This window comes from Desulfobulbus rhabdoformis (assembly GCF_016919065.1).
In the GTDB taxonomy this organism is placed as follows: domain Bacteria; phylum Desulfobacterota; class Desulfobulbia; order Desulfobulbales; family Desulfobulbaceae; genus Desulfobulbus; species Desulfobulbus rhabdoformis.
The window spans coordinates 1-57,671 of the sequence record NZ_JAFFQA010000025.1; the positions used below are offsets into that span (position 1 = coordinate 1).

43 protein-coding genes and 1 tRNA gene (1 of these 44 running past the window's edge) are annotated in these 57,671 nt (G+C 53.1%); 23 read left to right on the forward strand and 21 right to left on the reverse strand.

The genetic code is table 11. From position 1 onward, the window contains the following. A partial coding sequence (locus tag JWJ90_RS13660; RefSeq protein ID WP_205227791.1) for a hypothetical protein occupies positions 1-270 on the forward strand: 270 nt, incomplete at its 5' end. A 269-nt stretch (positions 271-539) separates the two neighbouring features. Here the strand turns inward: JWJ90_RS13660 and JWJ90_RS13665 are convergent. Next, on the reverse strand, positions 540-908 hold the full coding sequence (locus tag JWJ90_RS13665; protein ID WP_205227792.1) for a hypothetical protein: 369 nt from the start codon (positions 906-908) through the stop codon (positions 540-542). Between the two features lie 109 nt (positions 909-1,017). Between JWJ90_RS13665 and JWJ90_RS13670 the strand changes: the two genes are divergently transcribed. Beyond that, entirely contained in the window at positions 1,018-1,239 is a 222-nt protein-coding gene (locus tag JWJ90_RS13670; RefSeq protein WP_205227793.1) for a hypothetical protein, read from the forward strand. 16 nt (positions 1,240-1,255) lie between these two features. Further along, on the forward strand, positions 1,256-1,732 hold the full coding sequence (locus JWJ90_RS13675; RefSeq protein WP_205227794.1) for a hypothetical protein: 477 nt from the start codon (positions 1,256-1,258) through the stop codon (positions 1,730-1,732). 385 nt (positions 1,733-2,117) lie between these two features. On the opposite strand, the gene JWJ90_RS13680 is transcribed toward JWJ90_RS13675, so the two are convergent. The 3 genes from JWJ90_RS13680 to JWJ90_RS13690 form a co-directional block, all read right to left on the reverse strand. After that, a tRNA-Arg gene (locus JWJ90_RS13680) sits at positions 2,118-2,194 on the reverse strand. Between the two features lie 68 nt (positions 2,195-2,262). After that, entirely contained in the window at positions 2,263-4,548 is a 2,286-nt protein-coding gene (locus JWJ90_RS13685; RefSeq protein ID WP_205227795.1) for an Rne/Rng family ribonuclease, read from the reverse strand. A gap of 91 nt (positions 4,549-4,639) precedes the next feature. Further along, entirely contained in the window at positions 4,640-5,620 is a 981-nt protein-coding gene (locus tag JWJ90_RS13690; RefSeq protein WP_205227796.1) for a radical SAM protein, read from the reverse strand. A 319-nt stretch (positions 5,621-5,939) separates the two neighbouring features. Here JWJ90_RS13690 and JWJ90_RS13695 point away from each other — a divergent pair, with 319 nt between their 5' ends. Genes JWJ90_RS13695 through mltA form a run of 3 tightly spaced genes read left to right on the forward strand, consistent with a single transcriptional unit; the run spans position 5,940 to position 10,404 of the window. After that, positions 5,940-8,201 (forward strand): LPS assembly protein LptD, encoded by a 2,262-nt coding sequence (locus tag JWJ90_RS13695; protein WP_205227797.1) that lies wholly within the window; start codon positions 5,940-5,942, stop codon positions 8,199-8,201. 21 nt (positions 8,202-8,222) lie between these two features. Beyond that, positions 8,223-9,221: an acetyltransferase gene (locus JWJ90_RS13700; protein ID WP_205227798.1), complete on the forward strand. Its 999-nt coding sequence runs from the start codon at positions 8,223-8,225 to the stop codon at positions 9,219-9,221. Further along, complete coding sequence (gene mltA / locus JWJ90_RS13705) at positions 9,181-10,404, forward strand: murein transglycosylase A (protein WP_205227799.1); 1,224 nt, start codon at positions 9,181-9,183, stop codon at positions 10,402-10,404. Before JWJ90_RS13700 ends, mltA begins: the two co-directional genes overlap by 41 nt. 56 nt (positions 10,405-10,460) lie before the next feature. On the opposite strand, the gene JWJ90_RS13710 is transcribed toward mltA, so the two are convergent. The 10 genes from JWJ90_RS13710 to JWJ90_RS13755 form a co-directional block, all read right to left on the reverse strand. Further along, complete coding sequence (locus JWJ90_RS13710; RefSeq protein ID WP_205227800.1) at positions 10,461-13,343, reverse strand: PAS domain S-box protein; 2,883 nt, start codon at positions 13,341-13,343, stop codon at positions 10,461-10,463. A gap of 8 nt (positions 13,344-13,351) precedes the next feature. Beyond that, complete coding sequence (locus JWJ90_RS13715; RefSeq protein ID WP_205227801.1) at positions 13,352-13,807, reverse strand: hypothetical protein; 456 nt, start codon at positions 13,805-13,807, stop codon at positions 13,352-13,354. 4 nt (positions 13,808-13,811) lie between these two features. Beyond that, positions 13,812-14,729, reverse strand: a complete 918-nt coding sequence (gene ehuB, locus JWJ90_RS13720; RefSeq protein WP_205227802.1) for an ectoine/hydroxyectoine ABC transporter substrate-binding protein EhuB — start codon at positions 14,727-14,729, stop codon at positions 13,812-13,814. Positions 14,730-14,817: 88 nt separating this feature from the next. Continuing rightward, positions 14,818-15,168: a hypothetical protein gene (locus JWJ90_RS13725; RefSeq protein WP_205227803.1), complete on the reverse strand. Its 351-nt coding sequence runs from the start codon at positions 15,166-15,168 to the stop codon at positions 14,818-14,820. Between the two features lie 124 nt (positions 15,169-15,292). Further along, positions 15,293-18,382: an efflux RND transporter permease subunit gene (locus tag JWJ90_RS13730; RefSeq protein WP_205227804.1), complete on the reverse strand. Its 3,090-nt coding sequence runs from the start codon at positions 18,380-18,382 to the stop codon at positions 15,293-15,295. A 3-nt stretch (positions 18,383-18,385) separates the two neighbouring features. After that, positions 18,386-19,513, reverse strand: coding sequence for an efflux RND transporter periplasmic adaptor subunit (locus JWJ90_RS13735; protein ID WP_205227805.1), 1,128 nt, complete (start codon positions 19,511-19,513; stop codon positions 18,386-18,388). Positions 19,514-20,199: 686 nt separating this feature from the next. Further along, the gene (locus JWJ90_RS13740) at positions 20,200-20,391 is read right to left on the reverse strand and encodes a heavy-metal-associated domain-containing protein (RefSeq protein ID WP_205227806.1); all 192 of its coding nucleotides are present in this window, start codon (positions 20,389-20,391) and stop codon (positions 20,200-20,202) included. A 12-nt stretch (positions 20,392-20,403) separates the two neighbouring features. Beyond that, complete coding sequence (locus JWJ90_RS13745) at positions 20,404-21,522, reverse strand: nitrilase-related carbon-nitrogen hydrolase (RefSeq protein WP_205227807.1); 1,119 nt, start codon at positions 21,520-21,522, stop codon at positions 20,404-20,406. 69 nt (positions 21,523-21,591) lie between these two features. Beyond that, positions 21,592-22,302: a DVU0298 family protein gene (locus JWJ90_RS13750; protein WP_205227808.1), complete on the reverse strand. Its 711-nt coding sequence runs from the start codon at positions 22,300-22,302 to the stop codon at positions 21,592-21,594. Between the two features lie 26 nt (positions 22,303-22,328). Beyond that, entirely contained in the window at positions 22,329-22,838 is a 510-nt protein-coding gene (locus JWJ90_RS13755) for a ferritin (protein ID WP_205227809.1), read from the reverse strand. Positions 22,839-23,000: 162 nt separating this feature from the next. Here JWJ90_RS13755 and JWJ90_RS13760 point away from each other — a divergent pair, with 162 nt between their 5' ends. Next, a complete protein-coding gene (locus JWJ90_RS13760) occupies positions 23,001-23,759 on the forward strand; it encodes an SDR family oxidoreductase (protein WP_205227810.1) in 759 nt (252 codons plus the stop codon). Positions 23,760-23,771: 12 nt separating this feature from the next. Further along, complete coding sequence (gene fabB, locus JWJ90_RS13765; RefSeq protein WP_205227811.1) at positions 23,772-24,983, forward strand: beta-ketoacyl-ACP synthase I; 1,212 nt, start codon at positions 23,772-23,774, stop codon at positions 24,981-24,983. 301 nt (positions 24,984-25,284) lie between these two features. Here fabB and secB read toward each other — a convergent pair whose 3' ends face one another. Both secB and uvrA read right to left on the reverse strand, forming a co-directional pair. Then, on the reverse strand, positions 25,285-25,749 hold the full coding sequence (gene secB, locus JWJ90_RS13770) for a protein-export chaperone SecB (protein ID WP_205227812.1): 465 nt from the start codon (positions 25,747-25,749) through the stop codon (positions 25,285-25,287). A gap of 392 nt (positions 25,750-26,141) precedes the next feature. Then, positions 26,142-28,982, reverse strand: coding sequence for an excinuclease ABC subunit UvrA (uvrA, locus tag JWJ90_RS13775; RefSeq protein WP_205227813.1), 2,841 nt, complete (start codon positions 28,980-28,982; stop codon positions 26,142-26,144). Between the two features lie 314 nt (positions 28,983-29,296). Between uvrA and glyQ the strand changes: the two genes are divergently transcribed. Together glyQ and JWJ90_RS13785 are read left to right on the forward strand one after the other, a co-directional pair. After that, positions 29,297-30,172 (forward strand): glycine--tRNA ligase subunit alpha, encoded by an 876-nt coding sequence (gene glyQ / locus JWJ90_RS13780; protein WP_205227814.1) that lies wholly within the window; start codon positions 29,297-29,299, stop codon positions 30,170-30,172. Positions 30,173-30,991: 819 nt separating this feature from the next. Continuing rightward, complete coding sequence (locus tag JWJ90_RS13785; protein WP_205227815.1) at positions 30,992-31,192, forward strand: cold-shock protein; 201 nt, start codon at positions 30,992-30,994, stop codon at positions 31,190-31,192. 314 nt (positions 31,193-31,506) lie between these two features. Here the strand turns inward: JWJ90_RS13785 and ilvD are convergent, their stop codons facing one another. After that, positions 31,507-33,333, reverse strand: coding sequence for a dihydroxy-acid dehydratase (ilvD, locus tag JWJ90_RS13790; protein WP_205227816.1), 1,827 nt, complete (start codon positions 33,331-33,333; stop codon positions 31,507-31,509). A 103-nt stretch (positions 33,334-33,436) separates the two neighbouring features. Between ilvD and JWJ90_RS13795 the strand changes: the two genes are divergently transcribed. The 4 genes from JWJ90_RS13795 (at position 33,437) to JWJ90_RS13810 (ending at position 37,753) form a co-directional block, all read left to right on the forward strand. Further along, the gene (locus tag JWJ90_RS13795; RefSeq protein ID WP_205227817.1) at positions 33,437-34,612 is read left to right on the forward strand and encodes a type IV pilus twitching motility protein PilT; all 1,176 of its coding nucleotides are present in this window, start codon (positions 33,437-33,439) and stop codon (positions 34,610-34,612) included. Positions 34,613-34,680: 68 nt separating this feature from the next. Next, positions 34,681-35,364 (forward strand): hypothetical protein, encoded by a 684-nt coding sequence (locus JWJ90_RS13800; RefSeq protein ID WP_205227818.1) that lies wholly within the window; start codon positions 34,681-34,683, stop codon positions 35,362-35,364. 224 nt (positions 35,365-35,588) lie between these two features. Then, entirely contained in the window at positions 35,589-37,325 is a 1,737-nt protein-coding gene (locus JWJ90_RS13805) for a 30S ribosomal protein S1 (protein ID WP_205227819.1), read from the forward strand. A 140-nt stretch (positions 37,326-37,465) separates the two neighbouring features. Further along, positions 37,466-37,753, forward strand: coding sequence for an HU family DNA-binding protein (locus JWJ90_RS13810; protein ID WP_205227820.1), 288 nt, complete (start codon positions 37,466-37,468; stop codon positions 37,751-37,753). A gap of 154 nt (positions 37,754-37,907) precedes the next feature. On the opposite strand, the gene JWJ90_RS13815 is transcribed toward JWJ90_RS13810, so the two are convergent. Continuing rightward, a complete protein-coding gene (locus JWJ90_RS13815; protein ID WP_205227821.1) occupies positions 37,908-38,528 on the reverse strand; it encodes an L-threonylcarbamoyladenylate synthase in 621 nt (206 codons plus the stop codon). A 572-nt stretch (positions 38,529-39,100) separates the two neighbouring features. On the opposite strand from JWJ90_RS13815, the gene guaB reads away from it, so the two are divergent. The 4 genes from guaB to JWJ90_RS13835 all read left to right on the forward strand — a co-directional run bounded on the left by guaB (position 39,101) and on the right by JWJ90_RS13835 (position 44,426). Then, entirely contained in the window at positions 39,101-40,564 is a 1,464-nt protein-coding gene (gene guaB / locus JWJ90_RS13820) for an IMP dehydrogenase (RefSeq protein ID WP_205227822.1), read from the forward strand. A gap of 236 nt (positions 40,565-40,800) precedes the next feature. Continuing rightward, positions 40,801-42,351 (forward strand): glutamine-hydrolyzing GMP synthase, encoded by a 1,551-nt coding sequence (gene guaA / locus JWJ90_RS13825; RefSeq protein ID WP_205227823.1) that lies wholly within the window; start codon positions 40,801-40,803, stop codon positions 42,349-42,351. A 253-nt stretch (positions 42,352-42,604) separates the two neighbouring features. Beyond that, entirely contained in the window at positions 42,605-43,381 is a 777-nt protein-coding gene (locus tag JWJ90_RS13830; protein WP_205227824.1) for a LabA-like NYN domain-containing protein, read from the forward strand. 64 nt (positions 43,382-43,445) lie between these two features. Then, a complete protein-coding gene (locus tag JWJ90_RS13835) occupies positions 43,446-44,426 on the forward strand; it encodes a glucokinase (protein WP_240194932.1) in 981 nt (326 codons plus the stop codon). 57 nt (positions 44,427-44,483) lie between these two features. Here JWJ90_RS13835 and JWJ90_RS13840 read toward each other — a convergent pair whose 3' ends face one another. Further along, positions 44,484-45,119 carry a 3'-5' exonuclease family protein gene (locus JWJ90_RS13840; RefSeq protein ID WP_205227826.1) on the reverse strand — a complete coding sequence of 212 codons (636 nt, stop codon included), beginning with the start codon at positions 45,117-45,119 and terminating at the stop codon, positions 44,484-44,486. Positions 45,120-46,023: 904 nt separating this feature from the next. On the opposite strand from JWJ90_RS13840, the gene nifA reads away from it, so the two are divergent. After that, positions 46,024-47,637, forward strand: coding sequence for a nif-specific transcriptional activator NifA (gene nifA, locus JWJ90_RS13845; protein WP_205227827.1), 1,614 nt, complete (start codon positions 46,024-46,026; stop codon positions 47,635-47,637). 65 nt (positions 47,638-47,702) lie between these two features. On the opposite strand, the gene JWJ90_RS13850 is transcribed toward nifA, so the two are convergent. Further along, complete coding sequence (locus JWJ90_RS13850) at positions 47,703-50,090, reverse strand: cache domain-containing protein (RefSeq protein WP_240194933.1); 2,388 nt, start codon at positions 50,088-50,090, stop codon at positions 47,703-47,705. Positions 50,091-50,092: 2 nt separating this feature from the next. Beyond that, entirely contained in the window at positions 50,093-51,109 is a 1,017-nt protein-coding gene (locus JWJ90_RS13855; protein ID WP_205227829.1) for an ABC transporter substrate-binding protein, read from the reverse strand. A gap of 673 nt (positions 51,110-51,782) precedes the next feature. Here JWJ90_RS13855 and JWJ90_RS13860 point away from each other — a divergent pair. From JWJ90_RS13860 to mltB, 4 genes are all read left to right on the forward strand, one after another. Further along, entirely contained in the window at positions 51,783-53,561 is a 1,779-nt protein-coding gene (locus tag JWJ90_RS13860; protein ID WP_205227830.1) for an FAD-dependent oxidoreductase, read from the forward strand. Further along, positions 53,558-55,411: a 2-oxoacid:acceptor oxidoreductase subunit alpha gene (locus JWJ90_RS13865; RefSeq protein WP_205227831.1), complete on the forward strand. Its 1,854-nt coding sequence runs from the start codon at positions 53,558-53,560 to the stop codon at positions 55,409-55,411. The genes JWJ90_RS13860 and JWJ90_RS13865 overlap by 4 nt, the downstream gene beginning before the upstream one ends. Further along, a complete protein-coding gene (locus JWJ90_RS13870) occupies positions 55,408-56,460 on the forward strand; it encodes a 2-oxoacid:ferredoxin oxidoreductase subunit beta (protein WP_205227832.1) in 1,053 nt (350 codons plus the stop codon). Before JWJ90_RS13865 ends, JWJ90_RS13870 begins: the two co-directional genes overlap by 4 nt. Before the next feature lie 183 nt (positions 56,461-56,643). After that, positions 56,644-57,671, forward strand: the 5' portion of a protein-coding gene (gene mltB, locus JWJ90_RS13875; protein WP_205227833.1) for a lytic murein transglycosylase B. 79 nt of this gene lie beyond the right edge of the window; only the first 1,028 of its 1,107 coding nucleotides appear in the window; it begins with the start codon at positions 56,644-56,646; its stop codon lies off the right edge, out of view.

Genomic DNA, 57,671 nt, shown 5'->3' on the forward strand with positions numbered 1-57,671 from the left:
GAAATGATTTTACCTTCACTCATGACGTATCCTTTTTTGTTGGAAGTGAGTTTTGGCGAACTGTTTCCAACAGGATACGTCATTTTTCTTTTAGAGTCCCCTCAAACACCACTTTCGAGCATAACTCTGTCAATTGCCAATGCGATTAAAAGTCTGACAGAAAAAATTGATTTCCATAATTTCACGATTGGACAAACGGTCCATGGATTCACCGCGGCTGAATTTCGCGGAAGACAGCAATACGCAGAAAAGAAACCGCTGATGCAGTAACAGGGTAGATAAAAAAGACGGGCAGGTTTGATAATGCCCGTGTCTTTCCCCAGTTGGCTGATGCTGACTGGGGATTTTTTTTTGGGGGGGAGCACCATATGCCACCGCGAGAGATGACCTTCGAAGAGAAAATAATTCGTCGATCCATCGCCACGATACAAGAGACGATAGCAAAGTTGTGCCTGCAACGAGATGCGCTCGCATCGATGTTGCCTGAGGCTCCAAAATATATACCTCTGAAAACAAGTCCAATTACAGGGAAACCGCTATCAAGGATTCCCGGTGGTGGAAAGAAGCAAAAGAAAAAAGACGAATAGGCGGCTAAAACATGGCCCACGGGAAATGACCTTTGAGGAAAAGATTATCAGGCGGTCGATTGCCACTATGCAAGAAGCCATCGACAAGCTGTGTCGGCAGCGTGATGCGTTGGCGGCAATGCTGCCAGAAGCGCCGCGTCCTGTGCCAGTGAAGATAAGCCCCATTACAGGAAAACCCCGCTCAAGAGTTCCTGGTGGCGGGAAACGAAAGAAAAACACAAATGAATGATTATCACCAAATCCCTCCAGGAAACCACAAAGGCTTTCCGCGCAGCCCTCAGTCTCGCCAAGATGGCTGGCCTCAAAAGAATCGAGTTTCATAAATAAAATTATAGTGTCGAGATTTTGACACGACATGCCCTTGCTGAATTTGGCAAGATCTTGTCACTATGGCGCGTTACACTGTAACGAATAAACAGGAGGTGAACCCATGGCAGCGATGACAGCAGCAGAACGGCAGCAACGATACCGAGAACGTGCCCTGCATGATCCTGATGGAGCACTATTGACTCGGTTGCAGGTTATGATTGAATCTCACGCAGCGGCCAACCTTGAGCGGATCTGTCAGCAAGAGGGATGGGCCAAGCGCCAGGCGGTGGAAGTGGCAATCAATGAGATCGCCAAGGCGTTACAGTGTAACAGTGGGGAGTAATGCCACCGGAGATCTGGTGTATGGCAACGAACGCAATTTTATGCTCGTTGAATGTTCGCAAATGCGCATGAACGGACCACTGGCCCCCGAGGAAATATTTCCTTGGGCTATCAAGGGAAAACAGAATAATGGACGTATGCTTTGGGAATTTCTTCAGTCCATAAAAAGAGAGGATCGGAAATCTTTTCTCCTCCCCTCTGAACTATCCTCGCTGAAGAAGGGTGTGCGTTCTTTTCAAGAGTCAACCAAGAAGAAGTTCCTCGCATCAAGTTCGTTTAAGCGGAAATTCAGTCTTCATTCGAAAGAAGCGCTGCAAGTCACAGAAAAGAACTGCCGTGGGGTGCTGCGCAGTCACACCCCGAATCCCCCGGCGGGAAACCTACCTTCGCTAGTGTTGCTGTTGCTGAGTCCGACCAGCCCACTCCTAACGCCAAGCAGACAAACAGTTCTGATGAGAGAGAAAGCGAACGAAGACTATCAAGGCAAGGGATAAGAATTGCTTTGGGAAGGGGCGCCGTCCCTTCATCCTCCGGAGAGAACCCCTAACGCATTAATGGAGAAAGATAAATCCAACTCACTCTCGGGCCAAAGCACAGTCCTTATACAAATAATAGCGCCACTGCCTGGATGGAGCAACCTGCTATCTCATCCATTTTTTTCCGAAGTCAAATTCTATGACGTGTGAGTTGATGAGGCAGACCGAACGTGTTCGAGCTGGGCGGCGAAAAAGGTGATGGCGAAGAGGATAAGAAGGAACCCAAGGTGCGCGACGCTTAAGTTTTTCCCCTTGGTGGTGATGAGTTTTTTCAAAGGTAGCACATAGGTAGCACCAAAGAAAAACAGGGACTCAAGCATAAAGCCTAAGTCCCTGATATTTCTGGCGCGCCTGGAGAGATTCGAACTCCCGACCTACGGATTCGTAGTCCGGCGCTCTATCCAGCTGAGCTACAGGCGCAAATGTGAAGAGCTTTATATCCTAAGGAGGTGGTGGATGCAAGCTCTTTCTTTGAGGTTGATCACTTTTTATCCGTTTTTCGTGTCCGACTCAAGGAAATCGAGCTGGTGTTCGGCTGGTTTCAGCTCATACCGGGGAATAATATCGATCTTGGCCCGGTGTTTGGCTTCCAGGTCGCTCAGCTCCGCACGTTTCTTATTGAGCAAATACTGGGCTACGTCAAGGGGGAGGCGGCACTCGACACGAGCAACCTTCTTGCGGGTGATACCGGTCTGAATGCGGCGCAGATAATACAGGGCCAGAGTTTCCACCGAGCGGACCACACCACGTCCCTGGCAATATTCACAGGTACGGTAGCTGCCCTTTTCAATGGGAGCACCCATCTTTTGCCGGGAGATCTGCATCAGTCCAAAACGGGAGATTTTAGAGATGTCGACTTTCGCCTTGTCACGCTTCATGCTTGCCTTGACCTGGCGCTCAACCTCACGGATATGCTTCTTGTTGCGCATGTCAATGAAGTCGACCACGACCAGGCCACCGAGGTCGCGGAGTCTGAGCTGGCGCGCCAACTCGGCAGCAGCCTCCATGTTGGCCAGAAAGATGGTCTCGTCAAAATCGGCATTTTTAGAGGTGCGTCCGGAGTTGACGTCAATGGCAACCAGTGCCTCGGTGGGGTTTATGACGATGGAGCCACCAGAGGGAAGCGCAACCTGCGGCTTGAAAATCGATTCGATCTGCTCTTCTATGTTGAACTGATTGAAGATCGGCTTGTTGCCCCGGTGCAGCCTGACCTTGACATCCCGCTGTTTGGCGGGCAGTGTCTCGATAAAATCGTTGACATTATCCCTTGATTCCAGGGTGTCGACCAAAATTTCCCGGATCTCGGGGGTGAACTGATCCCGAAGAAAACGGACGACCGTATCCTGCTCTTCATAGACCAGAGCTGGTGCTTCTTTGGTCTGGCCCCGCCTTTTTATACTCTGCCACAGATTCAACAGGGCGCTGATGTCTTTTTCCAGGGCGTTATGGGTAATATCAACAGATGCGGTACGGATGATATAGCCGATCCCCTCGGGAATATCGAACTGGCTCATGATTTCCCGCAGGGCTGCGCGGCGTTCCTCGCCCACGATCTTGCGGGATATGCCTGCGCTGTCGGACCCGGGCATGAGCACCAAAAAGCGTCCCGGCAAGGAGAGGTAGGTTGTCATGTTGGCCCCTTTATTCCCTGTGACCTCTTTAACCACCTGGACAAGAACCTCCTGACCACGCTGCATAACATCTTCAATTTTCAGCTTTTTCCACTGCTGCTGGGAGATGAGAGAGCGTACCCGTTCATTGACATCCTGGCGATAATACTCAGGATGGATTTCGTTAAAGGGGAGGAACCCGTTACGCCCGGTGCCGATGTCCACAAAGGCGGCCTGAAGATTGGCCTCAATGGAGACGATACGCCCCTTGTAGATGTTGTTTTTCGTGGGTTCACGATCGACAGTGGTGACATGGAAGGATTCCAGGCGACCATCTTCGATAAGGGCAATACGACACTCTTCGGGCTCTTCTGCGTTAACGAGCAGCTTTAAAATTACCTGTTTTGCAGGTGCTTGCTTTTCTTTCGCAGATTCCGGGCCACCGTTTTTTTCCTCCTCGCTTTCCGATTCAAGCGTGGTGGTGATAGGCTGCTCTTCTTCTGTGCTCAGCTCTGGCTGCGCAGCCTCCGCCTGTTGCTTGTTGCGTTTTTTCCCACCACGGCGCGAGCGTCGTTTTTTAGGAGCCGCGGGTTCTGGTGTTTCTTCGGCAACCGTCTGTTCTTCCTGGGGGGGAGCTTCCTGCTCCTCTTCTTTTACCGGGCTGGGGACAGATTGCTCACTTGTGTCCGCCTCGTGTACGGTGGTGTCCACAGGTGATTGCTCTGGTTCTTTGGAGACCTCCTCAACAGGGGGGGCTGCCTCTTTTTCCTCTGCAGCTTCGACAGGATTATCCGTTTGTGCCTCGGTCGATTGTGCTGGCGCGGGCACCTGAACTGAATCGGTTTCTGGAGCAGCAGGCGTGGTCTCCGGCTCCACAACCGATGGGATGAGCTCCAACTCGGTGACTACCGGCTGTGCAGTGATCTCTTCCAGGGTGACCGCTTCTTCTCCTTCGGGGGCGGGCTGACTCGGCTCGACAGGAACGGGAGGAGTGTTGGGAACCTGAGCGGCTTTGTTGCTTTTGGCTCGCGAAGTGCGTGCTGTTCGGGTTGTGGTCTTTTTCTCCTTGGCTTCGGTGGAATCAGGGGTGAGACTTTTCCACCAGGCTCCTTTTTTTGCCTTGCGAACAGGGGGGGATTTTTCTTTGGAATCGTTCTTGGTCATTCGTGTCCTTTAAGTAATTTGTTACAAGCGGCCGAACCGTTGCGCTGGTGAAGGACGTGCTGTTGACAGAAAACGGTTGCACGATGATTCCTTACGAAGCGATTTGATAAAAACGTTGTCCGCCATGCTCCTGAATTTGGAGGGTATGGGAACGGATCAACGGTTCGAGCAGGCGCTCAACTTTTTCCGGACCTTGTATATGAAAGGTTCGGTCAATATCCGCAGCGGTGCATGGGCGCCGCTGCAACATTTCGACAATGGCCTGAACAATCCCTTCCTCATCTGCCGCACAAGATGTGGCAGAGGGCGATTGCTCAGGAAAAACAGTTTTGGGGGCCGGTTCATGGGGGAAGTCGACCGGCAGGGAAAGGGCTTCTTGAATACGCGCACCAATTGCGGAGAGTTCCGGGGAGGGAACTGCGTGGGCAAAGGATTCCGCAGGGGGGCGAACAACAGTGTTCAGCTGAATACGGTCAATACGCATTGGCCGCAGTGCAGCTATAAGGGCTTCGATATCTGCATCCGTATCGTTTATTCCCTGGACAAAAAGAATTTCCAGCCAGAGTTTGCCCTGGTATTCGTGGGAAAAAGCCTGGAGACCAGCAATGATCTCACTGAGATGCAACCCTTGTATAGGGCGATCAATTTTGCGAAAGCTTTCTTCCCGCGCCGAATCAAGCGATGGGGTAACAATATCTGCTACAAGCAACTCCGCTCGAACCTGGGGATCATGCAGAGTGGTCCCGTTGGTAAGAACAGCAAGCGGCTTATTTGTGGTTGCTTTGATATGGCGAAGAATTTTTCCAAGATCCTTATGGAGTGTCGGTTCACCTGAAGCGGTGACCGTAACCACGTCGACCTCGGCAAGACGGCTTGTGTCGCTACAGAATCGATCAATCTCGGCCAGGATGGCATTGGTGTCAGAATAATAATCACGCCTGCCGACAGGCGTGATTGTTCGCCCGACTTCACAGTAAAGACAGTTGAGATTACAGATCTTATCTAAAAAGAGATCGATACCCAGAGACCGGCCGAGCCGCCTGGAGTTCACCGGGCCGAAAATACAATTCATGTAGGGTTGTGACTGTTTGAAGCGCTGGTAAAAGCGTGTATACTATAAAAGATGCAAGCCTTGGAAAATCAGGTTATTAGGCAATTTTACAACTGGAGTTTTGTAAACTAATTTCCAAGCGCACGCAAGGCAAATCTACGCTTTTAGCTTGACACCCCACCGGGGGGCTCGTACATTCGGGCCAGTTATCAGTGGTTATTGATTTTCCGTTTCTTTAATCGCTCCAGCCGGTTGGATGGTGGTTTTTGTTGTTGTGCCATTCAATCGGACTCCTTGTTTTTCCGCCGAACATTTCTGACCAGAAAAGGAGCTTTTCGAGGTGAAGCATCCCGCTCTCTACCGGGCCCTGCCCATATTTTTTATCCTTGGGGTACTGTTTGCGCAGCTTCCCTCCACGGCATGGGCCAATGTGCTTATTGATGCCAAACAGTGGAATCTCACCGCAGATAAGATGATCCGTGAGGACAGTCCCCCACTTTTGGTGGCCGAAGGCAATGTGCTCCTGGAAAAAAAAGAGCCTGTCATCCCCCAGGCTAAAATTGCCCTCAAAGGGGGACATGAGACGCCCAAGCTGAAGACCGTAACCACTGTCAGGGCTGATCGGGTTGCCTATGACTTCACTAAAGGGACATTAGAGGCAACGGGGAATCTGGAGATTCATGTTGGTCCCGATGTGCTCAGCGCAGATTCCGGGGTGATTGACCTGAATACCGCCTCCGGTCGCTTCACCAACGCCACCATCCTCAGCCATGAAAAGGAGCTCCATTTTGAAGGGCGGCTGATTGAAAAGACCGGAGAACGGACCTACCACATTGAAGATGGCTGGGTGGTGACCTGTAAGCTGCAACCGGGGCAGGTCCCCCCCTGGAGTTTTGCCGCCGCTGATACCGATATTACCGACGGCGGGTATGCGCTTTTGAAACATGCCACCTTTCGTATTAAAGACATTCCAGTATTTTATACCCCGGTCATGTTGCTCCCGGCAAAGCGCAAACGGCAAACCGGCCTGCTTTTTCCCTCCATGTCCTTGTCAGACACCGGTGGATTCAGTCTGGAAACGCCTTTCTTCATCAACCTGTCACCCAGCAGTGATCTTACGCTTTATCCACGTTACTTTGCCGATCGTGGCCTGATGCTTGGTGCTGAATACCGTTATGTTCTCAGTGACGAGAGCAGGGGCATGTTCATGGCCCACTACCTCGATGATGATCTCTCCGACCCTTCGGAAACCAGTTATTATGCGGACTCCGATTTCACCCACACCAACCCTGATCGGTACTGGTTCCGGGGTAAGGTTGACCAGAATATCGGTCCCTGGGTGACCAGACTTGATCTCGATGTTGTCTCCGACCTGGATTATTTAAGTGAATTCACCAGTGGGTCAACAGGGTTTTCCACGAATCAGACCCGTTTTCTCGATGTCTTTGGACGTGGTTTTATCGACGAGAGCAACCGCTACCGGGAAAATACCCTTGGGGCCCTGCGCAGCTGGGATAACGGTACAGCCTTGCTGGCGGAACTTTCAGCCATCAATGATGTCAGCGACACCGTCTACACCGCTGATGATCCTTCACTGGCCTGGAAGCTGCCCTCTCTCACCTACACCGGTTTGCTGCCTGTCTGGAATGAAAACGGACCTGATTTTTCCTGGGCAGCCAATTACACCTCTTTCTGGAGGGACAAGGGGGTGGAAGGGCAGCGCATTGACCTCATGCCCACCATCACCGCCGGGATTCCCATCTCACCCTACATCGAGAGTTATGTCAGCGGCAGTGTGCGCAACACCTCGTATCTGATTGAAGATAACGGCGCCAGCCAATGGCAGAATTCGGATTCCAAAAATCGGTTTCTCTATACCCTCAACGGTGAGGTGGGAACCACTCTCGCTCGAGATTTTAGTGTTGATTTTGATGAGTTTAATGGTGTTACCCACACCTTGCGCCCCTATCTTGCCTATAGCTACACAGAGATTCCCGATGAGAAGGCCATGCCTCAATTTGACTGGGTGGATGATCTGGAAGAGGAAAACACCCTCTATCTGGGAATAAATAACTTTTTTTCGATCAGCGGGGTCCATAATGGGCGCAGCTTTGATCGTCAGTACGCCTATTTAAAAATAAAGCAGGGCTATGATCTGCGCTCCACGGAAAAAGATTCACCTCTGACCCCAATCGAGGCGGAAACCGGCTGGTATCCGGCCAAGCGGATGCGGGTCAAGTACACCACCAAGTTTGATGTCTACGGGGATGGCGCCTTCTATCACTCCATAGATTCCGACTTCACAAGCAGTCGCGGAGATACGCTTTCTCTGGATTACCGCTACAATGAGCTCACTGACGTCAACTCGGTGAAGGGCAGCGTCTGGTATTTCTTGCCGTATAACTTTGCGGCTGGCTATGCGCTGGAGCGGAACATCGAAGATAACGACACGATCGAGGAGACCATCAGGGTGCGCTATATGCAACCCTGCTGGTCAGTTGAACTCTCCTCTCATAGCGAGTCCGGTGATCAGTCCTTCATGCTCACCTTTCGCTTAGCCAATATCGGCAATCCTTTTGGTTTTGATTTTACCGGTCAATAAAAGTTACCTCTTATTTACACTATGACACCTCAACAGGTTTCCTCCACAGTCACCCATTTTGATGTTTTTAACGGGGATGCAGATGGTATCTGCGCCCTACACCAACTGCGTCTGCACGCACCTTGTGAAGCCGCCGAGCTTGTTACGGGCATTAAACGCGATATTCAGCTCCTTTCCCGTCTCACTCAGGTGCGCCAAAGCCGCATCACCGTGCTCGATATCTCCCTGGATCGAAACCGTGAGGCTTTGGTTCAGCTTTTAGAACAGGGCAACACGGTGTTTTATGCCGATCATCATTACAGCGGCAATATTCCCTTCTGCACCACGCTGGAAACCCATATTGATCCATCGCCTCTGACCTGTACCTCACTTATTATTGACAGTCTTTTAGGGGGTAAGTACCGGCCCTGGGCCATTGTCGGTGCCTTTGGTGATAACCTCGATGATGTGGCCACTGAACTTGCCGAGGGGCTCGATTATTCACGGGAACAGGTTGCCTTGCTCCAGGAAATGGGCCGATTGCTCAATTACAATGGCTACGGTATGGCGGAATCGGATCTGCTCATTCACCCGGCTGCCCTTTTTCAGGAGGTGCATCGGTTTGCCGACCCGCTGGATATGGAGCTGGAATCTCCCGTTCTTGCCCGTCTGCGTCAAGGCTACGCAGAGGATATGGGCCAGGCCGCGGCGCTGAGCCCTTCACAGAGTTCGGCTGCCGGCCGCGTTTTCATTTTGCCGGAGGTAACATGGGCCAAACGGGTGGTGGGGGTCTTTTCCAATCAGCTTGCCCGGCAAGAACCAAATCTGGCCCATGCAACGCTGATTGAGCGCTCCACCGGGAGTTACCTGGTGAGCGTGCGCGCACCTCTGACAACCCGGGAGGGCGCTGACGTGCTCTGCCGTGGATTTGCCACCGGTGGCGGACGAGCTGCCGCAGCCGGTATCAATGAACTCCCTGCGCAGGAGTTGGAGACCTTTCTTGCGGCCTTTAACGATCAGTTCTGTGAGCCCTTGCCATAACTCCAACCTGCGAGGAGAATCCCTGCCCGTTTCGACGGGGATTAGGCGGTCTTTTTTCCTTACTCTTCTCCTGCTCTGGTACGCCTTGACGTCTGGCGCCTGGACGCTTCAGGCCCAGGCGAAACCGCCATTGTTTGATGACCTTGATCAGGTGAGTCTGCTCAAGGTCCTTGAGCAGAGTATCAGCTACCTGCAAACAAGACCGGTTGAGACGAGCTACCGTTTCGGCGAGCTGCAAATCCCCGCCTCCCGCCTGCTTGCCACGGCCCGCCATCTTCAAGATGTTGCGCAGCGTTACGGGAATGCAGCAGCCTTTCATCAGCAACTCCACCAGGATTTTTCCTGGATTTCGCTCGCTGATTCCTCGGTAAAGCAACTCCTGGTCACCGGGTACTACCAACCGGTTTTCCGTGGTAGTCTCCAGTCGCATACCCCCTATACCCATCCCCTGTATCGTCTACCTGCTGATCTGATCGTCGCGCACCCTTCCCCCAAAAAAAAACAGATCGGGCGGCTTGTAGATGGTCGTCTGCATCCCTACTGGACCAGGCAGGAGATTGAGACGGGACAGTTGCTTAAGGGGCAGGAATTGGTTTGGCTGAGGGATCCCTTTGATGCCTTTACCCTCCATGTTCAAGGATCAGGTATCGTCATGCTTGAAGACGGGCGTGTGCGCGGGGTGCATTATGCAGGACGAAACGGGCATCCGTACACGAGCATAGGCAGATTTCTGGTCAAGAGCGGGCGTATGGAACTGGCCCAGGTGAATATGGGGAGTATACGGGGCTACCTGTCCCGCCATCCCCGTGAGCGTGAGCTGATCTTGCACCAGAATGCATCCTATATCTTTTTTGACTGGACGGAGCCCGGACCAGCTGTGGGCAGCCTCAACAGGGGGCTAACCCCTGGACGCTCGGTGGCAGCTGACCAGCGTGTCTACCCGCCAGGGGCGGTGCTTTGGCTGCAAACTTCCCGGCCGGTCGTGTGCGAGGAACAAGAGGAACAAGCCCAATGGCTCCCCCTGCACAGAATTGTTGCCGTTCAGGACAGCGGCTCTGCCATTGCGGGAGCCAATCGCCTCGATCTTTTCTGGGGGACGGGTGAGCAGGCCGGGCTGGAAGCAGGACACATGCGGGCTCGGGGGCAGGTACAGCTTCTTCTCCTAAAAGAACAGAAGCGGTGAAAATTTTGGCGCAAAATCCGTGACGGTGGAGGCAGCTAGGCAAGAAACGTTTCTTATTAATCTTGTTTGTTTGAGCCCGATTCCGTGAGGACCTCGAGTAATTTCAGTCCGAGCTCTCGTTTGGAAAAGGGTTTTTTGAGGAAATGGACCCCTTGGTCCAACACGCCGTGGTGGGCGATGACATCGGCCGTATAGCCCGACATGAAGACCAGCTGCAGGTTCGGGATGAAGGTCTGCAGCCTTTGGGCGAGATCGCGTCCGTTCATTTCTGGCATAACCACATCTGTCAGAAGCAGGTCGATGCGTTGGGCATGTTCCCGGGCCAGGCGAATAGCCTCTGTGGTTGTCGAGGCGGACAGCACAGTATAGCCCAGGCCAAGAAGCATGCGGCGGTTCAGCTCCAGCAGGGCGTCTTCGTCTTCAACCAGAAGGATGGTTGTATCAGCCGCAGACAGGTCCTCGACCTGCTTGTTTTCCTGAATCTCCAATGGAACTTCTTTGTGTCTTGGAAGATAGATTTTAAAGGTAGAGCCCTGCTCAGGCTCGCTGTGGACATGAATGAACCCGTTGTTTTGGTGGACGATGCCGTGGACCGTGGCCAGGCCAAGGCCGGTCCCTTTTCCCATGTCTTTGGTGGTGAAAAAAGGTTCAAATATTCTTTCTTGGGTCTTGCGGTCCATTCCGCGACCGTTATCGCTCACCGCCAGCAGGACATATTCCCCTGGGACACATTCGGCGTGTTGCGCACAGTAGGCGGCATCAAAAAACGCATTCTCCGTTTCAATGGTCAGGCTGCCCGCCCCGGTTATGGCATCGCGACCATTGATGCAGAGGTTCGCCAGCAGTTGATCAACCTGGGACGGGTCAATATACACCGGCCAGAGGGGATAACCGGGACTCCAGAAGAGTTCGATATCCTCACCAATGAGCCGACTCAGCATTTTGAGGAGGCCCTCGACGGTGGTGTTCAGGTCGAGGACCTTGGGGGACACCGCCTGTTTTCGCGCAAAGGCCAGCAACTGCCGCGTCAGGTCGGCAGAACGCTCGGCTGCTTTTTTGATATCCGTCAGGTCTTTGGCCAGAGGCGTCTCGGGGGAAATCTGCTCCTCCAGTAGATCAATCCCCCCCAGGATGATACTGAGCATGTTGTTGAAATCGTGGGCTATGCCACCGGCAAGTCGCCCGATTGACTCCAGTTTCTGGGCCTGGTTGAGTTGTTCCTGCAGGGCTTTCTGGGCGGCCTCGGCCTCCTTGCGCGGAGTGATATCACGGTAGATGGTCTGATTAATCAACTGCAGCCCCAGCTTGGCTACACTGCTGGAGATCTCAACCCAGCGGAGTGTGCCATCTTTAGGCAAAACCCGAAACTCATAGCGTGGGGCAACGGTTTCTCCCTGCATGCGCTTTTTGAAATTTTCCTGCACGAGCGCCCGGTCTTCCTCGTAGACCAAATCCCATATCTGCTCCGAAGATTTTTCCCGCATCTCTTCTTCGGTAAATCCGAAGTACTTTACAAAAGAGGCGTTCACATAGCGGAAACGAAGAGGAAACCCTTCAATGATGGCGATGGCATCCATGGAGTGGTCAAAAAGAGTACGGTATTTTTTTTCCGAGTCACGTAGGGTTTCTTCCATCTTTTTCCGATCGGTGATGTCCTGCATAGTGCCCATCAGGCTGTGCACGGTACCATCCTCACCGGGGATGGCTTCCCCGCGGATGGTCACCCAGCGGTGGACACCGTTTGCGCGGATGAGCTCGGCATCGCAGGTATACCCTTTACCCGTCTGCATACAAAGTTGAATGGCGTGGTTCAGGGAGATCCAACTTTCCGCTGAAAAATACTGTTTTACTTCAGGGTAGCCTATGGGCTGGCTCTCGGGGTTACAGCCGTAGATGCTATAGATCTGTTCCGACCAGGTATGGGTATCGGAAAGCACATCCCATCGCCAGTTGCCGATTTCTGCCAGACGCTGCGCCTCTTTAAGCCTTTGCTCGCTTGTTCGTAGGGCTTCCTCTGCAATTTTGCGCGTGGTGATATCCTGCAAGGCCCCATAAATATAGGTGACCTGGCCGTCTTCAAGCACCGGTTCCCCCTGAGCGTGCACCCATTTTTGAATGCCTGCAGCCGATGTCATTTTTAGTTCGAGATCGTAGGGCGTGCCGTGATTGACGGCTGCCTGGACAGCCCGCTCGATTTTACGTCTATGTTCTCCCTGAAAAAAGCTGAGCTCTTCGGCCAGGGTCACCTGTTTTTCCAGACCCAGCTCCAGGTCATGGATACGCGAACATTCCTCGGTCCATGAAACTACCAGAGTAAGGGGATCGAGTTCCCAACCTCCGACCTTCGCCAGCTGGCTCGTGCGTTGGAGCATCAGGCGGTGATGATGCAGCTGCTCTTCGTCCAATCGTTGTCGCGTGATGTCGTGGGCGATACAAAAAAGGCCATTGACTTTGCCATTGCGGTCCTTGATCGCCCCTTTGGCGACCAGAAACTGATGTGTTGTCCCCAGGTGAGAGAGCAATTGCTCTTCATGTTGGATCGTTGCTCCGGACTCAAGAATGGAGCGGTCCTTTTCGAACAGTCGCTCTGCAACCTCTTCGGGGAAAAAATCGTAATCGTCTTTGCCGATAACTTCTTCAGGTTCTCTGCCCAGAAAATGGCAGGTGGCCTGGTTGCAGAAGAGAAAGCGTTCATCGGTTCCTTTCACGAAAATAATGTCGCTGGTTGAGTCAAGCAGGGCGTAGATGAGTTGTTCCTGCTGTGATTGGGTCGATTCAGAACGCACGGCCCGATAGAGCAGAATAAAGGTGAGCAGAAGAAAGACGAACCAGAAGACCAAAACAAATTTTTGCCCCAAATGGGTGCTTGCAATAACCTCGGTCAGATTCTGTGTCAGCTGTGTTTCCAGAGTGTCGCCAATTCGGTTCAGCTCATGCAACTCCTTGATTAATTGAATGCGGAGGGGGGCTGGTACTTTTGGGTATCCATGAGAGCTCGGATGGTATGGTCCAGACGAGCCTGGGATTCTGCATAGGATTGAAAGAGCAGTTTGGTTATTCCCGTGGGACTGACTGCTTCTATACCGTGTAGGGTGGATCGTCCATCAAGGCAGTCCCGTATCTTGAGCTGGGATGTATCCAGGTGGGCGATAATCTCCTGTCGTTCTCCCATCTCTCCGGCCAGATAACGATTGAGTGACAGTACCGCCCTATTCATCGAGCGCATGGCCTGCTGGAGATTGTCGTTGATGGCAATATGCTGGGGGTATGCTGTTCGGTTCAAGTGGCCTGCCCACCAGAGCATGAGTGAGGAGATCAGAGCTATGACTCCAAGCAAAATCAGGGCACGTTCACTGCGAAACGTTGAACCTTGGGTGCTGTCCTGAAGTCGTGAAAGAAGCATTAATTTAACTCTCCCGTTTATCAAAGGAAATGGATGAAGGCAGGTCATAGGCATCCAGCCCAATGCTTTCCAGTATTTGCATGTGCTCCGAGCTGCCAAGAAACTGCCGAAGTGCTTGGTCAAAGCGTTGGCGTAGCGCTGCATCCTGCTTACGAAAGGCAAAGGCGCTACAGCCGGGCGGCGTGTAGCTAGCGGCAAAAGGAGTGGCTTGCTGTAAATCGCTGTTTTCTTCTGCAAGTCGGCGGATGGTAGGGCTGCTGAGAGAAAGACCGTCAACAAGATTATTTCTAAGGGCATCGAGGGCAAGCAGCACGTTGGGGTATGTAACTATGCGCTGCAGCGGGACACCTGAGCGCAGCGCTTCTTCCCGTTCAACAGCGCCTTGAATGACCGCCAGGTGAGCTTTTTCGTGCAGGGCAATATCTGCATAGCTGTGAAGATTGAGAGGGTTGCCCCTGTGAACAAGCAGTGCCGGAGTAAAACAGAGCGATGGGGTTGTGAAGGCAACCAGCTTTTCGCGGTCAGGACGAATAAAGAGGCCAGAGGCTATCTGATCGAAACGACCGGCTCGCAGTTGCGGAATCAGGGAACCGAAATCGGTCCGGATCCATTCAATGCGTTTGATCCCCAACCGTTGCCAGACCGCCCGGGCCACTTCCGGAGATTCGCCTGTGATGGTTTCCTCTGCATTGGTAAAGGCAAAGGGAGCTTCGACGGCATATCCAATACGCACTACCTGGGTGCGGGCAACACGTTCGGCTGTTGATTCATTGGCTGTGAAAAATGTATTGATGCCTAGAGTAATCGCCAACAGCAGGAGAACTGCGGCAAGAGAAATGCTCCAGGAGCGAGGATAGGAAGAAGGGCCTGAAGGCTGGATGCCCCTGTTTCCCCTCATTGCAGCGTACTGTTTAGGGTCCATCGTTCCTCCCTGAATCTCGGATGCGTTCCGGGGGCTTGATTGCCGGGAAAAAGATGTGGATGGCTAAAAAGCAGAAAGCCGAGGAGGGTTATCGGGCCTCCATGGGCGGCTGTGGCTGTTCATTGGGGTCTGGTTTATCAAAATTTCCCAAAGGGCGATGAAAGGTGTAAGAAGCCGGGGCAACTACCAGGTTATCCCAAGCTTCACCCGCGTTGCCGCCCAGCAGGGAAAAGGGGGAAGAGACCAGGAACAGGGCAAAGCCGGTAACGGTCGCTGCCGCCCCCACTGGCCTGGCGAGGACAAGATCCGTGGACATCATGAGGCCCGGATCATCGGGCAGGGTGGAGTCTTTTTCCAAGGCAAGTCCATTTGTACAGAGTGTATTGAAGAGCGTCAGTGAGAGAATCAGGATAGTGAGCGATGAGGGGCGTCTCTGCATGGAGTCCTCCGTCTAATAGGCCGGAATCCGTGAGCACTTCTCGCTGTCACGGATTCCTGTGAAGATGCTTTTTCTATTGTAGCTCCTGTGCCAAGAAAGCAAATGGTGTTTTAGCCTTTTGCTTTTAATTGTTGCTTTCAGTTGAGGTGTGCCGATCCTTTGCGTGATCCTTGGCGACCAGCATGTAAATTGAGGGGATGACAAACAGGGTGAACAGAGAGCCAATGGCCATGCCTCCTACCAGCACCAGACCAATGGAGTTACGGGCAGCAGCGCCCGCACCTGTGACCAAGGTCAGCGGAAAATGACCGGCAATGGTGGCGCCGGTAGTCATAAGAATGGGCCGTAAACGGGTCATAGCTGCGTCAAGGACGGCCTCCCTTTTACTCAATCCCTGGAGCTGCATCTTATTGGCAAACTCAACGATCAAGATTCCGTTCTTGGAAACCAGGCCCACTAGAGTGACCAGGCCCACTTGGGAATAGATGTTGAGCGAGGTGGTCCAGCCCGAGGTGAAAAACGGCACGTTGGGATCAGGCATCTTCAAAAAGGTGAAGACCAGGGCACCGAACATGGCCAGTGGCACAGAGCCTGCCAGGATGACAAAGGGATCGCGAAAGCTGTTGAACTGAGCAGCGAGAACCAGAAAGATCAGCATGATGGCCAGGCCAAAGGCCTGCAGAAAGGTATTGCCTTCCACCCGCAGCTGACGTGATTCGCCTGTGTAGTCCAGGGTGTAGCCTTGGGGCAGGATCTTGGCGGCTTCGTCTTCAAAAAAACGCAGGGCCTCATCCAGCGGTCGTACCGGATAGGCGCTGATGGTGACCGCGTTGAGCTGCTGAAACCGATTCAGCGAGCGGGCCACCGTGGTGTCTTTTATGGTGGCGATGGTGGAGAGCGGCACCAGCTGACCAGCTGGCCCGGTGACGTAAATCTCCTGTAACTGCTCCGGGTTGAGGCGATCGACTCGCATAACCTGGGGCACTACTTTGTAGCTACGACCGGCAATATTGAAACGGTTGACGTAGTTGCCGCCCAGCATGGTGGCGATATCTCCGCCGATCTGCTGGAGGTTGAGCCCCAGATCGGCCACCTTGTCGCGATCAATGACCAACTCGGACTGGGGCTGATCGATTTTGACGTCGATCAGCGGCGGAAAGGCAAACATCTTACTTTGTATGGCTGCAAGTTGCAGCTGCTTGGCAAAACCAAGGATTTGATCCAGGTCCGCGGTTGAGGCGATGACAAATTCAACCGGAAACTGGCCGCCACCGGGGAGGGCGGGGGGAGTCACCGGGAGTACGCGAATGCCTGGGATCATATGCAGTTTTTTAGCCACTTCGGGCATGATCTCGAAAATGGTGCGTTCACGCTCCTGCCAGGGGGCCACCACCATGCCGCTGAAACCGGAGTTGGGCTGGGTAACCTGAAAGACAAAGTTGGTCTCCTCCACACTCTGAAAGGCCTGATTGACCGCAGCAGTATAAAAGGAGTTCTGGTCCAGGGTAGAGTTGGCCGCCGAGTTGATAATACCAAAGATGACCCCTTGGTCCTCGGTGGGGGCCAGTTCCTTGGACGACATGGAGAACATGGGAATGGCCAGCAGTCCCAGGACGACCCAAACCAGATAGACAGCTGGCCGGTTATCCAGGGTGCGGTTGAGCCAGCGGCCATAAAGCTCACGCAGCCGTGTGAAATCGCGCTCGATGCGACCGGCCAGTCCTTTTTGGTTCATGCCTGCTCGCAAGAGGCGTGATGACAGCATGGGAGAGAGGGTCAGGGCAACAAAACCTGAGATGGTGACCGCCCCGGCCAGGGTAAAGGCAAATTCACGGAAGAGGCTTCCGGTTAACCCCCCCTGCAGACCAATGGGCGCATAGACAGCGGCCAGGGTGATGGTCATGGAGATCAGTGGGCTGATCAACTCCCGGCCACTGAGCAGCGCCGCCTGTATGGGCGTCTTCCCCTCGCTGAGGTGCCGCTCCACATTTTCCACCACAACAATGGCATCATCAACCACCAGTCCCACGGAGAGGACAATAGCCAGAAGGGTCAAGAGGTTGATGGTAAAGCCAAAGATCTGCATCAGAAAGAGCGCGCCGATCAGAGACATGGGGATGGTGACGACAGGAATGAGAGCGGACCGAATGGAGCCAAGAAAGAGAAAGATGATAACCACCACGATCAGTAGGGTCTCACTCAGAGTCTTGATGACTTCCTTGATGGCATTGTTGATATAGTCGGTGCCGTCGTAGGCGACCTGCGCAGTCAGGCCCGTGGGGAGCTGGGCGGAGATATCCTTCATCTCCTCACGTACCAAGTTAATGACATCCAGGGAGTTGGCATTGGGCAGGGGCCAGATTCCCATGAACACAGCGGTCTGGCCGGAGAAGCGTACCTCCGCTTCATAATCTTCTGCACCCAGGACAACTTTAGCCACGTCCTCGATGCGGACAATGGCCCCCCCATCCTCGCGGATCACCAGCTTTTTAAAGTCCGTAATTGAGCGCATGTCGGTATTGGCGGTGAGGTTGACCTGCACCAGCGATCCTTTGGTTTTACCGACTGCGGCAAGCACGTTGTTGGCGGCCAGGGCTTGGCGAACCTGCCCCGGGCTGACGTTGAAGGCGGCCATGCGAACGGGATCAAGCCAAATGCGCATGGCAAAGGTGCGTGCACCGAGCACATCGGCCCGCTGCACGCCCTCCAGGGCTGAGAGCCGTGGCTGGATGACCCGCACCAGATAGTCGGTGATCTCGTTTTGCTTGAGTTCATCCGAGGTGAAGCTGAGATAGGCGGAAGCAAATTGGGAATCAGCTGATTCCACATTGATAATGGGAATCTCTGCCTCAGGCGGCAGGTCGCCCCGGACCTGATCGACCTTGGAGCTGATCTCGGAGAGCGCTTTGATCGGGTCGTAGTTGAGCCGTAACCGAGCTGTGATCACAGAGCGTCCCAGGGAGCTCTCGGACTTGAGATAATCGATTCCGTCGGCGCCTGCGATGGCACGTTCCAGTGGAGTGGTGATAAAACCGCGCACCAGCTCTGCGCTGGCCCCGGTATAGACAGTAGTCACGGTGACCGCAGCATTATCGCTGCGTGGATACTGGCGCACTGAGAGCGAACCAATGGCCTGCAGACCGGCAATAAGGATCAACAGGCTCGTGACCAGTGCCAGCACCGGCCGCTCAACAAAGATGTCGGTGAATTTCATGGCTCAGCTGTCCTTGGGCTCGGGGTGCAGTTTGACCTCCGGTGCGAGTCTATTGTCTATGACCGCACTCTGGCCGTTACGCAGCTTGAAAACACCGCTGCTCACCACTGTCTGTCCTGGCCGCAGGCCAGAGGTAACGGCAACGAAATCACCTCGTCGCTCCCCCAGGCGGATGAACTGCTGGAGGACGACCTTGCCCTTCCCCCCTTCTTGGGCCGGTTCGACCAGAAAGACCGAATCCGAGTAAGGGGCGTAGAGTACCGAGGTCGCAGGAATGGTCAGGACCGGTTTGTCCTTGGGCAGGACCACCGCCACCTGAACAAACATACCAGGCCGAAGTTCTTCATTCTGGTTGCTGATTGTTGCCTGGACTCGAATATTGCGGCTGGCTGAATCCACATTGGGATTGATTGCCGTGAGTTTGCCGACAACCTCCCGCTCCGGGGGAAGACCGTCCGAACTTAAGCGAACCGTATAACCAAGTTTGAGTAGAGGCAGCTGTTGCTGGGGGACGAGGAAGTTGACATAGATGGGGTCCAGTGCCTGGAGCGAGACGATCGGCTCGCCCTCTTTGATGATCTGGCCCAGATTGATCTGGCGAATGCCCAGCCTCCCGCTGAAGGGGGCGCGGATAGTCTTTTTGGCAATGGCCGCACGAATATTGTCGGCCTGGGCCCGGGCCTGTTTGAGCGTGGCCTCGGCGTTATCGTAATTGGATTCGGCAACAACCTTGGTGGCAAGCATCTTCTTGGAACGGATCAGGGTCAGTTTGGCCAGCTCGACGGCGGCTTCTGCCGAACGGAGCTGAGCCTCTTCCGCGCTTATATCCTGTTGCACAAGCAGGTCACCCGCCTTGACTTGGGTGCCGGGGTCAAAGGCTATCTTGACCACCTTGCCGGATACCTCGGACGTGACAGTAACTCCCTGAACCGCTTCAAGAGAGCCCACAGCCTTGACCAGGGATTCCCACTGTTGTTCCTGTGCCTCAAAGGTTGTGACGATAGCCGGGGGCAAGGTCGCTTTTTTGCCCTGTTCAATCAGTGTGGAGATCTGCAGGACCTTAGTCCCGGCCAGGAGGCCGACCACCACAGCGATACCTGCGATGCTAAAGAAAATTACCTTGAGTTTCATTACCCGCTCTCCAGGTTAGAGATAAAGCAGCTCAGAGACCAGCGCGCAAGCCGCCAGGTTATTGTATGATGAAGAAATGGTACCGTGATGGTAGGGATGTGCCCATGGATGAAGGGCTTTTTTTAGATGCTGAAAAAGTTGCCAGGTTTAGCCCGGATTGTTCATCAGTTCAGGCAGCGTCAGATTCAAAGTTTTGGGCGATAGAGTGTCGTCGGCTCTATTCCTTGTCAAAATACTGGAGAAGATGGCGTTGCCTGGACTGACCAGTGGTAAACATTGTGGGAATCTTGAATAATTGCTTTTTCTGCCAATCCCGGCGTCATGCTTAAAATTTTATCCTCGGAATATCACATATATGCCTGCGGTAAAATTTTGCGCAATCCTTGGCCTTGATTGAAAAATCTAATTATTCAAGACACCCTTGTGTTCAAAGACCGCGTGAGATTCTTTCGTTGCAGGAGTTTTTTTGTGTATATTTCTCCAGTTGAAACAAAATGTTTATGAGTAATCCGGGGTGAGGTTGGGCCAAGGTAACACCCCGACGAGACTTGGTCAACCAGGGACACCGGTCTCCGTGGAATTTGCTTGGGGAACCGTTGCGCGGCAATAAAAAAACCGCAGTATTTCTCGAAGAGAAAAATGCGGTTAGCCCCAATAGGAAGGGAGAACGAGTGGAGACGGGGAGATTAGTCAGCTAACTCAAACCCCTTATCCGCCAGAGCCTTGCGCAGGGCTTCTTTGTCCGGGCTGCCTTCGTAGCTGGCTTCGCCCTTTTCGAGATCAACCACGACCTGGGTGGCACCGAGCTCTTCCAGGGTTTTCTGTGCTGCTTTCTGACAATGTTGACATTTCATGCCGTTAATATGCAGGGTTGCCATATGTGTTCCTCCTCAAAGGGTAGGGTGAATGGGTTGGTCGAACAGTTGTTCGAGCTGTGTCTGTTCGGCTTTCGTATATGAAACCACAAAGTCCACGCATCCCAGGGCAGCAAGGATTCGCGCTTTTTGTGCCTGGCTCTCAGAGCCTGGCAGGGCATCTCCGTTGTGCAGAACGCCAACCACCAGACCATCCGCCTGAGAGCGAGCCTGCTCCAGTTGCTCTACCTGGTCAGCCTCGAATCGGGAGAAATTTCCAGTCACCAGAGAGAAACGACAGCCATGGCGACTGATACGTAAAAGCTCGTCCTGAAGGCGATCAAGAGAAACGATTTTCTCCTTGTCCTGCCCTGTCCAGGCCCGCTCACCTGCAGGAAAAAAACGATTGCGCTGCCGGTCGACCACTGCCGCATCGAGGGGCGAGGTAATGAGCGTGGGGTCCTGACCCGCCTGGGCCAGTATCTGACCATCGGGTCCAATGATCATGGAGTGGCCTGCCATCTCCATGGTGCCTGTGGTCCCGCAACCGTTACAGGCGACAATATAACATTGATTTTCAATGGCCCGTGCCCGTAAAAGCGTTTGCCAGTGATCAAGTCGGCTGAGAGGCCATTGGGCAGAGACAATGAGTAGGCGGGCACCGGCAAAAATCTGACGTCGGGCCACCTCGGGAAAGCGAAGGTCATAACAGACCAGACCGCCAATTACGCCGTATGGTGAGGCCAAAAGGGGAGCTGTTTTGCCTGCAGCGTAGTGGTTGTCCTCCTGCCAGAAACGAAAGAGATGCAGTTTAGAGACTGATCCCAGCATCCCCTCAGGTCCGATGAGAAAAAGTGTGTTGAAAGGACGGGGCGCCTCAAGAGTGGGATTGGTCAGGGAACCGGCTAGGAAGAAGCCTCCTTTTTTGCTCGTTTCCTGCATCCATGCAAGTATTTCCGATGTGCGCTGCCCCAGTTCCTCTGTTCTGGGGTAATCAAATCCCGTGGCCCATATCTCTGGAAGGACCACCAGGGTTCCAGGCACCGGCGGTTGTGCTTCCAGAAAGGCCTGTACGCGTTGAAGATTAGTCTCTATCTCTCCCAGCTCAATGGAAAATTGAAGACAGCTTGCTGCCGGAAAAAGGTCGTCTTGCATATCCCTGAATCCGTGAGTAGTCATCGGTGCGTCCGTTTCGTTGTTCAGTACCCACCCGTAGTCACGGATTCAGGATACCTCCCCCAGTGCTTCCAGCGCCTCTTGGGCCAGTTGGCCAAGGCTTACCTGGATGAGTTCCCCCTTCTGGTAGTAGGAAAAGGTGGCTGTCTCATGACAAAGCGGTTGCAGAGCATCTTTTGCCTCTGCGACACCCAAACGCCCGCAGGCAAGGGCTGCCAGTCCTCGAACCTCATCGTCTGCTGAGGCAAGGTAGGGAAGCACATCTTTTTCCGCTCCCCTTGTCAATAGAAGTTCCGGCTTACACCCCGCCAGTCGGGCCACGGCCCAGAGCAATCCACGCTGGAGCAATGGATGCTCTATATAGTTACCGTCCTGGTGCAACTCGTCACCATCCTCCCGCATGTAAGAGATGAGCATGTGCACATACTCTTCTGCCAGTGGGGTATGATTGCACATGACTTCCGCCATGGACTCGGGAGCCCCCCAGCCTATACCGCCGGATTCGTCGTTCAGGCTCCAGAGAAAGCGGCGCATCATTACCCGCGCCTCTTCCATGTCCTCGGTGGCCAAGCGTGCTATCTGGGTTCCCATGCAGGTGATGGCCCTCCAGCGCAGCTTGAGTTCATCACGGCAGATCAGGGAAAACAGGGCGTTGACCGCATCTTTGGCAGGCATACAGTCAAGTGCTGTTTGAATCTGGTCAAGGTCCTGGCCTTGAAACAGGGCCAGGACCTTTTTTTTGCTTGTGCGGCTACTCACAATATCACAATAACAAGTGGTGGTTTTTATTCAGTCGCGGCGGGCATGGTGAAAACACGTTTGCCCAACTCGGCATCCATCATAAATAACCCGGAGGGGTTGTCTTTTATCAGTTTGAGTTTCTCGACAACCTCGCCGACCGAGGCTTCTTCTTCCACCTGCTCGGAGACAAACCACTGGAGGAAGTTATTGGTGGCGTGATCTTTCTCGCTGATCGCAAGGTCAACCAGATCATTGATCAGGTTGGTTACATGTTCCTCGTGCTTTTGAATTGCCTCAAAGGCTGCCAGGGGCGAATCCCATGTGGATTCGGGCTTATCGATGGCCTCTAAGGTCACTTTACCGCCACGCTCATTGACAAAGTCGTAGAACTTCATCGCATGCATCATCTCTTCCTGAACCTGTGCCCGCATCCAGGCTGCAAAGCCGGTGAGACTGATCGATTGGAAATAGGATTCCATTGACAGGTAGAGGTAGGATGAAAACATTTCTGCATTGATCTGTTCGTTCAGGGCTTTGAGCATTTTTTTCTTCATCTTTCATGTTCTCCTTGGGGAGCAGGTCGATAAGTGGTGAATTATTCTCAATTGCAATGAAAGGATTATAAGCACAACCATGAGGAATTCTAGGGCATTCTGGAAATTTGTTGTCATTTTTAGGGAAACCTGTTTCCCTTGAGAGACGATAAGGAGTGAACTATGCAGAAAACTATTTGTATTACCGGGGCTACTTCCGGATTTGGCAAGGCCTGTGCCGAACGTTTTGCCACCGATGGCTGGCAAATGATTCTCACCGGGCGCCGAACAGACCGCTTGCAGGCTCTTTCCCAGGAGCTGGGAGCAGCGGTGCCGGTCCATATTGCTGAACTTGATGTGCGTGATTTCAAGGCGGTTGAAGCCATGGTGGCAGCCCTGCCTGAAGCGTTTAAATATATAGATGTGCTGGTTAATAATGCCGGGCTGGCCCTGGGGCTTGCCGGAGCGGACAAGACCGACATTGCCGACTGGGATACCATGATCGACACCAATGTCAAGGGGCTCTGTTACCTGACACGCTGCATCCTGCCGCATATGGTTCAGCGCAATCAGGGACACATTATTAATATGGGGTCCATTGCCGGCAACTACCCTTATCCGGGCGGCAATGTCTATGGTGCCACCAAGGCCTTTGTCAAACAGTTTTCCAGGAACCTGCTGACCGATCTGAATCACACCAAGATCCGAGTGACGAATATCGAGCCTGGATTGGCTGAGAGCGAGTTCTCCGTGGTTCGTTTTCACGGTGATCAGCAAAAAGCCGACGCGGTGTACAAGGGCACCGAGCCGCTCAGGCCGGTGGATATCGCTGAGATTGTGCATTGGGTGACCAGTGTGCCAGCGCATGTGAATATCAACACTGTAGAGGTCATGCCGGTCTGCCAGAGCTGCGGCCCCCTGGCCATTCATCGAGACGAGTAAAGGTACGAGCTGATGCGACGAGTAGTTATTACAGGTATGGGGATTGTCTCGCCGCTGGGGGATACCACGGCCGAGGTGCTGCGGTCCCTGCAGGAGTCCCGTTCCGGAGCCCGGTTTCATGAGTACTACCAGGAGATTGGTCTGCGGGCTCAGGTAGGCAGTTTTACCCGGATTGACGTGAAAGAACACCTGGAAAAGAAAAGCCTGCGTTTCATGGGCAATGCCGCCGCCTACGCCTCCATTGCTCTCTCCCAGGCGGTTGCCGATGCCGGGCTGGAGGTTGATGAGGTCTCCAACCCTCGGACCGGGTTGATTATTGGTTCCGGCGGGACCTCGGCGGAGAATGTAGTCGCCACCGCCGATGTCATGCGCAAAAAAGGACTCAAGCGACTGAGCCCCTTCATGGTGCCGCGCACCATGTCGAGCACGGTTTCCGCCTGCCTGACCAGCACCCACGGTATCAAAGGACTTTGTTATTCCATCTCTTCAGCCTGCGCCACGGGGTCCCACTGTATTGGCGCGGCCATGGAGCAGATTCAGTTGGGAAAACAGGATATTGTCTTTGCCGGTGGCTCGGACGAGGAGCATTGGACCCAGACCGCCATGTTCGATTCCATGGGAGCTTTGTCCACCAAGTATAATGAAACCCCGGAGCGGGCCTCACGTCCCTATGACCGTAACCGGGACGGCTTTGTCGTGGCCAATGGTGGCGGTATCGTGGTGCTCGAGGAGTATGAACGGGCGAAAAAACGCGGTGCCACCATCTATGGTGAGGTCGTCGGCTACGGTGCCACCGCTGATGGTGCCGAGATGGTCCAGCCCTCGGGCGAGGGAGCGGTACGCTGCATTCAGATGGCCCTTGCCACCGCAGGTGAGCAGGTCGACTACATCAACGCCCATGGCACCTCCACCCCCATCGGTGACCTGGTCGAGCTTCGCGCCATCCGCGAGGTCTTTGGCGCGGCCAACCCACCCATCAGTTCCACCAAATCTCTCTCAGGCCACAGCCTGGGAGCAGCCGGGGTGCACGAGGCCATCTATAGCCTGCTGATGCTCAACCATAGCTTCATCTCCGGAACGGCCAATATCGAGGAGATGGATCCCGAGGCCGAAGGTATGCATGTCGTCACAGAAAATCGTGATGTTTCACTCTCCACGGTGATGAGCAACAGCTATGGTTTTGGCGGAACCAATGCCTGTTTGATTTTTCGGAAGGTGGAATAGGGGGCACTGAAGCTATAGGGTGTCTTGAATAATTAGATTTTTCAATCAAGGCCAGATAAGCGCAGACTTCGAGGATTGCGCAAAATTTTACCGCAGGCATATACATGATATCGGAGTCTTCGCTTACCTCCGAGGATAAAATTTTAAGCATGACGCCGGGATTGGCAGAAAAAGCAATTATTCAAGATTCCCTACAGTGACGGGATCTTTTCCTTCTTTGTGCAAACAAAAAAGCGGCGTTCAGGCTGAAGCAACCTGAGCACCGCTTTTTTAATATCTGCAAGCCTGCCTCGGCAGAGTATCAGGCGTCCTGCTTCTGGTTTTTGGCGTTGTCGTAAAGGGCAACAAAGTTGATCGGCTCCATCAGAAACGGCATGAACCCTCCGTCAACCGCTGCCTGGCAGACGATCTGACGGGTAAAGGGGAAGAGCATCAGGGGGCAGTCCACTGCCAGTACACGTTCGTGGTGCTCTTCGGGGATGTTTTTCATCATGAACACGGCCGCGTGTTCGATTTCAGTGATGAACATCACCTGGTCCTCGTTGTTTTTATCCAGAACCTTGGCGGTGATCGCAATGGAAACTTCGCTGTGATCGTCATCGAGCTTTTGATTTTTCAGCTGAAGATTGAAGTCCACTTTGGGATTTTGGCCTTTATTGAGGAACACCTTGGGTGCATTGGGGCTCTCAAAGGAAAAATCCTTGATGTACATCTTCTGCATGCGAAAGATTGGGATATCCTGTTGCTCGGGAGTCTGGTCAGCCATGTTCTGTCCTTGTTTGTCGTAGTCAATGAAAGCTGGCATAAAGGATTGTGCCAGCGGGGTTACTTATGGGAATCTTGAATAATTGCTTTTTCTTCCAATCCCGCGGAGTCTGGCGCTTACCTCGTCACGCTTAAAATTTTATCCTCGGAGGTAAGCGAAGACTCCGATATCACATATATGCCTGCGGTAAAATTTTGCGCAATCCTCGAAGTCTGCGCTTATCTGGCCTTGATTGAAAAATCTAATTATTCAAGACACCCTTATGTATCTGAAAGGGAGGAGGCGTAGATAAACGCACACGGATTGTTACTTGTCTGGCATGGTAACTGCTTAGTCAGCCAAGGACAAGAGAAAATCGCTTGTAGGTTCTTCTTCCCCCACAGTGAAGTCAATCACTCGTTGCCGTTCAAAAACTGCTTGAGAAACATCCCCGTGTAAGATTTCGGCTCCTTGGCAATCGTTTCCGGTGTCCCTGCCGCTATTACCTGGCCACCACCACTGCCGCCCTCGGGCCCGATATCAATGACCCAGTCAGCGGTCTTGATTACATCGAGGTTATGCTCGATGACAATGACGGTGTTGCCGCTGTCCACCAGGCGGCTGAGTACACGCAACAGATGCTGAATATCTGCCGGGTGCAGGCCGGTGGTGGGTTCATCCAGAATATAAAGGGTCTTGCCGGTGGAGCGGCGGCTCAGTTCTTTGGCGAGCTTCACCCGCTGCGCCTCACCGCCAGAGAGGGTGACCGAACTCTGCCCCAGGCTGAGATAGCCCAGTCCCACATCCACAATTGTCTGTAGACGGCCTGCAATGGGGGGCACGTTCTGGAAAAACTCTAAAGCCTCTTCCACGGTCATCCGAAGAATGTCGGCGATGTTTTTACCCTTGTACTGGATTTCCAGGGTTTCCTCGTTGTAGCGTTTTCCCTGACAGCGTTCGCAGGTGACATAGATATCCGGCAGGAAGTGCATGGCGATACGGAGTACACCATCGCCTTCGCAGGTTTCGCAACGTCCCCCCTTGAGGTTGAAGCTGAAGCGGCCGGGCTGGTACCCACGGGCCCGCGACTCGGGCAGGCGGGCCAGTAACTCGCGAATCGGTGTCATCACCCCGGTGTAGGTGGCCGGATTGGAGCGAGGGGTTCGGCCAATGGGGCTCTGGTCGATATCGATCACCTTGTCGAGCAGGTCCAATCCTTTAAGCAATTGCGGCCCACGCTGATAGCCCTTGCGATCGGTGAAAAAGCGTTGTGCTTCGTTAAATAAGGTCTCAATCACCAGAGAACTCTTGCCGGAGCCAGAGACCCCTGTAACGCAGGTCATCACGCCTAAGGGGAATTGGACTGTAAGGTTCTGGAGATTATTGATGGTGGCCCCGACCACCTCTATACAGCGCCCTTTTTTGATCTGCTGGGAACGACGTTTTTGGGGGACTTCAATTCTGAGGCGTCCGGAAAGATATCCACCCGTCTGCGAGTTCTCGCAGTCTAACAACCCAGGTACTGGTCCGGAATACAAAATTTCCCCACCGTGCACCCCCGCACCAGGACCGATATCAAGCACATGGTCGGCGCTGGCGATGGTGTCCGAGTCGTGTTCAACCACGATGACGGTGTTGCCCAGGTCGCGCAGGTTGATCAGGGTTTTGATCAGCTTGTTGTTGTCCCGTTGATGGAGCCCGATGGAAGGCTCATCGAGGATATAGAGAACGCCGGCCAACCCGGAGCCGATCTGCGAGGCCAGGCGGATACGCTGGGCCTCGCCGCCGGATAAGGTTCCGGCACGGCGGTCCAGCGAAAGGTAGCCCAACCCCACACCGTGGAGGAAAAAGAGGCGTTCGCGAATCTCTTTGAGGATGGGGGCCGCGATTATGGACTGGCGTTCTTCAAAGTCAATGGTCTTCATCTCATTGATCAACTGTTCAATGGCCATGCGGCAGAGATCGATGATCGACCAGTTGCCAACAAGCACGGCCAGGGCCTCAGGCTTGAGCCTGGCGCCATGGCAGGCTGGGCACCCCTGCTCGGTCATGAACCCTTCAATCTCCTCACGCATACGCGCAGAGCTGGTCTCGCGGAAGAGGCGGTTGAGTCGTGGGACCACGCCCTCAAAGGCCAGATTGGAAACCAGGCTGCGTTTACCCCGTGTATGTATAAATTCCAGCTTTGTCTTGCCCGTTCCATGGAGGAGCCCTTTCTTGACCTTGGCTGGTAAGTCCGCAAAGGGAGTGGCCGGGTCAAAACGATAGTGGCGGGCAAAGGCTGCGATCCAGTTATCTGCCTGTGTGGAAAGGCGGCGTTTGGTCCAGGGGACAATGGCACCTTCTAAAAGAGAAAGCGAATCGTCGGGGACGATCAGTTCTTCATCAATAAACTGGTTGATGCCCAGGCCGCTGCAGACCGGGCAGGCCCCCTGGGGATTGTTAAAGGAAAATAACTGGGTCGAGAGCTCGGGCAGGGAGATGCCGCACTGGTGGCAGGCTGCGGATTCGCTGAAGAGCACCTCTTCGCCACTATCGGGAAAGTGGGCCAGCATGGTGCCGCCACCCAGTGCCACCGCGGTCGAGACCGATTCATCGAGTCGTCTGCGGATGGATGGCTTGATCACAAGCCGGTCGACCACGGCCTCGATGAAATGGTGCTTGTTCTTTTCAAGGCTGATTTCCTCGCTGAGCTGGCGAATCTCGCCGTCCACACGCACACGCACAAACCCCTCTTTGCGCAACCGTTGAAAAACCTGCTCATGCAGCCCCTTTTTCTGGGTAACCAGTGGCGCCAGCAGAATCATTTTTTCCCCTTCGGGGCGGGCCAGAATGGATTCGATCATATCGTGGATGGATTGCGAACGAATGGGCTGGCCACATTCGGGGCAGTGGGGCTGCCCGGCTCGGGCAAAAAGCAGGCGCAAATGATCGTAGATCTCGGTAACCGTGCCCACGGTGGAGCGGGGATTGCGGCTGGTGGTTTTTTGTTCGATGGAGACCGCTGGAGAGAGACCTTCGAGAAGATCGACATCCGGCTTGTTCATCTGGCCCAAAAACTGACGGGCATAGGTGGAGAGCGACTCCACATAGCGGCGTTGCCCCTCGGCATAGAGGGTGTCAAAGGCCAGGGTTGATTTGCCGGAGCCGGAGAGACCGGTGAAGACGATCAGCTTGTTGCGCGGCAGGTCCACTGAAATATTTTTCAGGTTGTGCATGCGTGCGCCGCGAATGCGAAGGTGTTGCGGTTCCATGAGGAGTCTTTTGGCTTATGCGCAGGTCTGTTGCAGAAAACAAAAACCTGGTTCATGTATTTTCGGCGCCAATGGCTGGCAAAAAGTGGCCGGGCTGACCTGAAGCACCAACATCTACGCCCTTGTGGACAATTTCGTTTACCATGGCTTGCGCCTATGGTAGATTGCCGCATACTTGTAGCCACTATCTGTTAACAATCAAGGGAGCCTTGAATAATTGCTTTATTCGCAGGGCGTGCACAGCTGCGGCTGCGCTGCTTGCGCCTGCGGTACATGTAGTTTCAAGCCACTCTCAATACCACGAAGATTTCGCCATGTATTTTCAGGACATCATTGCCACTTTGAACAGCTATTGGGCATCCGCAGGTTGTGTTGTCATGCAACCCTATGATATGGAAGTCGGTGCCGGCACCTTTCATCCCGCGACCCTGCTGCGTGCACTGGGCCCTGAACCCTGGAAGGCGGCTTATGTTCAGCCTTCACGCCGTCCTACTGATGGTCGCTACGGTGAAAATCCCAACCGGCTGCAGCATTATTACCAGTATCAGGTGGTGATCAAACCCTCACCCAAGGATGTGCAGGCGATGTATCTGGAGAGCCTGGAGCGATTTGGCCTCAACCTGCTGGAGCACGATATCCGCTTTGTTGAGGACGACTGGGAGTCTCCCACCCTGGGAGCTTGGGGGCTGGGCTGGGAGGTCTGGCTCGATGGCATGGAGATTACCCAGTTTACCTACTTTCAGCAGGCGGGTTCTGTTGATCTCAAGCCGATTACGGTCGAGATCACCTATGGGCTTGAGCGTATAGCCATGTACCTGCAAAAAGTTGACTCCGTCTATGATATTGCCTGGAACGAGCACGTCACCTACGGCGAGATTTTTCATCAGGCGGAAAAAGAGTTCTCGGCCTTTAACTTTGAAGAGGCCAATGTTGGCGATCTGACCGTGACCTTTGATAACTACGAGCGTGAAGCGTTGAAGCTCGTGGAGAAGGGGCTGATTCTTCCAGGCTACGATTACTGCCTGAAGTGCTCGCATACCTTTAATCTGCTGGATGCGCGGAAGGCTATTTCGGTTGCCGAGAGGACCCGCTATATTGGGAGAATTCGTCAAATTGCCCGGCAGGTGGCCCATCGATACGTGGAGCAGCGTGCTGAGATGGGGCATCCTCTGCTCAAAGGCACCAAATGAGGGCAGCGAGTACAAATCTCTTGGCGGAATTGCCTGAAAAATTAAAGAAAAATTTAAAAATTTTCTAGCGTTTCGATAATATTTGCAGTAAAAAAAGGGTGTTCGCATGAAGGCGACACCCTTTTTTTGTTCCCTGAAATCGGTAATACAGTTCGAGTCTCTGTGGTCTACCTGTACAACAGCTCCTTTCCGCGCTCAAACCTGTTCCAACGTCCATATTGCGCCTGCCGTTTTCATTCCTTGCGTCGCTCCTTTGCCCTATGAAAGGACGCAACGGTTCCATATCTCTGTATGCCCACGTTCTTCGTGGCGGGAACCGGTTGCTCTTCGTCCTGCGCTCCCAAGTTTTCACACACTCTGTTGGGTTCTTCTCACATGTTCAAGCCGCATCGTTGCTTCGTTTTTCTTCTGCAGCCCGGTGTTTGGCACCCGGCGGAGGGTGGTTGCCCCCGTTCTGTTCTTCTTTGCCACTATTATGGGCTTTTAGCCTGTCTCGCGTCTGCCCGCCCTTTTTATCTGGAGCAAATCCACTCTCAGCTTGCCTGTCTGGGACTCGTTGTGGATCGGGTCGGTAAAGCGCGCTTGGAGTTCTCAAGTGGGGGAGAAGAATGGTGACTATCATGTGTTGCAGTCAAGCCCCTGGGGATGCTTTTGTTCCTGAGGAGCGCCTCGTGCGTTGAGGCATTGTCCGCGCATGTGTTGATGTTGGTTTTTCCTGAAAGCGGGAAAGGGCGGCAGGGATATCGCCCTTATGATTCTGCAAATTCAGGCAACTAATAGGCCGACAGAATTGGCCACATTTCACAAGGAGGAATGGTAATGGCAGAGGGAACCGTAAAATGGTTTAATGATTCCAAGGGGTTCGGTTTTATTCAGCAGGATGGCGGTAACGATGTATTTGTTCATTACTCCGCAATTCAGGGGCAGGGGTTCAAGTCGCTGAAAGAAGGTGAGCGGGTTTCGTTTGAAGTCGTCAGCGGGGCCAAAGGGCCTGCGGCGGAGAAGGTCACCAAACTTTGATTTTCGTTGCCTTGAGCCTGAATCCGTGAGCGTTCTTGGTACGTCAGCTTTGCTGTTTGGAGTAACCGGTTAAAGCGCTCTTTATCGGATTGTGACGAGCAGTGAAGATAACGTGCAGCGCCCCAAAGGGCAGCGGGAGAAACTGGACACAATAAAATTTTCTAAAAAATCTTCAACGATTCGAGAGAATACGCTGTTCAGTGACCACTTGCTGTCACGGATTCAGGTTGAAATGAAAACGCCCGTTTCCTCCATCTGGAAGAAACGGGCGTTTTTTATTGGGGGGAGGTTGGGCCGTTCAGGCCAAATTCGGCTCAGTCGATGATACGCACCGCCCCCTGATCTGCAGAGGCGGCAAAGCGGGCATACATGCGAAGTGCTTTTGAAACCCGGCGATCACGGTCGGGGGTAAAGGCACCGTTGTCACGGCTGGCCTCGGTCACCCTGCGAGCGGCTATCTCTTCGTCGCTGATGAGTAGAGAGATGGTCCGTTTGGGAATATTGATATCAACCTTGTCCCCCTCGCGAACCAGGGCAATGGCACCCCCAGAGGCTGCCTCTGGAGAAACATGGCCGATAGAGAGACCTGAGGTGCCGCCGGAGAAGCGACCATCGGTCACCAGGGCGCATTCGGCTCCAAGGTGACGTGATTTGAGGTAGGAGGTGGGGTAGAGCATCTCCTGCATCCCGGGCCCGCCCTTGGGGCCTTCGTAGAGAATAAAAACGACGTCACCGGCTTCGATCGATCCATCGAGTATGGCATCGCAGGCTTCCTCTTGGGAGTGATAGACCTTGGCAGTACCGATGAAGTGGAGAATGGACTCGTCCACACCGGCTGTTTTGACGATGCACCCTTTTTCCGCAATGTTACCGTACAAAACGGCCAGGCCACCATCTTTGGAGTAGGCGTGCTCGAAATCGCGGATACAGCCCCCCTGGCGATCTGTGTCCAGCTCGGAATAGAGCGTGGACTGTGATCCCATTTTCAGGTTACGGATACCGGCGGGTGCACTTTTGTAGAGTGTTCTCGCTTTTTCACTGGCCCCTGGCTCCATGATGTCATACTGGGCAAGTGCCTCTGCCAGACTTAAGCCATCCGCTCGGGAAACAGAGGTGTCGACCAGGCCCGCGCGGGCCAGTTCGCCAAGGATGCCAAGAATACCACCGGCCCGATTCACATCCTCGACATGGTAGGAGGAGCTGGGGGCAACCTTGCACAGGTTGGGAACGCGGCGGGAGAGTGCATCGATATCCTGCATGGTGAAGTCGACTTCTGCCTCATGGGCCACGGCCAGAATATGAAGTACGGTATTGGTGGAGCCTCCCATGGCTATGTCCAGGGCCATGGCATTGGTAAAGGCGGCCTTGCTGGCTATGGATCGGGGCAGAACGCTGGCATCCCCCTGGCCATACCAGGCCTCGCACATGGCGACAATCCGCTGGGCAGCCTGGGCAAAGAGTTCCAGGCGGGCGGCATGGGTGGCAACCACGGTGCCGTTGCCGGGCAGAGCCAGGCCAATGGCCTCGTTAAGGCAGTTCATCGAGTTTGCAGTAAACATGCCGGAGCAGGAACCGCAGGTGGGACAGGCCGAGCGCTCGACCTCGGCTACCTCGTTGTCGCTGACGCTCTCATCGCCGGCCATGATCATGGCATCGATCAGATCAAGCGCCTTGTCACCGACACGGCCAGCTTCCATGGGGCCGCCGGAGACAAAGATCGCCGGAATGTTGAGCCGCATGGCAGCCATGAGCATGCCGGGGGTGATCTTGTCGCAGTTTGAGATGCAGACCATGGCATCGGCCTTGTGGGCGTTGCACATGTACTCCACCGAGTCGGCGATCAGATCGCGCGAGGGCAGGGAGTAGAGCATGCCGTCATGGCCCATGGCAATACCGTCGTCAATGGCAATGGTGTTGAACTCCGCAGCAAAACAGCCCAACTCCTCGATCTTGGCTTTCACCTGCTGGCCAATCTCGTGCAGATGAACATGACCGGGCACAAATTGGGTGAAAGAGTTGACCACGGCGATCACCGGTTTACCGATTTGTTCCTCCCGCATACCGTTGGCGCGCCAGAGGGCACGAGCCCCCGCCATTCTTCTCCCTTCTGTTGTCGCCGAACTCCGCAGTGGATTCGCCATCTCCTCACCTCTATGAATGTATGTAATTTTTTTCTTTTTCTTTTACCGCCGAAGCGATAGAACCTATAATATCGAACTCGTCAATACTATACTGGTAAACGCCATGAAACAACAGGAGATTAACTATTGGATCACGGCCATGCTCAACAAGCATAGTCGTGTCTCAGATCTTAATATAACCGTGGGGAAGACCCTGCAGGTAGAGAGCGATGGCGCCCTTGTTCCGGTGGATGTGGAACCGCCGGTGACAGAGTTGACGCCCTTTCAGACAGAGGTTTTCGCCCTCAATCTGATTGGTGGTAATCGCCGCTTGCTCCGCGACCTTGTGACCAAGGGGAGTTGTGATCTCTCCTACTCGCTGGATGACAAGGTCCGCTTCAGGGTCAATATTTTTTCGCAGAAGGGGCACTATTCCACTGTCCTGCGAAAGCTGGAAACGAAGATCCCCTCGATCAAAAATTTTAACTTTCCAGATGCCTTTACCAAAATGGCGCAGGAAGTCAATGGTCTGATTTTATTCACCGGTGCCACCGGTACGGGTAAAACCACCTCAATGGCCGCTATCCTCAACCGAATCAACGAGGAACGGGCCGTTCATATCGTCACTCTGGAAGATCCCATCGAGTATGTGCATCCGCACAAACAAGCGACCTTTAATCAGCGGGAAATGGGGGATGACTTCGATACCTTTGCCAACGGCCTACGCGCCGCCCTGCGTCAGGCGCCCAAGGTGGTGTTGGTTGGTGAGATCCGTGACCGGGAAACCCTGGAGATCGCTCTGACTGCCGCGGAAACGGGCCACGTGGTCTTTTCCACCCTGCATACCATTGATACCGGACAGACCATCAACCGTATCCTGGGTATGTTCGAGCAGGACGAACAACCCCAGGTGCGTAATCGCCTGGCCGATACCATTCGCTGGGTGGTGAGTCAACGACTGCTGCCCCGAATTGGCGGAGGCCGCGTTGCCGCACTGGAAATTCTCTGTACCAGTCTGCGGGTGCGTGATCTGATTATTAACGGAGAGACCGAAGAGAAGACGTTTTATAACGTGGTGAAAGAGGGCTCGACCAGGGATATGCGAACCTTTGACCAGCATTTGCTCGAGTTGTTTGAAACCGGGCTGATCACGGAAAAATCTGCCATGCTCTTTTCTTCGCATCGAAGTGAGATCAAGCGGGGGATGGATACCGTGAAGGCTGCCCGTGGCGAGCGAACCTCAAACATTGATAATCTCTCAATGGAAGAAGAGGAAGAGGATCCATATAATCGCTGGTAAAAACGACCTTTATCCGGTCCCGAAGCATTTGTGCACGATGCACGGTTACATTTTTTGATGGAGTTGCCATGCTGGATCAATGTCCCCAATGTCGAAAAACCCTGCGTTTAAGTGATGAGCAGAGCGCGCGCCTAAAAAAGGCGCTGTCGCAGTTGGCTCCTGGAAAGCAGTTGACTATTAAATGTCCGCATTGTCGCGAGCCCATTGGGCTCGATTCATCCGGGCAACCGCCGCAGCCTCCCCTCTGCCATGTCACTCCTCCTCCACCACCCAGCCTTGACTGGCTGCAATCCGGCCTCTATCAGGGGGAAGAAAAGGTCGAGGATGTGCCCATGGCCCTGGTGCTGCACCAGGATGATGAGCAGCGTAAACAGGTCGTCGAAGCGCTGGAGTCGGTCGGTTACCAGGTTTTTGTCAGTGAAACCGCCGCCGACGCCATTGAACGAATGCGTTTTGTGAATTTCTCTTGCATTGCTTTTTACCTGGATATGGAGGGAGGGGCGGAAAAATCATCTTTTCACGCCCATATGTGCCGGCTACCCATGGATCGCAGGCGTTTCATGTTTTATATTCTGCTCGGAAGCTCGCTGCACACCCTGTATGATTTGGAGGCCCTGGCTTGTAGCGCCAACCTGACCGTCAATACTTCTGATATAAAGCATCTCGATGTGATTCTGCGAAAAGCGATTCCTGCCTATGAAGAGCTTTTTGGCACCTTTCTCGAGGAGTTGGAAGCCTATGGCAGGGGGTGATGTCACAGGGCAAGCCGATCCATGAGTGTGGGCAAGATTTCACCCCCTGTTCCCTTGTTCGGTTGGGAGGCGAAGAAATACCTTTTTTCAAGAGGAAACAGTTGTTTTTCAGAAAAAACTTTGTTAAATAAACTTCTCTTACTCCATTGAGCAAGGAAGTTTCCCCTTGTTCGCCGTATCAACCACTTATCAAAGACCGTCCGCGGTCACCACAGGAACATTCCATGACGAAAAACGAAACTCAACCCGCTTTTGCGGCAGATGACACCAGCTTTGATGATCTGAGCTTTGCTGAACTGTTTGAACAGGAGGACAATAACACCGTTATCAATGTCGGTGAAGTTGCCATCGGAACAGTTGTTGGGCTGAGCAACGATGCTGTACTGATCGACGTTGGCGACAAGGCAGAAAGCTATATCGCGCTATCTGAATTCCGCCACGAAGATCCTGAACGGGAAATTGCACTCGGCGACGAATTTGAAGTCTTCATTGAAAAACGTAAAGATGAAGGCGGACTGCTGCTTTCCCGTGAAAAAGCCATTGCGATCAAAGTTTGGGAGCAGATTGCCAAGATTCAGGAAGAAGACGGGACCATTGAGGGACGTATCGAAAATCGTGTCAAGGGCGGTATGTCCGTTGATATCGGTGTTCCTGCATTTCTGCCGTATTCGCAGATTGATCTGCGTCCGGTGAAAGACCTGGATGGCCTGATCGGTGAGACCTTTGAGTTTAAAATTCTCAAGTTCAACCGTAAACGCAATAACGTTGTTATTTCCCGTCGCGCCATCCTCGAGTCCGAGCGGAGCGCCCTGCGCGAGCAGATGCGCAACACTCTCTCCGAGGGCCAGATCATTCGTGGTGCCATCACCAATATCACCGATTACGGTCTATTCATCGACCTCGGTGGCATGGACGGTCTCTGTCATATCACCGACCTCTCCTGGGGCCGCGTTTCCCATCCGTCCAAACTCTACAGTGTGGGCGAGGAAATTGAGGTCAAGATCCTCAAATACGACAAGGATTCCGACCGCGTATCCCTGGGTGTGAAACAGCTCAAATCCGATCCTTGGGAGCGTGTACCTGAGCAGTACGCACCGGGCTCACGCGTTACCGGCAAGGTCGTTTCCATCACCGATTACGGTGTGTTCGTTGAGTTGGAAGAGGGCGTTGAAGGTCTGGTACACATCTCCGAGATGAGCTGGTCCAAGAAACCGCGTCACCCATCCAAGATTGTGGGCGTGGGCGAAGAGATCGAGGTTCAGGTACTCAAAGTCGAGGCCGAGACCAAACGTATTTCTCTGGGTATGAAACAGCTGCAGCCCAATCCCTGGGATGTTGTTGAAGAGAGCTACCCTGTTGGCTCCGTTATCGAAGGCAAGATCAAGAACATCACCGACTTTGGTATCTTCATTGGTATCGAAGAGGGCATCGATGGTCTTATCCATGTTTCCGATCTCTCCTGGACCGAGCGTATCAAGCATCCGTCCGAGAAATACGCAAAAGGCGAGACCATCCAGGCTGTTGTACTCAAGATCGACAAAGAGAACGAGCGCTTCTCCCTGGGTGTGAAACAGCTCGAGCCGGATCCGTGGCAGGCTGCTGCCTCCAATTATCCGATTGGTTCCTCTGTTGAGGGAACTATCACCAACGTGACCGATTTTGGTGTCTTCGTTCAGCTGGAAGAAGGTATTGAAGGTCTGGTTCACGTTTCCGAGATCTCCCGTGACAAGGTGAAAACCCCGGTTGGCATGTTCAATGTGAACGACACCCTGAAAGCCACGGTGATCAACGTCTCCGCAGACGATCGCAAAATTGGATTGTCTGTCAAAGCTCTGCAGGAGAAGGACGACAATAACGGTGCCCTGCCTGAAGAGTACCTCCAGAATACTCAGAGCGAAGGACCTTCCACCATTGGTGATCTGTTGAAGGCTGCCGCTGGTGAGGATCTGAATAACAAGTAAGTAAAGTTTCGCCCTTATTGAAACGCAACGGGTGTTTCATCGACCAGGTACAACCTGTGTTGGTGAAGCGCCCTTTCTATTGTCCGTGAGCGGTGCCGATACCCGTCTGCCGTTGCGGTTGTTAAAGAGGAAAGGTAGTCATGCTTAAGCGTGAATTGGTCAATCAAGTATCAGAACAGCTTGGTGACTATTACAAGCAAGATATTGCACAAGCTGTTGAAATCATTCTTGAAGAGATATCGCAGGCACTTGCTGAAGAGAGAAGGGTGGAAATCCGAGGGTTCGGAAGTTTTTCCGTGCGTACACGTAAACCGCGTACGACCAAAAATCCTAAAACCGGTAAAATGATGAACATTCCGGCCCGCAAAACCCTGCATTTCACCATGAGCAAATCATTAAAAGAAGTGCTGATAGAAGAAGCAGAGTAATCGCGTTTCTTCCACAGGCTCCAAGACCGGCCCCTCTCTGGGGGGTCGGTCTTTTTTTATTGAACCTGAATTCGTGACAATGGCTGAAGCCACCCGCTATCACGGATTCAGAAGTAAAGCAGGGCACCGTGAGGTGCCTTTGCTTGCTGATGTGTCAAGTAAAGGGTGTCAGGTCTCCTTTACCTTGACGAAGAATCTCAGGCTGATCGTCGAGCAATGAGATGACTGACGAGGGCTCAGGAATGATTTCGCCGCTGTCTATTATGAGGTCGAGCTGCTTACCAAAAAGCAGGTCCACATCATCGGCTGTGCGAACCGGCATGTCGTCGTCATCACTTGGCTGGGCACTCGTGTTCAGGAGCGGATTGCCGAGTTCTTCCAAAATGCTCAGGCAAACACGGTGGCTGGGCACACGTATCCCAACCGTCTTTTGTTTGGTGAGCATAATTTTGGGTACCAGCTTCGTACCTGAAAGAACGAAGGTGTAGGGGCCAGGCAGATTTTTGCGCATCATACGATAGGCAGTGTTGCCAACGTGACCGTATTGACTGATGTTGGTCAGGGAGTCGCACACGAAACTAAACGGTTTATCTTTGGGGCGCTGCTTCATCTGGTAGATTCGTTTGATCGCCTTTTGATTAAATATATCACAGCCGATACCGTACATGGTGTCGGTGGGGTAACAGATCACGCCGCCGCGGCGGAGGACATCTACAGCCTGTTGAATGAGGCGCGCCTGTGGGTTGTCTGGGTTAATAGAGATAATTTTTGCCATGGGTTGATTCTCAATGGATGGTCATTTGTTGAGGCGGTATGCCCTGTGCCCAGGTGCTTGCTGTTGCAGGTGGGCAACCCCGCTACTTAAGCAGGATATCACTGGATTGGCTACCGGTTTTTTCTCATTACAGAGAAAAAGCGGCCCACTCCTACTGTCTCTTGATTGAGCAATAATGAATGAATTTTTATTCTCTCTTGCCCCTCGAGAGTCTTTTTTTATGGCATGTATTTATTTTTAGGTGGCAACGTGATAGAGAATAACTATTCTTCTGTTTCAAACTCTGACCTATGACCTGATAATAGAATACGTTGTTCAGTGACCACCCGCCGTCACGGATTCAGGTATACGTTCTCTTTCGTGAGATACCGGGTCCTTGCCTGGCTCGTTTTCCATCATCTCGGTCCATATGTGACCTGAACGATTAATTTTTCATGGTTGCCTGTAACGCCGCAGTTTTTGCGGAGTGATTGGAGGCACCATCTTTTTATTTTTAGGGCGCCACTTGTACGGTAGACGCATTTTCGGGACTGGTTTTCCCGTTTTTTTACTCCAGCAGAAGAGGAGCACGCATGCAGCAAAAAACTATTCCCACGGCCCTGACTTTTGACGATGTCCTTCTGGTTCCAGGAGCTTCAGAAGTATTGCCTTCTCAAGTATCTTTGAAGACTCGCCTGACTCGAAAACTCGACCTGCAGTCGCCCCTGTTGAGTGCGGCAATGGATACGGTGACCGAGCACCAGACGGCAATCGCCATGGCCCGGGAAGGTGGAGTCGGCATAATCCACAAAAATATGACCATCAGGCAGCAGGCTCGAGAAGTCGAACGGGTGAAAAAGTCTGAATCAGGTATGATTGCAGATCCCATTACGGTTTCTCCGTTTCAGAGTGTTGCCGAGGTGCAGCAGATCATGCGCACTTATCGCATCTCGGGGCTGCCGGTCATCGAAGGCGACAAGTTGGTGGGCATTGTGACCAACCGCGACCTGCGTTTTGTCTCCGATGACGGCTTGCGGGTCAACGATGTCATGACCTCCAAAAACCTGGTTACGGCTCCGGTTGGCATTGATTTGCCGCACTGTAAGGCCCTGCTCCACGAGCACCGTATTGAAAAATTGTTGATTGTTGATGAAAATGGTCGTCTCCAAGGATTGATCACCATCAAGGATATCGAGAAAATCAAGCAGTATCCCAACGCGGCTAAAGATGGCTATGGCCGTTTGCTGGCTGGAGCCGCTCTCGGGGTCAGCCCGGACATGATGAGACGCGCCGAAGCGCTGGTCAAGGCAAGTGTGGATGTGGTTGTCCTGGATTCAGCCCATGGCCATTCAGCGGGCATTCTCCAGGCCTTGCGGGAAGTGAAGACAAGCTTTCCCGACCTGCAGGTCATTGCAGGCAATATTGCAACACCTGAAGGTGTCGAGGCGTTGATTGATGCCGGTGCGGATGCAGTTAAAGTTGGTGTTGGACCTGGTTCCATCTGTACCACCCGAATTGTTGCCGGTGTCGGTGTGCCCCAGTTGACCGCGCTGAAAAACTGTGTGGCCGCTGCCTCCAAACACAATGTTCCTGTGATCGCAGATGGTGGCGTCAAGTTCTCTGGCGATGTCTGCAAGGCCCTGGGAATAGGCGCGGATGCGGTTATGATTGGGTCGCTCTTTGCCGGAACGGATGAAACACCGGGAGAAACGTTCCTCTACCAGGGGCGTAAATACAAAGGGTACCGTGGTATGGGCTCCATCGGCGCCATGCGTGAAGGTTCTTCTGATCGCTACTTCCAGGATAGAGAGAGCAGTAAACTTGTCCCTGAAGGTATTGAAGGTAAAGTCCCCTATCGTGGACCAATTTCCGAGATGGTCTACCAACTGCTTGGTGGTCTGCGTTCAGGAATGGGCTATGTCGGTGCGGCGACCATCGCGGAGCTCCATGAGAAAGCACAATTCGTGCAGATCTCTACAGCCGGACTGCGCGAGTCTCACGTGCATGACGTTATTATCACCAAGGAAGCCCCGAACTATCGGACTGAAGGTCTTTAAACCCGAATTTCTCATGGACATTTTGTCTCATTTTGAGAAAAAGACGGGGACGCAAGTCTCTTGCCTGATGAGAAATACGGGCTAAACCCAATCTGTGATGAGCCCGGTTGCTCAACAGCGTTTTTCTTTTAAAGGGAACAATTTCTTGCAAAGGATGCGACTGTTGAGCGCTCCCCATCGCCTCTTAGAGAGCCCGGTGCGTTTCTTTGTTTTTCAACCCTTATTCATAGGTAGCCATGTCCACGCATACGCAGAAAATCATCATTCTTGACTTTGGTTCGCAGACAACTCAACTGATAGCACGTCGAATTCGCGAACAGAAGGTCTACAGTGAAATCCACCCCTACACCCTTGAACTTGACCGGCTCAGGGACATGCAGCCAACCGGTATTATTCTTTCCGGTGGTCCGGCGAGTGTGTACGATGAGGACGCACCAATCAGCGATCCGGGGATCTATGATCTTGGCGTGCCAGTCTTGGGTATCTGTTATGGTGCTCAACTGATGACCGTGCAACAGGGCGGTCGAGTTGAAAAGGCCGAAAAACGGGAGTTTGGCAAAGCCGAGCTCACGGTTGAATACACCGGGGGGCTTTTTGCCGGCATGGAGGTCGCTCCGGCCCATCATCAGGTCTGGATGAGTCATGGGGATCGTATTGAAGAGTTGGCACCCGGCTTTGTGGTCTCTGCCACCAGTGGTCATTCCCCCTATGCCGCCATCCGCCATGCTGAAAAACCCTTTGCCGGCGTTCAATTTCACCCGGAGGTGGCGCATACCCTGATCGGTACCGATATCCTGCGGAATTTTATCTTTGGCCTCTGCAACTGTACGCCCGATTGGACCATGCATTCCTTCATCGATGCGACGGTTGCCGAGATTCGTGCCAAGGTCGGTTCCGACAAGGTTATTTGTGCCCTCTCTGGTGGCGTCGATTCTTCGGTGGTTGCCGCCATGGTGCATCGAGCTATCGGTAATCAGTTGACCTGTATTTACGTGAATAATGGCCTGATGCGTACCGGTGAGTCAGAGGCCATTCTCCGTTTTTTTCGCGAGAAAACGGATCTCAACGTCATTGATGTCGATGCAAGTGAGTATTTTCTCAAGCAGCTCGACGGCATTGCCGACCCTGAAGAGAAACGCAAACGCATCGGCTATGGGTTTATTGAAATCTTTGAGGCTGAGGCCAAGAAACTTGGTGATGTTCGCTACCTGGCACAGGGAACCCTGTACCCGGATGTGATCGAGTCGGTGGTTTTTCGTGGAAAAGCTCCTATCAAGTCCCATCATAATGTAGGCGGCTTGCCTGAGCGCATGCAGCTGGAGTTGATTGAGCCGCTGCGTGAGCTGTTTAAAGATGAGGTGCGTGAACTCGGATTAGAACTCGGGTTGCCAGAGGAGGCGATTTATCGTCAGCCCTTCCCTGGACCGGGGCTCGGAATCCGCATCATGGGCGGCATCAGTGCAGAGCGGCTTAATATTCTGCGTCAGGCCGATGTGATCGTGCTTGAGGAAATGAAGGATAGTGGCTGGTACCGCAAAGTATGGCAGTCTTTTGCCGTCCTGCTGCCGATTCAGACCGTCGGCGTTATGGGGGACGGCCGGACCTACGAACACGTGATAGCCCTGCGTTGTGTGGATAGCAGGGATGCCATGACGGCTGACTGGTCGCACCTGCCCTACGAATTGCTGGGAAGGATCTCCAATCGCATTATCAATGAGGTCCGCGGGGTTAATCGTGTGGTCTACGATATCTCCTCAAAACCACCGTCCACCATCGAGTGGGAGTAAAAACAGCGAGTCCAGGCTTGCTCCCTCGCAGGCCTTCGCTGGCTTTGTCTACAGCGACATTAACCGATCCCGCACTTTGTAGCGGGGTCGGTTTCTTTCTTCTCTTTTTTGGTTGTGCAGTGGTCCTGCGCTCCGGCGTATCATTGATGGACCGTTTAAAAAAAAGGGCGGAGAGCTTTTTCACCTTCAAGCTCTTGCTGCCTGTCTGAAAATTCCTCCTTTTTTCGCTTGTTCGAACAAATTGAAAAATTCCATGCTCAAAACAGCTATTTACGTTGATGCAGAAAACATTAAAATGAGCGGTGGCTACGGCATGCGCTATGATGTGCTTGTCGACCTGGCCAATAACCATAATTCCGTGATGCTGAGGGCCAACTGCTATTTGGCCGAGGATCACGAGCGGACCCAACGCGATAGCGAATATCGGCAGAAGGTCTACTCCTACCATAATATTCTTCGTCAATGCGGTTTTAAGATTATAAAAAAATATGTGCGCCGGTTCAAAGACGAGGACGGGAATATCACCACCAAGGCCAACGCCGATATGGACCTGGCCATCGATGCCCTGTTGCAGGCCCGAAATCTGGACCGCATAATTCTCTTGACCGGTGACGGTGATTTTCTCCGGCTGATTATTGCCCTGCAGAACATGGGCTGCCGCGTTGAGGTCATTGGGTTTCACAACGTCAATAAAGAGTTGCGCGAGGTGGCCGACTCGTATATTTCCGGCTTCCTTGTCCCTGGGTTGCTGCCCATTGCCGGAAGCCATGGCGAAAACGGCGAGCAGTGGCAGCGGGGAACCGTGGCCAACTTTAACCAGGAGCGGGGCTTTGGTTTTTTCCGTTATTACCGCCTGGAGAATAACTCGCTGGAATCAGAGACCGTGTTTTTTCATCTTTCCAAGTCAACTCTCGGCTCAGACCATTTTTTCCAGGAATCCCACCGGATTTTTGAATTTCGGGTGGTGGAAAACCCGGCCAACGATAACCGTTCGGAAGCCTGGGATATCCGACTGATCAAGGAAAATTGATTATGACGGTCTTGGCAAGCCTCCCTTACAGAATTCATTTTCCCCCTGAAGAACTCCGTTGAAGATGCTGCTTGCCGGTGATATTGGCGCCACCAAAACGGTGCTTGCTCTCTACGAGCGTTGGCCAGGTAAACCGATACGGCAACAACGTTTTCTGAATGCGGACTACAGCTCTTTTCTCCCGCTGGTCGAGGAGTTTTTAGCCAAGAGTGAGGTGCGACCAGATATCGGCTGTCTCGGCATTGCCGGACCGGTGGTCGCGGGGCAGGTACAGATGACCAATCTGGACTGGTCCCTGGAAGCAGCTCTGCTGCGCAAGCAGCTTGGGCTTGAGCAGATGCACCTGATTAACGATCTGGTGGCAACGGCCTTTGGTGCGGTCCATCTGCCGCTCACCGAACTCCGTTCTCTTCAGGCGGGACGGGAAGATGCGCAAGCCGTGCAAGCTGTTATTGCTCCAGGAAGCGGTCTTGGCGAGGGGTTTTTGCTTCCCTGGCAGGGGAGGTATTTGCCCTGCGCCTCAGAAGGGGGGCATGCGAGTTTTGCTCCAAGAAATGCGCTGCAGGTAGAGCTGCTGACCTTTATGCAGAGAGAACGAAGGCATGTCTCGGTGGAGCAGGTCTGCTCCGGTCTGGCATTGCCTGATTTGTTCGCCTTCATGTCCACCCACTATACGGTGCCACTTTGGTTGCGGCAGCAGCTTGAGCAGGTGTCTGACCAGACCCCTCTTATCGTCACGGCGGCTCTGGAGGCATTCAATGGTTCTCGAGAATGCCCGGTTGCCTGGGAAACCCTGCAGCTTTTTTTTGATATTCTGGCAGATGAGGCGGCCAATCTGGTCCTGAAGACCATGGCCTTTGGCGGTCTTTTTCTGGGGGGAGGGCTTGCTGCCCGCGTTCATGGTGCCCTTGATGTAAAGCGCTTTCGTGCTTTGTTTTCTCGGGGGACTTATCAAGAACGACTCGCCCAGGTACCGATACGGATTATTCTGAACGCGGATACTGCCCTTGTGGGGGCTGCTGCCTATGGGGCACTGGCTGCCTGAGGCCCCCCAACCAAAGGCCGGGACAAGCACGTCAGGGCAGGGCGCTATTTTCAGCTTTCACTGTCCTTTTGTCGCAGCGGGCAGTTCCAGCAGCTGCAGATAGAGTTCTCGGCTTATCCAGGCATCGGTTGCCGCATAGTGAATCTGCTGGGGGGTGAGTTCCGGCTTGGACCAGTTGGAGGTGCGAGCTGTCTTGGATATACGGACGCCGCAGACCAGAGCGGCAAGACCGCGTAACCCCTGATTGCGGATGTTACGCAGGCGGGCCATGCGTGCCAGGTCCACAAAACCGGCCGGGGAAAAGGGAGCAATGGATTGCAGGTTCAATAGATCAAAGTCCGGCGCAACGCCCGCTTTGACAATGGATCTTTTTTCCAGGGTGGCGCGAATTGACTCAGGTAAACCCGTTGTTTGCAATTGGAAGAGGTAGACTGTCTCCGCTGATGCCAACTGGAGCAGACTTGGTTTGAATTTCTGCCCTTTTTTAAAAGCCGGTCGGGTTTCCGTATCAAAACCAAGGATAGTACACCCTTGCAGCGCTTGAGTTGCCTGCTCAACTTCCTCCGCCGTTGTTATCAGTTGAACTGCTCCCTGCCATCTGGCCAGGGGAAGTTCATTAATAGCTTCTTTGCTGATTTTTCTTCCACCACTAGGGCGTCCTTGAGAAACCAGTGGTTCACTGCTGACTAACACAACGTACCTCAATACCTCTCAGCATTCGAAAGCCATAAAAAGGCACTCGATATGCTTTTTTCTTTCCTGCCATTTCTGGCTCATCAGCGATACTCTGCACCCTCTGTCCCCATGGGGGCAGGGTGACCATCTATTACCTTCATTATACCCGTTTTGAAACAATTTGGAGAACTCGTCTCTCCTTATTAACCTGTGGTTGTCCCCCCTCTACTTCATTTCTTACGTTATGTCATGTTCTTTTGCCTGTTTTTGTCATTCTGGTATGGGATGGGACAATTTTGCACAGCTTGTTGCGGCATGGTCTTAAATGATTCAATTGTGCAACATGATGAGGTGTATATTTACAAAAAAGAAATAAAAGAGACTGGCTGTGGTTCAGTCAGGCCTGAGCGGCAAATAGAATCGGCACGTGGGCGGTGCTCGTCTCTGTCGCGCTGTGCAGCCGAGGAGAAGTTGGGGAAATGCCTGGGGAAAAGGGATACAGGGGAGTAGTTGTAAGCTGGGTACCACAATGTGTAAGGGGGATCGCCGCGTGTTTTACCGATTGGAAACGGGAAGATAACCTAGGAATACTTTTTGCAGCTTCCTGTGCAAGATACTCGTAGAGGGAGGGCCGGATTGTTCCCGGATACTGAGGGGCTGGGCAGTGAGATTATAGGCTTGCTGATGGTTTAATTGTATCTGAATCCATGAGAGCATTCATCGGTGCGTCAGTTTCGTTGTTCATGATTCGAATGTTGTCCATGGAGCACCGCCCTCAGGGGGAACGTCCGGAACCCAGAAGTATCGCTTGAGCTATTTATAAACAGATGGTCCCGTTGCTCTGCCCGTAAAGGATACAATCCTGGGCGCTCTCATGCGCTGTCAGGCTGACTCAGGGGGCCAAGTGGTTACGCAAAAGGATATGAATACAAATACACCTTCCTATGATCCTCCAGTGGATGCCAACAGCACCGCAGCTTTAGAGGTGCAGGCACTTTACAATATCGTTAACCTTATCGGGTCGGCCGTCCACTTGGATACGGCGCTTTCCTCAGTACTGAAAGTACTGCATGATACCCTGCGAATGGAGCGGGCCACCTTGGCCTTGTTGGACGAGACGGGGCGGCATTTGACCATCCGCGCTTCTTACGGACTCAGTGTCGAGGAGGAGCAGCGGGGGGTCTATGGGCTGGACGAAGGAATTTACGGGCAGGTGTTCAGTACCGGTTCTCCCTTTGTTGTGCCCGATGTGCACAGCGAGCCACTGTTTTTAAACAGGACCGGTTCACGTCCCTCTATTTCAAAGACCAAAATTTCGTTTATCGGCGTGCCTGTCATGCTCTCAGGGGCTGCAGTTGGTGTGCTGAGTGTGGACAGGCTCTTTGATTCCGATATTTCCTTTGAAGAGGATGTGCGTTTTTTAACGGTTCTCTCTACCCTGATTGCCCAGTTTCTCAGCCTGAACCGGGCCATTCGTCAGGACAGGGAGCAGTTGGTTCAGGAAAATCTGAGTTTGAAAGAAAAACTCCATGGCCGGTATCACCGCCATCAGATCATTGGGCAGTCCAAGGCCATGCAGGAGGTCTACTGGTCCATTGAACGGGTTGCGCCATCAAGCGCTACAGTCCTGCTGTTAGGGGAATCGGGGACAGGAAAAGAGCTGGTGGCTCGGGCCGTGCATGATGCCAGTCCGCGGAAGAATGAGGCCTTCATCAAAGTCAACTGTGCGGCCCTGCCAGAGAATCTCTTGGAGAGCGAACTCTTTGGGCACGAGAAGGGGGCCTTTACAGGCGCGGTGGTCGCCCGAATCGGTCGTTTTGAGCAGGCGGATCATGGAACAATTTTTCTTGATGAAATCGGTGAATTACCCCTGTTGCTCCAGGCAAAGTTGCTTCGCGTGCTCCAGGAACAGCAGTTTGAGCGTCTTGGGGGATCACGCACTCTGGAGGTGGATGTACGCATCATTGCCGCAACCAATGTCAGCCTTGAGCGGGCCGTCGCTTTGGGGACCTTCCGAAACGACTTGTATTATCGTTTAAACGTGGTACCCATCAATCTGCCCCCTCTGCGTAAGCGCCGCGACGATATCCCGCTGCTCCTTGATCATTTTCTTCGGTCTAGTAACAAGCGAAACGAAAAGAACCTGCGTATGTCTCGTGAGTTTCTCGATTTTCTCACCGATTACAACTGGCCGGGAAATGTGCGCGAGTTGCAAAACCTGGTCGAGCGGATGGTCATTCTGGCAAGTGGTGATGTGCTTACGGTGGAAGAACTCCCCGAATATATGACCAGTCCGGATTCCGGTCGAATTCCACCGGCGATGGAAACGGTGTTGCCGCCATCTGCTGCACCGCAGGCGGCAACGGCCCAGCCAACAGGAAGAAAATCTCTTAAAGATCTTGAACGGGAACAGGTGGAATCGGCCCTGATTCGAAACGGTTGGGTCCAGTCACGGGCGGCACGGGAGTTGGGGCTGACCCAGCGGCAGATGGGATATCGGATGAAGAAATTTAACCTGCAGCGCCCTGAATTTTAACACGATGCAAAGGGGGCGAACGTGTATTGTGCACATGTGTCAACGCGGCGTGTTGCCATCCGCTTTCACTGCGGCATGGTCGCATCCAGCTCCTGGCGAATCGCCATTCCCAGGGTGTTGATCATATAGGGTTTTTTGATGTAGCGTCCAACCCCTATACGGATGGCTTCGGTAACACGGGTGGTTTCGGAAAAACCGCTGGTAATAATCGCCGCCTGTTCAGGGACAAGGGATTTGATGCTGCGGTAGGTATCAAATCCATCCATTCCCTCACCTAAAATCATATCCAGCAGCAGGAGGTCAAAGCGTTCTTTGCGGGCAAGATCAAGCGCCTGCTCACCACTTTCTGCGGTTGTGACCCTGTACCCCAGTTCGGTGAGGATAGTCGAGGCAATCTCCCGTTGCTCGAAAATATCGTCAACGACCAGGATGTGCTCTCCTTTCCCCTGATAGTCGTCAAGGCGTGGGGCCTGGGGATGTTGGGCACGGCTTTGGTCTGTCACTGGGAAATAAAGGCTGAATACAGTCCCGTTGGCTGAACTTTCGCAGTCAATATAACCTCCGTGGTCTTTCACCGTCCCCCAGACAACGGCCATGCCCAGGCCGGTTCCGCTGGTCCCCATTCGCTTACTGGAAAAAAACGGTTCAAAAATCTTTTCCAGGTCTTCCGGGGCAATACCACAGCCCTGATCTTTTATTTGCAACACGACATAATCGCCCTCACTGATGTTCTCGTAGAGTTTCTGTGAGCTGTCCAGGTAGCGGTTCTCCGTGCTGATGTGAATCTCTCCTCCTTGCTCCATGGACTCGGCCGCGTTGGCGATCAGGTTCATGATCGTTTTTGCGAGATGGACCGGAGAGCCAAGGATCGGCAGGAGATCAGGGGCAAAGGTTGTGTGTATCTTGAGCTGGAGATGGTGCGACTGTAGCAGTTGAAATTCCGGGCTTGAAAGGTACTCTTCCAGCAGCTGGTTGAGGTTCACCGGTTCTCGTACGTTGATGCCCCGCCTGGCAAGCGTCAACAGGTCCTGGACAATGGCCGCCGCCTTTTCTCCGGATTCCTTTATGGTGCGCAGCGCTGGGTACATGGGATGGTTGGGAGGAAGTTTAATTAAAAGCAGGTCCGGATAGCTGACAATGCCCGAGAGAATGTTGTTGAGGTCGTGGGCCACACCTCCGGCCAGGGTGCCAATCATTTCCAGCTTTTCTGCGCGTACCAGTCGCTCTTCTGCTTTTTGCCGTTCCCCTATCTCCTTTTGTAGTTCCTGGCTGCGCTGTTCGATGATTTTTTCCAGGTTCTCCTGGTGATGGGCCAGAGCTTCTTCGGTGTTGCGACGAACTTGTATTTCTTCATTGAGGGTACTGACGGTTTTGTCCAGCTGGTCAATCATGATGTTGAAGGAGTCTGTCAGCTCGGAGATCTCGTCAGGAGTGCCCGTCGAGCGTGCTATGCGCTGTGAGAAGTCGCCCTGACGGACTGTCATGGTTACGCGGAGCATGTCCTGGAGTCGATGGACGATGACCTGCCGAAACAAGGCAATAATAAGGGCTGCGAGGATGCAGAGCACAAGAACCGCTCCCAGCGTGTTGATACGGAAGATGTGGGCAATGGGTTCCAGGGTTTGATCCAGGGCCTGCTCAATGACAAAGATCCACCGGGTGCGCTCAAGGTGCTGGAAGACGGTGAGTACGCCGCCATTGTGTTCATTGTGGACGAATTGGCCACTGCTGGTCGCGTAGAGACGATTGAAGGTGGTCTCGGATTCCTGGGCAAACAGGTGCTGTCCAATATCACGGGAGCTGCCCAAGAGCTTGCGGTCGCCGTCAATGAGAAAGGCATAGCCAAATTGTTTGACTTTAAAATCATCGAGAAACAGGGCGTTGAACAGGGAGAAGTCTATTACTCCGCCAAGAACCCCAACAATGGTATCTCCGGAGCGAACCGGAGTGGCAACGGTAAAGGTCTTGTGATCGGAGAAACGGCTGATGATAACATCGGAAAGGGTGGTTTTCCCTTGAAGCGCTTCCTGAAAGTACGGGCGGTCTGCGAGAAGGATTCCACTCACGCTTTCAGACGAGTGGGGCGCTATGGCCACAAATTCCCCGTGGATGTCGGTGAGAAAGATCGACTCATATTGCTGGTAGCCTGCTTTCAGGTTGGTCAGGAGTTCCTGGGCCCCCTGTCGGGCGCTGCGGCCATAATAGCCCCCCTCGGTCAGAGCTTCGACGATCACATCCTGCCGGGACCAGGCACCAACGTCTATCATTCGAGCCTGCAACCAGCTGTCGATCAGCTTTGCAGAAAGCACGACCTCCCGATCAAGTCGCTTGGAGAGTTCCTCGCGGACAATAGTTCGAGCATTCCAATGCTCCATGACCAGGATAGCTGTTAAGCCGATGGCGATGATAACCACCGTGGGCAGGAGAATTTTTCGACTCAGGCTTGGTGGCATAATCAACGAATAACAACTTCTGCACGTTTGATAATGGAGTAGGGGATTTGAATGCCGAGCTGTTCTGCCGTTCGCAGGTTCAGCTGAATCCTCCCCTGATCCGTTGGCCGCACCGGAATCTCTGCAGGGCGTTTTCCCTCAAGAATTCTTTTGGCGATTGTGGCGGCAGCCACCCCTTGCTCGTGCATGGAAACTGAGATCGCGCAGAGTACGCCAGAAGTTGCTGCGCTATCAAAAAAACCCACGGTGGGGAGATGATAGCTCTTGTTGATGATATCGATTAATTCCTGCTCCGAAACCTTGGTGGAGTCTGTTTTGCTTCGGGTGATGGTGCGGAGAACATAAAGGCCTATCGCGTCGACTTGATTATGGTATTGCTCCAGGGTTTCCTGCCATTCCTGGAGTGTCAAAGGTTGTCTATAGGCCACCACCGTCACCGGTAGGGAGAGCGACTTGCTATAGTTGATCGTGGGGTCTGTGGTCGCTGATTTGTCGGCCATGATCAGGATACGCTTGATATCCGGCTTGATTTTTAAGAGCAGTTCGATACTTTCCTGAATGTTGGGGCGCTCAAGTACGCCGGTGACGTTCTCGGCTGGATAACCGTATTCTTCCGGTTCTTTGTTGACCCCGCTGAAGACGAACCAGGGGGGACCTGGTTTGTCGACATACTCTTTGGCAAAATATTTTTGGGCATTATCATCCATGGCAAGGACCACATCGGGGCGGAGCTGCCTGACCAGTTCTTTGGCTTTCTCACCAGTTTTGAGCTTCCAACTCTCTTTGGTGTGGCGTTTTGTATCCATATAGTACGAGTGGATTGCATACTCGTCCGCAGGCAAAACCTCATGAATGCCCTTATCCATCTCTGTTACATGCTCTGCCTGGCTCTTATGGTAACTATGCACCACAAGTATTTGCTTTTGATGGATATTTTTTGCAGTGACTGGAACAGCTGTACCCGTGAGGCTGGCAACCAAAAGTGTAAACAAAAGCGTTGTGCGCAACTGGAGCTTCATGACAGTGACCCAAAAAAAGTTGTTTAGGGATTCCGTATATTTGTCATGGTGGCACAGAAACCGTTGCAATGCAATGGCTTGAGAGGAAAAGTGCTATTTTCTCCAGGCGCTGTCCTGCCCTCTGATCACTCAAAAGCCGTTCCTCTTTGTTTCCCGGATGATCAAGGTCCACAGTGGTGTATGCATTGCGGAATATATGAGAGAAATGTCTGGTTTGCTTCTCTGCATCGCTGCCTATTGCGGTTGCATCAGCGCCCCCTGTTTATCCTGGAGGGATTTAGGGGCAGCGGATGTATTGCCGGAAAATAAAAGAGAAAAAACCCTTTCTTTGTGCCGCGGATTTTTCTATTCTGCAGGCATGGTAATAATTGTCGTTTCCGATGAAGCCCCAAGAGCGAGGTCGCGTATTTCCAACAGACTTGTTTTATGGTATGGGGGATCTGTGGTTTTTGACTTTTAGCGACACCATCATTATTGCTATTGCATGGAATTCATACGCGTGTCATTTTTTACTTTGATTCCGTTGTTGTGTTTGTCCTCTTTTTCAGGGCATCTTGCATAATTGTTTTTTCGACCCAGCTTGACCCTACTCGGAAAATTTTATTATCCAAGATACCCTTCAGTTTCGCTTCTGTAATCTGTTTTCTTCAAACCCTTGGTGGAGTGCAATTCCTTGAAACCGACAGATATCGAAGATCCTCAATATTTTCATAAGGTCATTGATTGCCAGTTTGCCTGTCCCGCCCACACTCCCGTTCCGGAGTATATTCGACTAATCAGCCAAAAACGCTATACCGATGCCTATATGCTCAACTGGGCCTCTAACGTTTTTCCTGGTGTTCTGGGCAGAGTCTGTGATCGTCCCTGTGAGCCTGCCTGCCGTCGAGGTCGGGTGGAAAAAGACCCCGTGGCGATATGCCGCCTCAAGCGGCTTTGTGCCGACAATCGTGACGAGGTCCTGGGGCTGCTGCCAACGATTCCAGCTGAAAAAAACGGTAAACGTATTGCGCTAATCGGTGCCGGCCCAGCCTCACTCACCGTTGCCCGGGATCTGATGCCACTTGGCTATAGCATTGATCTCTATGACGATCAGGAAAAAGGCGGTGGCTTCATGCGCAGTCAGTTACCTTCCTTTCGTCTGCCGGAAGCAGTTCTGGCCACCGAAGTCGATTATATTCTCGACATGGGAGTGACGACCCACTTCACCCAACGCGTTGAAAGCCTCCAGGCGGTGCTTGATCAAGATTATGATGCCGTTTTTGTTGGAACAGGCGCCCCCCGTGGTCGAGACTTACCGGACCTGCCCGGACGTGAGGCCGGGGCCGGTTCAATTCATGTGGGGATTGACTGGTTAGCCGGTGTTGTCTTTGGCCATGTCAATGCCATCGGGAAACGGGTCCTGGTTCTGGGAGGTGGAAATACGGCCATGGATTGTTGTCGAACAGCGCGACGCCTCGGGGGAGAGCAGGTGAGTGTGGTGGTTCGCTCACCCCGCGAGGAAATGAAAGCCTCGCCCTGGGAGATAGATGAGGCCGTGCATGAAGATGTGCCCATTATCGATAATCACGTGCCCCTGGAATTTGTGATGGGGAACAACTACCTGGTGGGGATGCGTTTTGATCGGGTACAAGCGGTCTATGATGACAACGGAAAGCGGCAGCTACGTTCAACCGGGCAGGAACCGGTTTTTATGCCCTGCGACGAAGTGCTTCTGGCTGTTGGCCAGCTCAATGCCTTTCCCTTTATCGAGAAAGAGTCCGGGGTTGCATTTACAGACAAGGGATTGCCGCAGTTGAATCCACAGACCCTGCAATCGACGCATCCCAAAGTCTTTTTTGGCGGCGATGCTGCCTTTGGCCCGCAAAATATCATTACTGCCGTGGCTCACGGGCATGAGGCCGCTATTTCGATCCATCTGCTCTGTCAAGGCCGTTCCCTGAGAGAGCGTCCGGGGCCCCAGGTGGATTTCGCCGGACAAAAGATGGGCGTGCACGACTGGCTCTATCATAACCAGGTCTCCGAGACCAACCGTCAGGCCGTTCCCATGCTCTCTAAGGCAAAAACGTTGAAAGATCGACTGCTTGAGGTTGAGTTGGGCTTTGACCGTCAGATCGGCCAGGCCGAATCCTTACGCTGTTTGAACTGCGATGTGCAGACCGTCTTTCATGCAGATTTATGTATCGAGTGCGACGGCTGTGTTGATGCCTGCCCTGAGAGCTGTATTAATTTTGTGGAAAACGGCACAGAAGAAGAACTGCGAACCCGCCTGAAGGCACCGGCAGAAAACCGGAGCCAGGATCTCTACGTTTCGGGACCACTTACCACCGGGCGTGTCATGGTCAAGGACGAGGATGTTTGCCTGCACTGCGGCATCTGTGCGGAGCGGTGTCCAACCTCGGCCTGGGAGATGCAAAAATTCCTCTTTCATCCAGCACAGGCAGAGCATATATGAAACAGTTACAAGGCGTAAACGATTTTGTGATCCGTTTTGCCAACGTTAATGGTTCCGGTTCAGCCAGTGCCAATAACCTCTTTGCCAAAGCGGTCTTTCGCATGGGGGTGCCGGTTAGCCCCAAAAATATTTTTCCTTCGAATATACAAGGGTTGCCCACTTGGTATGAGGTGCGGGTCAACGAGCAGGGCTATGTCGGGCGGCGTGGCGATATCGACATGGTGGTGGCGGTCAATGGGCAGACACTGCGGCAGGACTACGACAGCCTGGTCCCTGGTGGCTACTTTCTCTTTGACTCCTCCAAACCCTTGCCTGAGGATTTTCAACGCGACGATATTACGGTCATTGGTATTCCCCTGACCTTTCTCTGCAACGAGACCTTTGAGAATCCGCGTATGCGGCCTCTTTTGAAAAATATCATCTATGTCGGTGCGCTGGCGACCCTGCTTGATATGGAGTTGCAGGTGCTCATTGACTCAGTCAACAGGCAATTTCAAAAAAAGCCCAAGCTGGCAGAACCCAATATTCAGGCTCTGGAGCTGGGGTACGCCTATGCCCAAGAGCATCACCCCGATACATGTCAGCTCAAGGTACAGCGATCTGATAAGGTCGGAGATGCAATCATTATGGATGGCAACTCTGCCACCGCCCTGGGGGCTCTTTATGCCGGAGCCACAGTGGTTGGCTGGTATCCGATCACCCCTTCAACCTCGGTTATCGAGGCCTTTGGCCGTTATGCCGAAAAATATCGCATCGAGGCCGACACCGGACGGATCAAGGCGGCCATTGTCCAGGCGGAAGATGAGCTGGCAGCCATTGGGATTGTTATAGGAGCCTCCTGGAATGGCGCACGTGCCTTTACCGCCACATCTGGACCGGGCATCTCGCTGATGAACGAGTTTTTGGGGCTGGCCTATTTTGGCGAGATCCCGGCGGTGCTCATTGATGTACAACGGGCAGGGCCTTCAACCGGTATGCCCACCCGGACTCAGCAGTCCGATGTGCTGGAATGCGCCTATGCTTCCCATGGGGATACCAAGCATCCTCTGCTTTTTCCCTGTGATCCCCGGGAGTGTTTCGATATGACCGCCGATGCCTTTGATCTGGCCGAACATCTGCAAACCCCAGTGATGGTGATGAGTGATCTTGATCTGGGAATGAACGACCATTTTGGCCCACCATTGAGCTGGGAGACTGGCCGTAGCTATGACCGGGGCAAGGTGCTGAGCGCCGAAGAGCTCGATACGCTGACCACCCGCTGGGGACGCTACAAGGATACGGATGGTGACGGCATCTGTTACCGCACCTATCCAGGCACCCACCCGGAAAAGGGCGTCTACTTCACCCGCGGTACTTCCCGGGACGAGTACTCCGCCTACACCGAGAGTTCGGCCGCCTATCAGGCCAATATGGAACGGCTTGAACTCAAATGGGAAACCACCAAGCGGCTCCTGCCGCTGGCTCGGATTAAGACACCGTTTCCCAAGGCACGTCTGGGCGCAATCTTTTACGGCTCTACCGCGCCCGCCGCCTATGAGGCTATCGAGCTTTTGCATCAGCGCGGTATTGATATCAACACCATGCGTTTGCGGGCCTTCCCCTTTCAGCAGGAGGTGCTTGATTTTATCAATAACCATGAACTGGTTTTTGTTATTGAGCAGAATAGAGATGGTCAGATGCGTACCCTGCTGATAAATGAAGAAGGGCTGCCATCGGATAAAATGGTCCATATCGGCTGCTATGACGGTATGCCCGTGGCCAGTCGATCCCTTGTACGCGCCCTGGAAAAAGCGATGGGGGGACTCGGCATTAACCTGCAGCAGCTTTCCACCCAAGGAGGTACCCAATGACCTTCCAGCGACCGACCTTTCGTCATCCTGATCTGCCCCCCAATTCGGCGGGCTACAACCTCCGTGACTATGAGGGGGGGATCTCGACACTCTGTGCCGGCTGTGGGCATGACTCTATCTGTGGTGCCATTATTCAAGCCTGCTTTGAACTTGCCATCCCACCTCATCAGCTTGTCAAAATGTCGGGGATCGGCTGTTCCTCCAAGACCCCAGCGTATTTTTTGGGAAAATCCCATGGCTTTAACTCGGTGCATGGGCGTATGCCTTCCATTGCCACCGGCGCCAACATGGCCAATCGAGATCTGGTGTATCTTGGTGTCTCAGGTGATGGCGATACCGCCTCCATCGGTATGGGCCAGTTTGTCCATGCGGTACGCAGGAACCTCAATATGGTCTACATTGTGATGAACAACGGTTGCTATGGCCTGACCAAAGGCCAGTATTCAGCCACCGCCGATAAGGGGACCAAAAGTAAAAAGGGCAGCGTCAATGCTCTGGAGTCCATTGATCTCTGCGAGCTTGCCATTCAGCTTGGGGCCGGATTTGTGGGCCGCAGTTTTTCCGGCGATAAAAAACAGCTGGTCCCGATGATTAAGGCCGGGCTTGCCCACAAGGGGCTCTCCTTTATTGATGTCATCTCCCCCTGTGTCACCTTCAACAACAACCCTGAATCAACCAAGAGTTATCACTGGGTCCGTGAGCACAGCGAGGCCACCAACACCTTTGATTTTGTTCCCTTTCGCCAGACCATTACCACAGAGTATGAGGATTCTGTTGATCAGGAGGTTCGCCTCCATGATGATTCGGTGATTCACCTGCATAAGCATGAAAATACACCGGATGTCACCGACCGTCGCCAGGCCATTGATAATCTGGAAGATCATAAGGCCGAAGGCGTTATTCTCACCGGTGTCTTGTACGTGAACCCTGAATCAGCCGATACCCATGATATCCTCAATACCAGTGAAAAATCTTTTAATTCCATGGGGGTAGAGGACCTCTGTCCCGGTGGGGACGTGCTTGCCAAAATTAACGAAAGCTATCGTTGAGCCGCTATGGAACCTGAATCCGTGAGTATCCATCGGTGCGTTAGTTTCGTCGTCAAGGATTCAGATGGAAGACCAGCCTGCACGTGCCCGCGTCATGGGCCGCGCCGCTGATCTTCAAGATTCCCTCAAGAGGAATACTATCCGGGGAGCTTTGTATTGCCTGTGTACTGTAAGAAACTTCGATTGCTTTATCTCTGGGCGGGGTTAGCCCTGGTCGCCTGTACAGATCCATCCTCTGTTGCCCAGACTGCGCAGGAGCCAAAGCCGCAAATTGCCCCCCAGCAGGTCATGCGCTCATTTGGTCCCGGGCAGGGCGTGAGATTGACACGGGAACCCTGTGTGGGCAGCTATTACAGCGATCGACTCAGTGGAGATTTTGCAGGTTATATCAAGCTTGAACGCTTCATTGAGCAGATGGTCAATGAACACGGGTTTGAGCGGGAATACCTGCTGGGGCTTTTTTCCCAGGCAAAGCGGAAGGATTGGACCCTCAACTACTTTGCACGTAGTGATAAGCGCAGTAAAAAGCCCCTTTCTCCAGGGAGTTGGTCCCGATATCGGGCCAAATTCCTTGGCCAGGAGCGGATCGGGCGGGCGGTCGCCTTTGGCAGGCGACACAAGACAGCATTGGCTCAGGCATCTGAGGAATACGGGGTGCCAGGGGAATACATTCTGGGCATCATGGCTGTGGAGACCAGTTTTGGCAAACATCTGGGCACTCATCGGGTGCTTGATGCCTTAACGACACTGGGCTTTGATTATGCCCGGCGGGGCGCTTTTTTTCGGGATGAACTCCGGCAATTTTTGTTGATGGCCCGTAGCGAAAAGTTGGATCCGAGTACACCCAAGGGTTCCTTTGCCGGAGCCATGGGGCTTGGACAGTTTATGCCCAGCAGTTTTCGCAAATGGGCTGTTGATTTTAACCGTGACGGCCATCGCAACCTCTGGGACCCTGAAGATACCATTGGCAGTATCGCCAACTACTTTGTCCAGCATGGCTGGCAGTCCGGCAAGCCGGTGGTGGCTCCACTCAGGATAAAAAAACCGGTGCCGCTCAAGGTGGGGTGCAACACCCGCTATTCAGTCAGAAGCCTTCAGCAGGCCGGACTGGGGTTCGCGCAATCGTTGCAGACAAAAGATGCCCTCTGCCTGCTGCGTCTTCGCTACTATAAGACCGATCAATACCTGATCGGCTATCCCAACTTTTACAC

Excerpts from the sequence above, each read along its gene's own strand:
- JWJ90_RS13665 (WP_205227792.1), bottom strand. The coding sequence starts at position 908 with ATGAAACTCGATTCTTTTGAGGCCAGCCATCTTGGCGAGACTGAGGGC.
- JWJ90_RS13670 (WP_205227793.1), top strand. The coding sequence starts at position 1,018 with ATGGCAGCGATGACAGCAGCAGAACGGCAGCAACGATACCGAGAACGT.
- JWJ90_RS13685 (WP_205227795.1), bottom strand. The coding sequence starts at position 4,548 with ATGACCAAGAACGATTCCAAAGAAAAATCCCCCCCTGTTCGCAAGGCA.
- JWJ90_RS13690 (WP_205227796.1), bottom strand. The coding sequence starts at position 5,620 with ATGAATTGTATTTTCGGCCCGGTGAACTCCAGGCGGCTCGGCCGGTCT.
- JWJ90_RS13700 (WP_205227798.1), top strand. The coding sequence starts at position 8,223 with ATGACACCTCAACAGGTTTCCTCCACAGTCACCCATTTTGATGTTTTT.
- JWJ90_RS13715 (WP_205227801.1), bottom strand. The coding sequence starts at position 13,807 with ATGCTTCTTTCACGACTTCAGGACAGCACCCAAGGTTCAACGTTTCGC.
- ehuB (WP_205227802.1), bottom strand. The coding sequence starts at position 14,729 with ATGGACCCTAAACAGTACGCTGCAATGAGGGGAAACAGGGGCATCCAG.
- JWJ90_RS13725 (WP_205227803.1), bottom strand. The coding sequence starts at position 15,168 with ATGCAGAGACGCCCCTCATCGCTCACTATCCTGATTCTCTCACTGACG.
- JWJ90_RS13730 (WP_205227804.1), bottom strand. The coding sequence starts at position 18,382 with ATGAAATTCACCGACATCTTTGTTGAGCGGCCGGTGCTGGCACTGGTC.
- JWJ90_RS13735 (WP_205227805.1), bottom strand. The coding sequence starts at position 19,513 with ATGAAACTCAAGGTAATTTTCTTTAGCATCGCAGGTATCGCTGTGGTG.
- JWJ90_RS13740 (WP_205227806.1), bottom strand. The coding sequence starts at position 20,391 with ATGGCAACCCTGCATATTAACGGCATGAAATGTCAACATTGTCAGAAA.
- JWJ90_RS13745 (WP_205227807.1), bottom strand. The coding sequence starts at position 21,522 with ATGCAAGACGACCTTTTTCCGGCAGCAAGCTGTCTTCAATTTTCCATT.
- JWJ90_RS13755 (WP_205227809.1), bottom strand. The coding sequence starts at position 22,838 with ATGAAGAAAAAAATGCTCAAAGCCCTGAACGAACAGATCAATGCAGAA.
- JWJ90_RS13760 (WP_205227810.1), top strand. The coding sequence starts at position 23,001 with ATGCAGAAAACTATTTGTATTACCGGGGCTACTTCCGGATTTGGCAAG.
- fabB (WP_205227811.1), top strand. The coding sequence starts at position 23,772 with ATGCGACGAGTAGTTATTACAGGTATGGGGATTGTCTCGCCGCTGGGG.
- secB (WP_205227812.1), bottom strand. The coding sequence starts at position 25,749 with ATGGCTGACCAGACTCCCGAGCAACAGGATATCCCAATCTTTCGCATG.
- uvrA (WP_205227813.1), bottom strand. The coding sequence starts at position 28,982 with ATGGAACCGCAACACCTTCGCATTCGCGGCGCACGCATGCACAACCTG.
- glyQ (WP_205227814.1), top strand. The coding sequence starts at position 29,297 with ATGTATTTTCAGGACATCATTGCCACTTTGAACAGCTATTGGGCATCC.
- JWJ90_RS13785 (WP_205227815.1), top strand. The coding sequence starts at position 30,992 with ATGGCAGAGGGAACCGTAAAATGGTTTAATGATTCCAAGGGGTTCGGT.
- ilvD (WP_205227816.1), bottom strand. The coding sequence starts at position 33,333 with ATGGCGAATCCACTGCGGAGTTCGGCGACAACAGAAGGGAGAAGAATG.
- JWJ90_RS13795 (WP_205227817.1), top strand. The coding sequence starts at position 33,437 with ATGAAACAACAGGAGATTAACTATTGGATCACGGCCATGCTCAACAAG.
- JWJ90_RS13800 (WP_205227818.1), top strand. The coding sequence starts at position 34,681 with ATGCTGGATCAATGTCCCCAATGTCGAAAAACCCTGCGTTTAAGTGAT.
- JWJ90_RS13805 (WP_205227819.1), top strand. The coding sequence starts at position 35,589 with ATGACGAAAAACGAAACTCAACCCGCTTTTGCGGCAGATGACACCAGC.
- JWJ90_RS13810 (WP_205227820.1), top strand. The coding sequence starts at position 37,466 with ATGCTTAAGCGTGAATTGGTCAATCAAGTATCAGAACAGCTTGGTGAC.
- JWJ90_RS13815 (WP_205227821.1), bottom strand. The coding sequence starts at position 38,528 with ATGGCAAAAATTATCTCTATTAACCCAGACAACCCACAGGCGCGCCTC.
- guaB (WP_205227822.1), top strand. The coding sequence starts at position 39,101 with ATGCAGCAAAAAACTATTCCCACGGCCCTGACTTTTGACGATGTCCTT.
- guaA (WP_205227823.1), top strand. The coding sequence starts at position 40,801 with ATGTCCACGCATACGCAGAAAATCATCATTCTTGACTTTGGTTCGCAG.
- JWJ90_RS13830 (WP_205227824.1), top strand. The coding sequence starts at position 42,605 with ATGCTCAAAACAGCTATTTACGTTGATGCAGAAAACATTAAAATGAGC.
- JWJ90_RS13835 (WP_240194932.1), top strand. The coding sequence starts at position 43,446 with ATGCTGCTTGCCGGTGATATTGGCGCCACCAAAACGGTGCTTGCTCTC.
- nifA (WP_205227827.1), top strand. The coding sequence starts at position 46,024 with ATGAATACAAATACACCTTCCTATGATCCTCCAGTGGATGCCAACAGC.
- JWJ90_RS13850 (WP_240194933.1), bottom strand. The coding sequence starts at position 50,090 with ATGCCACCAAGCCTGAGTCGAAAAATTCTCCTGCCCACGGTGGTTATC.
- JWJ90_RS13855 (WP_205227829.1), bottom strand. The coding sequence starts at position 51,109 with ATGAAGCTCCAGTTGCGCACAACGCTTTTGTTTACACTTTTGGTTGCC.
- JWJ90_RS13865 (WP_205227831.1), top strand. The coding sequence starts at position 53,558 with ATGAAACAGTTACAAGGCGTAAACGATTTTGTGATCCGTTTTGCCAAC.
- JWJ90_RS13870 (WP_205227832.1), top strand. The coding sequence starts at position 55,408 with ATGACCTTCCAGCGACCGACCTTTCGTCATCCTGATCTGCCCCCCAAT.